This is a genomic window from Ruminococcus sp. AM26-12LB (assembly GCF_003480785.1).
Taxonomy (GTDB): Bacteria; Bacillota; Clostridia; order Lachnospirales; family Lachnospiraceae; genus Blautia_A; species Blautia_A fusiformis.
Window position 1 is genome coordinate 1 of sequence record NZ_QUJX01000017.1, and the last position, 57,671, is coordinate 57,671.

49 protein-coding genes and 3 pseudogenes (1 of these 52 running past the window's edge) are annotated in these 57,671 nt (G+C 43.6%); 3 read left to right on the plus strand and 49 right to left on the minus strand.

Features of this window, described 5'->3' with window-relative positions; genetic code table 11:
* The 23 genes and pseudogenes from DW694_RS17520 to DW694_RS13195 form a co-directional block, all read right to left on the minus strand.
* Positions 1 to 4,502, minus strand: a pseudogene (locus DW694_RS17520) (SNF2-related protein); the annotation flags it as partial.
* A gap of 1,649 nt (positions 4,503 to 6,151) precedes the next feature.
* Positions 6,152 to 6,544, minus strand: a complete 393-nt coding sequence (locus tag DW694_RS17275) for a TnpV protein (protein WP_317258977.1) — start codon at positions 6,542 to 6,544, stop codon at positions 6,152 to 6,154.
* Positions 6,545 to 6,924: 380 nt separating this feature from the next.
* Positions 6,925 to 7,053, minus strand: a complete 129-nt coding sequence (locus DW694_RS17280; protein WP_259893456.1) for a hypothetical protein — start codon at positions 7,051 to 7,053, stop codon at positions 6,925 to 6,927.
* A 524-nt stretch (positions 7,054 to 7,577) separates the two neighbouring features.
* Positions 7,578 to 7,679 carry a putative holin-like toxin gene (locus DW694_RS17285; protein WP_015524590.1) on the minus strand — a complete coding sequence of 34 codons (102 nt, stop codon included), beginning with the start codon at positions 7,677 to 7,679 and terminating at the stop codon, positions 7,578 to 7,580.
* A 130-nt stretch (positions 7,680 to 7,809) separates the two neighbouring features.
* Positions 7,810 to 8,280 (minus strand): helix-turn-helix transcriptional regulator, encoded by a 471-nt coding sequence (locus DW694_RS13100; protein ID WP_044925916.1) that lies wholly within the window; start codon positions 8,278 to 8,280, stop codon positions 7,810 to 7,812.
* A gap of 63 nt (positions 8,281 to 8,343) precedes the next feature.
* On the minus strand, positions 8,344 to 15,078 hold the full coding sequence (locus tag DW694_RS13105; protein WP_118753149.1) for a SpaA isopeptide-forming pilin-related protein: 6,735 nt from the start codon (positions 15,076 to 15,078) through the stop codon (positions 8,344 to 8,346).
* The gene (locus tag DW694_RS13110; protein WP_118511755.1) at positions 15,068 to 17,170 is read right to left on the minus strand and encodes a DNA topoisomerase 3; all 2,103 of its coding nucleotides are present in this window, start codon (positions 17,168 to 17,170) and stop codon (positions 15,068 to 15,070) included. Before DW694_RS13110 ends, DW694_RS13105 begins: the two co-directional genes overlap by 11 nt.
* A 48-nt stretch (positions 17,171 to 17,218) precedes the next feature.
* Positions 17,219 to 18,715: a CD1107 family mobile element protein gene (locus tag DW694_RS13115; RefSeq protein ID WP_118753150.1), complete on the minus strand. Its 1,497-nt coding sequence runs from the start codon at positions 18,713 to 18,715 to the stop codon at positions 17,219 to 17,221.
* Positions 18,699 to 18,947: a DUF4315 family protein gene (locus DW694_RS13120; RefSeq protein ID WP_021652602.1), complete on the minus strand. Its 249-nt coding sequence runs from the start codon at positions 18,945 to 18,947 to the stop codon at positions 18,699 to 18,701. Before DW694_RS13120 ends, DW694_RS13115 begins: the two co-directional genes overlap by 17 nt.
* A gap of 12 nt (positions 18,948 to 18,959) precedes the next feature.
* Entirely contained in the window at positions 18,960 to 21,800 is a 2,841-nt protein-coding gene (locus tag DW694_RS13125) for a CD1108 family mobile element protein (RefSeq protein WP_227218366.1), read from the minus strand.
* Positions 21,801 to 21,827: 27 nt separating this feature from the next.
* On the minus strand, positions 21,828 to 24,341 hold the full coding sequence (locus tag DW694_RS13130) for a VirB4-like conjugal transfer ATPase, CD1110 family (RefSeq protein ID WP_353615823.1): 2,514 nt from the start codon (positions 24,339 to 24,341) through the stop codon (positions 21,828 to 21,830).
* Positions 24,265 to 24,693, minus strand: coding sequence for a PrgI family protein (locus tag DW694_RS13135; RefSeq protein WP_059085511.1), 429 nt, complete (start codon positions 24,691 to 24,693; stop codon positions 24,265 to 24,267). Before DW694_RS13135 ends, DW694_RS13130 begins: the two co-directional genes overlap by 77 nt.
* Before the next feature lie 14 nt (positions 24,694 to 24,707).
* Entirely contained in the window at positions 24,708 to 25,580 is an 873-nt protein-coding gene (locus tag DW694_RS13140; RefSeq protein ID WP_118753151.1) for a VirB6/TrbL-like conjugal transfer protein, CD1112 family, read from the minus strand.
* A gap of 4 nt (positions 25,581 to 25,584) precedes the next feature.
* Positions 25,585 to 25,668: pseudogene (locus tag DW694_RS13145) on the minus strand (Maff2 family mobile element protein); the annotation flags it as partial.
* A gap of 90 nt (positions 25,669 to 25,758) precedes the next feature.
* The gene (locus tag DW694_RS13150) at positions 25,759 to 27,429 is read right to left on the minus strand and encodes a recombinase family protein (RefSeq protein ID WP_118753152.1); all 1,671 of its coding nucleotides are present in this window, start codon (positions 27,427 to 27,429) and stop codon (positions 25,759 to 25,761) included.
* Positions 27,430 to 27,627 carry a hypothetical protein gene (locus DW694_RS13155; protein ID WP_002595176.1) on the minus strand — a complete coding sequence of 66 codons (198 nt, stop codon included), beginning with the start codon at positions 27,625 to 27,627 and terminating at the stop codon, positions 27,430 to 27,432.
* 242 nt (positions 27,628 to 27,869) lie between these two features.
* Positions 27,870 to 29,207 carry a virulence-associated E family protein gene (locus DW694_RS13165; RefSeq protein ID WP_008394605.1) on the minus strand — a complete coding sequence of 446 codons (1,338 nt, stop codon included), beginning with the start codon at positions 29,205 to 29,207 and terminating at the stop codon, positions 27,870 to 27,872.
* Entirely contained in the window at positions 29,176 to 29,820 is a 645-nt protein-coding gene (locus tag DW694_RS13170) for a CHC2 zinc finger domain-containing protein (protein ID WP_118753153.1), read from the minus strand. The genes DW694_RS13165 and DW694_RS13170 overlap by 32 nt, the downstream gene beginning before the upstream one ends.
* A 66-nt stretch (positions 29,821 to 29,886) precedes the next feature.
* Positions 29,887 to 31,461: a MobQ family relaxase gene (mobQ, locus tag DW694_RS13175; RefSeq protein ID WP_008394607.1), complete on the minus strand. Its 1,575-nt coding sequence runs from the start codon at positions 31,459 to 31,461 to the stop codon at positions 29,887 to 29,889.
* 186 nt (positions 31,462 to 31,647) lie between these two features.
* Positions 31,648 to 31,986, minus strand: coding sequence for a helix-turn-helix transcriptional regulator (locus DW694_RS13180; protein WP_003509323.1), 339 nt, complete (start codon positions 31,984 to 31,986; stop codon positions 31,648 to 31,650).
* A 525-nt stretch (positions 31,987 to 32,511) separates the two neighbouring features.
* The gene (locus tag DW694_RS13185; RefSeq protein WP_005927679.1) at positions 32,512 to 32,808 is read right to left on the minus strand and encodes a DUF3847 domain-containing protein; all 297 of its coding nucleotides are present in this window, start codon (positions 32,806 to 32,808) and stop codon (positions 32,512 to 32,514) included.
* The gene (locus DW694_RS13190) at positions 32,801 to 33,142 is read right to left on the minus strand and encodes a DeoR family transcriptional regulator (RefSeq protein WP_005927681.1); all 342 of its coding nucleotides are present in this window, start codon (positions 33,140 to 33,142) and stop codon (positions 32,801 to 32,803) included. The genes DW694_RS13185 and DW694_RS13190 overlap by 8 nt, the downstream gene beginning before the upstream one ends.
* Positions 33,139 to 33,327 (minus strand): hypothetical protein, encoded by a 189-nt coding sequence (locus tag DW694_RS13195; protein ID WP_005927683.1) that lies wholly within the window; start codon positions 33,325 to 33,327, stop codon positions 33,139 to 33,141. Before DW694_RS13195 ends, DW694_RS13190 begins: the two co-directional genes overlap by 4 nt.
* 483 nt (positions 33,328 to 33,810) lie before the next feature.
* On the opposite strand from DW694_RS13195, the gene DW694_RS13205 reads away from it, so the two are divergent.
* Positions 33,811 to 34,617, plus strand: coding sequence for a helix-turn-helix transcriptional regulator (locus DW694_RS13205; RefSeq protein ID WP_005924756.1), 807 nt, complete (start codon positions 33,811 to 33,813; stop codon positions 34,615 to 34,617).
* Between the two features lie 61 nt (positions 34,618 to 34,678).
* On the opposite strand, the gene DW694_RS13210 is transcribed toward DW694_RS13205, so the two are convergent.
* From DW694_RS13210 to DW694_RS13280, 14 genes are all read right to left on the minus strand, one after another.
* The gene (locus tag DW694_RS13210; protein ID WP_005927687.1) at positions 34,679 to 35,641 is read right to left on the minus strand and encodes a DUF3658 domain-containing protein; all 963 of its coding nucleotides are present in this window, start codon (positions 35,639 to 35,641) and stop codon (positions 34,679 to 34,681) included.
* A gap of 29 nt (positions 35,642 to 35,670) precedes the next feature.
* Positions 35,671 to 36,048, minus strand: a complete 378-nt coding sequence (locus tag DW694_RS13215; protein WP_005927690.1) for a TnpV protein — start codon at positions 36,046 to 36,048, stop codon at positions 35,671 to 35,673.
* Complete coding sequence (locus DW694_RS13220) at positions 36,008 to 36,280, minus strand: helix-turn-helix domain-containing protein (protein WP_002593556.1); 273 nt, start codon at positions 36,278 to 36,280, stop codon at positions 36,008 to 36,010. The genes DW694_RS13215 and DW694_RS13220 overlap by 41 nt, the downstream gene beginning before the upstream one ends.
* A gap of 283 nt (positions 36,281 to 36,563) precedes the next feature.
* Entirely contained in the window at positions 36,564 to 38,174 is a 1,611-nt protein-coding gene (locus DW694_RS13225) for a recombinase family protein (protein ID WP_002569232.1), read from the minus strand.
* 111 nt (positions 38,175 to 38,285) lie between these two features.
* Positions 38,286 to 38,474 carry a transposon-encoded TnpW family protein gene (locus tag DW694_RS13230; protein WP_002569233.1) on the minus strand — a complete coding sequence of 63 codons (189 nt, stop codon included), beginning with the start codon at positions 38,472 to 38,474 and terminating at the stop codon, positions 38,286 to 38,288.
* A complete protein-coding gene (locus DW694_RS13235; RefSeq protein WP_002569234.1) occupies positions 38,471 to 39,325 on the minus strand; it encodes an ATP-binding protein in 855 nt (284 codons plus the stop codon). Before DW694_RS13235 ends, DW694_RS13230 begins: the two co-directional genes overlap by 4 nt.
* Complete coding sequence (locus DW694_RS13240; RefSeq protein WP_002569235.1) at positions 39,322 to 40,071, minus strand: phage replisome organizer N-terminal domain-containing protein; 750 nt, start codon at positions 40,069 to 40,071, stop codon at positions 39,322 to 39,324. Before DW694_RS13240 ends, DW694_RS13235 begins: the two co-directional genes overlap by 4 nt.
* Positions 40,061 to 40,273 (minus strand): hypothetical protein, encoded by a 213-nt coding sequence (locus tag DW694_RS13245; RefSeq protein WP_002569236.1) that lies wholly within the window; start codon positions 40,271 to 40,273, stop codon positions 40,061 to 40,063. The genes DW694_RS13240 and DW694_RS13245 overlap by 11 nt, the downstream gene beginning before the upstream one ends.
* A gap of 185 nt (positions 40,274 to 40,458) precedes the next feature.
* Complete coding sequence (locus DW694_RS13255; RefSeq protein WP_002569237.1) at positions 40,459 to 42,081, minus strand: relaxase/mobilization nuclease domain-containing protein; 1,623 nt, start codon at positions 42,079 to 42,081, stop codon at positions 40,459 to 40,461.
* Complete coding sequence (locus DW694_RS13260; protein ID WP_002569238.1) at positions 42,053 to 42,451, minus strand: plasmid mobilization relaxosome protein MobC; 399 nt, start codon at positions 42,449 to 42,451, stop codon at positions 42,053 to 42,055. The genes DW694_RS13255 and DW694_RS13260 overlap by 29 nt, the downstream gene beginning before the upstream one ends.
* Before the next feature lie 624 nt (positions 42,452 to 43,075).
* Positions 43,076 to 43,279, minus strand: coding sequence for a helix-turn-helix domain-containing protein (locus DW694_RS13265; protein ID WP_003505336.1), 204 nt, complete (start codon positions 43,277 to 43,279; stop codon positions 43,076 to 43,078).
* A complete protein-coding gene (locus tag DW694_RS13270) occupies positions 43,269 to 43,715 on the minus strand; it encodes a sigma-70 family RNA polymerase sigma factor (RefSeq protein ID WP_003505338.1) in 447 nt (148 codons plus the stop codon). The genes DW694_RS13265 and DW694_RS13270 overlap by 11 nt, the downstream gene beginning before the upstream one ends.
* 204 nt (positions 43,716 to 43,919) lie before the next feature.
* A complete protein-coding gene (locus DW694_RS13275) occupies positions 43,920 to 44,687 on the minus strand; it encodes a class I SAM-dependent methyltransferase (RefSeq protein WP_003505400.1) in 768 nt (255 codons plus the stop codon).
* A 213-nt stretch (positions 44,688 to 44,900) separates the two neighbouring features.
* Positions 44,901 to 45,356: an XRE family transcriptional regulator gene (locus DW694_RS13280; protein WP_003505401.1), complete on the minus strand. Its 456-nt coding sequence runs from the start codon at positions 45,354 to 45,356 to the stop codon at positions 44,901 to 44,903.
* Positions 45,357 to 45,864: 508 nt separating this feature from the next.
* Here DW694_RS13280 and tet point away from each other — a divergent pair.
* Both tet and tet(40) read left to right on the plus strand, forming a co-directional pair.
* Positions 45,865 to 47,784: a TetM/TetW/TetO/TetS family tetracycline resistance ribosomal protection protein gene (gene tet, locus DW694_RS13290; protein ID WP_102743419.1), complete on the plus strand. Its 1,920-nt coding sequence runs from the start codon at positions 45,865 to 45,867 to the stop codon at positions 47,782 to 47,784.
* Between the two features lie 50 nt (positions 47,785 to 47,834).
* The gene (tet(40), locus tag DW694_RS13295) at positions 47,835 to 49,055 is read left to right on the plus strand and encodes a tetracycline efflux MFS transporter Tet(40) (protein WP_109215034.1); all 1,221 of its coding nucleotides are present in this window, start codon (positions 47,835 to 47,837) and stop codon (positions 49,053 to 49,055) included.
* A 154-nt stretch (positions 49,056 to 49,209) separates the two neighbouring features.
* Here the strand turns inward: tet(40) and DW694_RS13300 are convergent.
* From DW694_RS13300 to DW694_RS13350, 12 genes and pseudogenes are all read right to left on the minus strand, one after another.
* Positions 49,210 to 49,338: pseudogene (locus DW694_RS13300) on the minus strand (Maff2 family mobile element protein); the annotation flags it as partial.
* A 241-nt stretch (positions 49,339 to 49,579) separates the two neighbouring features.
* On the minus strand, positions 49,580 to 51,439 hold the full coding sequence (locus DW694_RS13305; RefSeq protein WP_286187122.1) for a VirD4-like conjugal transfer protein, CD1115 family: 1,860 nt from the start codon (positions 51,437 to 51,439) through the stop codon (positions 49,580 to 49,582).
* 119 nt (positions 51,440 to 51,558) lie between these two features.
* Positions 51,559 to 52,041 carry a PcfB family protein gene (locus DW694_RS13310; RefSeq protein WP_044925928.1) on the minus strand — a complete coding sequence of 161 codons (483 nt, stop codon included), beginning with the start codon at positions 52,039 to 52,041 and terminating at the stop codon, positions 51,559 to 51,561.
* Between the two features lie 185 nt (positions 52,042 to 52,226).
* Positions 52,227 to 52,943: a hypothetical protein gene (locus DW694_RS13315; RefSeq protein ID WP_015541258.1), complete on the minus strand. Its 717-nt coding sequence runs from the start codon at positions 52,941 to 52,943 to the stop codon at positions 52,227 to 52,229.
* Positions 52,944 to 53,004: 61 nt separating this feature from the next.
* Complete coding sequence (locus DW694_RS13320) at positions 53,005 to 53,811, minus strand: hypothetical protein (protein ID WP_118753154.1); 807 nt, start codon at positions 53,809 to 53,811, stop codon at positions 53,005 to 53,007.
* Positions 53,808 to 54,113 (minus strand): helix-turn-helix transcriptional regulator, encoded by a 306-nt coding sequence (locus tag DW694_RS13325; protein WP_227222461.1) that lies wholly within the window; start codon positions 54,111 to 54,113, stop codon positions 53,808 to 53,810. Before DW694_RS13325 ends, DW694_RS13320 begins: the two co-directional genes overlap by 4 nt.
* On the minus strand, positions 54,091 to 54,285 hold the full coding sequence (locus DW694_RS16980) for a hypothetical protein (RefSeq protein WP_005426607.1): 195 nt from the start codon (positions 54,283 to 54,285) through the stop codon (positions 54,091 to 54,093). The genes DW694_RS13325 and DW694_RS16980 overlap by 23 nt, the downstream gene beginning before the upstream one ends.
* A 59-nt stretch (positions 54,286 to 54,344) precedes the next feature.
* Entirely contained in the window at positions 54,345 to 54,632 is a 288-nt protein-coding gene (locus DW694_RS13330; protein WP_015541255.1) for a DUF6809 family protein, read from the minus strand.
* Positions 54,598 to 54,984: a DUF6050 family protein gene (locus DW694_RS13335; protein WP_118753155.1), complete on the minus strand. Its 387-nt coding sequence runs from the start codon at positions 54,982 to 54,984 to the stop codon at positions 54,598 to 54,600. Before DW694_RS13335 ends, DW694_RS13330 begins: the two co-directional genes overlap by 35 nt.
* A complete protein-coding gene (locus DW694_RS13340; protein WP_286187109.1) occupies positions 54,981 to 56,045 on the minus strand; it encodes a DUF6017 domain-containing protein in 1,065 nt (354 codons plus the stop codon). Before DW694_RS13340 ends, DW694_RS13335 begins: the two co-directional genes overlap by 4 nt.
* 22 nt (positions 56,046 to 56,067) lie before the next feature.
* Complete coding sequence (locus tag DW694_RS13345) at positions 56,068 to 56,955, minus strand: ParB/RepB/Spo0J family partition protein (protein WP_059085507.1); 888 nt, start codon at positions 56,953 to 56,955, stop codon at positions 56,068 to 56,070.
* Positions 56,948 to 57,671, minus strand: partial view of an AAA family ATPase gene (locus DW694_RS13350; protein WP_005426615.1) — the 3' portion only. It continues 53 nt past the right edge of the window; 724 of the gene's 777 nt are visible here — the last part of the coding sequence; its start codon lies beyond the right edge, outside the window — the gene reads right to left on this strand; its stop codon occupies positions 56,948 to 56,950. The genes DW694_RS13345 and DW694_RS13350 overlap by 8 nt, the downstream gene beginning before the upstream one ends.

A 57,671-nucleotide genomic window follows, 5' to 3' on the forward strand; every position in this document is an offset into this window, starting at 1 on the left:
CGCTGCATATTTCCTACCGGGTCTTTTCCGATCTCCAGCTTATAAGAGCATTTTCCTTTGACCGTCAGTTCAAACGCATTGGAGAACATATTGTAGGAAGCGGATAACGTAAACCCATGATATTCTCCGACCTTTCCGCCGGTGCTGACGGTTTTTAATCCTGCACAAGCAGCGATCAACGCTTCGCCTGCTTCTTTCTTATCTTCATAAAGGACATTCCCTACCGTCATGACAAACGTGTCATTGTCCTGTAAATCCACGCTTTTTACTACCTGGGAATCTATCTGCATCCCGGCAATCCGCTCTTTCAATGCACTGATCTGTACCGGGAAATTCTTTGCAATATCGGATTCCAGACGATAAATCTGACTGGTGTGGTTTGCCTTTAGAAGTTTCAGCTTACTCACCTGCACATCCAGATCCATTTTTTCCTTAATGTACGGATTACCTGTAGCAAGAGCCTTAATCTCGGCATAGGACAGTGCCGTATCATCCACATCTTCACAAGCTCTGACCGGGGATTTACTGGTCATGATCTGGCTGATGAACTTCTGCTTATTCTCCAAAATCTGCCACATATACGCATCAAAAGTGTTCTCCGTCACATACCGGAATATCTTTACTTTGTCATTCTGGTTTCCCTGTCTTAAGATACGTCCTTCCTGCTGCTCCAGATCAGACGGTTTCCATGGACAGTCAAGGTGATGGAGAGCAATCAGTCTGTCCTGTACGTTGGTACCTGCACCGAGTTTTGGAGTGGAACCCATCAGGATTCTCACCTGTCCAGCCCGTACCTTTGCAAACAGTTCCGCTTTCTTTGCCTCCGTGTTGTATTCATGGATAAAAGCAATCTCTTCTTTCGGGATTCCCCTGGCAACCAGTTTGTTTCGGACATCATCATATACATTGAAAGTCCCATCCCCTTTTGGAGTAGACAAGTCACAGAAGATCAGCTGTGTTGTCCGGTCTGCTTTTCCCTCGTCCCATACCTGAAAAGCATTTTCCACACAGGTATTGACCTTGCTTTTTTCTGCATCCGGAAGGAGTTCATTTAATAGCCTCTGATCCAATGCACATTTTCTTCCGTCATTGGTAATCTTGAGCATGTTGTCCACCGTTGGATTCACAAGACCGGCTCTTACTTCTTCCGCACGTTCCGAAAAGGCACTGACCATTTCCTGCTGTTCTTCACTTGGTTTTAAGACTTCATTGATAAACTCTGCTTCCGGTACAGGAAGATTCAGCATATCCGATGTCTGAATATCCGCAGCTTCCTTAAAAATGGAGATCAGCTCTGGAAGATTAAAAAAACGGGCAAACCGTGTTTTCGCACGATAGCCCGTTCCTTCCGGTGATAATTCGATTGCGGTTACTGTCTCCCCAAACGTTGCCGCCCAGGAATCAAAGTGTCCCATACCCATACGCATGAGTGTGTCATACTGAAGATAACGCATGATAGTGTAAAGCTCGGTCATACTATTTGATACAGGAGTACCTGTAGCAAAGGTGATTCCTCTGCCGCCTGTCAGTTCATCCATATACCGGCATTTCATAAACATATCCGAACTTTTCTGTGCATCCGTCTGTGAGATACCCGCCACATTCCGCATTTTTGTATACAAAAAAAGGTTCTTAAAACTATGGCTCTCATCCACAAACAGCCGGTCTACACCCAACTGCTCAAAAGTTACTACATCATCCTTTCTAGTCTGGTCATTGAGTTTCTTCATCCTCGCCTGCAGACTCTTCTTTGTTTTTTCCAACTGCTTGATGGTATAATTCTGCCCTGCCTGATGTGCCGCTTCTTCAATGGAAAACGTAATATCTGCGATCTGATCTTCCAGCATGGCAATCTGCCGTTCTCTTGAAAGAGGGATTTTCTCAAACTGCGTATGGCCGATGATCACGGCATCATAATCCCCTGTCGCAATACGGGAACAGAACCGTTTTCGGTTTGCCGGCTCAAAGTCTTTCTTCGTTGCCACCAGGATATTTGCTCCCGGATAGAGACGTAGGAAATCACTGCCCCACTGCTCGGTCAGATGGTTTGGCACAACATAAAGATTCTTTTGTGAGAGTCCCAGCCGTTTTGATTCCATACCGGCTGCGATCATCTGGAACGTCTTTCCTGCTCCTACGCAATGAGCCAGTAACGTATTATTTCCATACAGCACATGAGCCACTGCGTTTTTCTGATGCGGCATCAAGGTGATCTCCGGGTTCATGCCGACAAACTGAATATGGCTTCCATCATATTCCCGTGGACGGATGCTGTTAAATCGTTCATTATAAATCTTACAGAGATCTTCCCGTCGGTGCAGGTCTTTAAATATCCACTCTTTAAATTCCTCTTTGATCAGCTCCTGCTTCTGCTGTGCCAGCATTGTTTCCTTCCGGTTTAATTCCCGGTGTTCCCCCTCGGCATCCTGTACCGTGTCATAAATCTTGGTATCTCTAAGGTTTAAGGCATCTTCCAAAAGACGGTAGGCATTGGCTCTCTGTGTTCCATAAGTGGAAGTGACAAGGGCATTTCCGTAGCTGTCCACATTCTTTCCCATAACATTCCATTGTCCGGTCACTTCGGCATACTGGACTTTGACCTTGCTCCCTACATAATATCTTGGTGTATGGAATGTCTCTGCCATGAACTGTGTGATATAGTTCTCTGAAATCCAGGTTGCTCCAAGTCTTGCCTCAATCTCTGACGCATCCAGATCTTTTGGCTGTACCTGCTCTAAATACTGCACATTCACCTGATATTCTGGGTGATCTTCTGCAAACTGTTTGGCGATCTGCAGTTTCTCTCTTACATTTCCAGAAAGATATTCGTCCGATGGCTCCCATTTTTCACTAATCGGATTCTTAAAGATTACCCCCGCCAGTTCTTCGGTAAGCTTCTCTTCTGTTTTCCCGGAAAGCTGTGCCATATAGGAAAGGTCAACGCCTGCCCTCTCACCGATAGAAACCGCAAGTGCTTCACTGGCAGTATCTACAGAAGTTACCGTTTCTGCCCTGCGGATTGTCCTTTTGGTAAAAATATCCGCTTTTCGTTTCAGTTCTCCCTTATCATCCAGAAATTCCAGAGAAGTCAAAAGACAATAGCTGCTGTCCTGGCTGAATGCCCGCTTATTGGCATTGCTGCTGATAAGACCATATTTTGCTGTAAAGGCATCATATTCTTCATTGAGTTTTTCCTGCAGCTTTGTGATCTGTTCAGCGCTTCCCTCTTCCATTTGACACTGGATCAGTTCATTCGTAACATCACGGATCTTCACCATCCCTTTGACACGTTCCGCTGTCATTGCCGGAAGCTCTATGCGGTTCATCACAGAATTTTCCCGGTAATAGACTTCATCATTCACTACGGTAAAACTGAAATTCTTTACCTCCGGGTCTGCCGGGATAGAGACAACATCCTCCTCCAGCTCTGTATCCGAAAGTTCCAGTTCCGTGATCGTGCCATGGATATTCTGGACGGCTTCTTTTAACTGTTCTTCTAAGGTAATTCCTTCTTTTGGTTTTACGGTCACTTCCTGCTTTCCATACTGGGTACTTTCTGTAGTAAACTCACCAAGCACCATTTCCGGATGCTCTGCAAAATAAGCATTGACTGAATAGCCTTCCGGTGTTTCCTTTAAATTTAACCATTCCGGTTCCTCAATGGATGCCCTGTCCCTTTTCTGGAAAAACAGAATATCAGAAACAACGCTGGTATTGGCATTTCTCTGGAACGCATTATTCGGTAATCGGATGGCTCCAAGCAGTTCTGCCCGGTTTGCGATATACTGTCTCACTGCCGGATTCTGCTTATCCATCGTTCCACTGGAAGTTACCACTGCAACTACGCCGCCCGGACGCACCAGATCAAGGGATTTTGCAATAAAATAATCATGGATCATAAAATGATGCCGGTCATATCTGCGGTCACTGACCTGATACGCCCCAAATGGAACATTGCCTATCACACAGTCGAAAAAGCTGTCCGGATAACTGGTTTCCTCAAATCCCTGTACTGCAATCTTATTTTTCTGGTAAAGCTGTTTTGCGATCCTGCCCGAAACCGGGTCAAGTTCCACACCATACATATTGGCTTTGCCCATACTCTCCGGGATCAGTCCCATAAAGTTACCGACACCACAGGACGGTTCCAAAATATTTCCCTGTTTCAGTCCCATATTTTCCAGTACTTCATACATACTTCGGATCACGGTCGGGGACGTATAAAAAGCGTTTAAGGTCGATGCCCTTGCTGCACTGTATTCTTCTGATGATAAGGTATTCTTTAATTCCAGATACTCATTCGCCCAGCTGCTGTTACTCTCCTCAAATGCCTGTGGGATGCCACCCCATCCAACATAACGGGATAAGATTTCCTGTTCTTCGGGTGTTGCCAGACGTTCTTCTTTCTCCAAAGTCTGTAACAAATGGATGGCTTCCATATTTGTTTTATACTTTGCCTTCGGACCGCCTGCACCAAGGTCATTATCCTGGATACGGAAGTTGTGTGGTTCTAACACAGCTTTTTCCTGTTCCTGACTTTCCGGAATATCTTCTTTGGCAGTAACCTCTTCCTCTTCTATTTCCTCTACATCTGACATATCTACTACGGTCGGTTCTGTTACCGACTTAGTATCTAAGAAATCAAACATGGTCATCTGATGACCAGACGGCCCCGCAAAGGATGGTTCTGCTTCCGGTGTTGGGAATATTGTGTAAGTCCCCTCTACATACTGATGAAGTTCCGAAAGAAGTTCTGTTTTCTGCTGATAGTTTGTCCCATATGCTTCAAAATCCAATGGCAGAGCTGCCAATGCCGCATCCATCTTCTGTAACAGTTCCTCTGTCTGCTCTGTTCCTTCCAACACTGCCATCAATTCTGCTCTCGACACATCCCCAAAAAAGTCATTGGTAAATGGTCTGTCTATTCCTTCCGGAAGACGAGCATAAAAACTAAGTATCTTATTCGCCATCTGTTCCCGTTCATACTCCGACATATGGACATAATCTTCTGCCTGCAGGAACTGGTCATTCTTTATCAGATAGGATATTCTATTGGCAACTTTCTTCCAAGATAATGAAATTGAAGTATATGGACTATTATCATCACCTCTTGCAAGAAGCAGTCCTTTCCTATCATAATTTACATAAAACTCATCTACATCAGGCAGTGCATGAATCCTTTTATTGGTTCCATACTTTTCTTTAATAAAATCCGTTCTGGATTTTTCATTTTCATTTAACAAATAAAAAGAATAAGTTTTGAGCCTATCTTTTGAATAAGGGCCACCCCTTGCGAGAAAAGCATCTATCTCATCCTGGGTAATGAACATCTGATGTTCTTTCCATGCAAACCCATCTCTTGCCTGATAAGGGATGACCTCCGCAGCAAACTTCTGAAACTGCTTTGAGATATTTATCGGATTATAGTGATGGAAACGCATAAGAGAGCTGTCCATTTCATAGGCTTCTGCCAGTGCATCCAGTCTCTCATTCAGTTCCGAAAGCCACTGGGGATCTTCTATTTTTTCTTCTAAATAATCCGTGATCTCTGGATAAATACTGCGAAGATGTGGTAAGTCCTCTTCGTCAAAGACAATCTCCGCTACTCCTTCTGCCATATCCCCTTTCATATAGGCAAGAGCCTGGGCGTGTTCTTTTACTGCATTACTTCTTGCCGCATCCAATACAGACTGTGGTGCATATTCACCCTGGTCTAAAAGCTGATGGATACGTCCGCTGACATCCTCCCATGATAAAAATGCCTTATCTAAGATATGGTCTGTAACCGTATGCCCCACTGCGATCTGCATCCCAGTTTCATCAAACCAGACTGAATATTCATTTCCATCAATCTGAAAGCCTTTTCCACCTTTACGGTATTCACGCTTTACAAACTCCGTATATTCCTCCGGTGTCTGTTCGCTCATGAAATTATAGATGATCCGGAGCTGGCTGGCTTTCCGGTTTCCTCCTGTCCGTAAGATCTCATCAACAACTTCCTCTGGAATCGGGATTTCTCCGGCATAAAGGGCAGCTGCCCTTTCCTCGATCTGCCGTCTTTGTTCATTTGCGGTTGGATATTCGGGCAAAGATAAAGCAGAGGCGATCTCTTCCTCTGCTTTACTCAATCCATCTTCTCTTGTATCTTCGACTAACTGTATACCAATTCCGTCAAGATGCTCTCTTCCGCTGTTGCCATCAGTGCGTTCATGTGTGCTGTCCATGCCATCGGATCTGCTTCCTTGTCCGGTGCCGGATTCTTCTCCAGTAATTTCTCCATCTGGCTGTCCATTCTCTCCTGTGCTGCTTTCTCGATCTGTTCCAGATGGCTGTTCAGCTTCCCGGTCAGGAACAGGCTCTGATAAAGGCTGTTCTTGTGTTCCTTCAGAAATGTCCTCCGCAGCATCCCGTATTTCCCGATCGTCACTTCTTCCTCTTCGACGGTCAGATTCGGAAACAGGTAATCTCCCTTGCGATGATATGTCAGTTCCATAATCGGTTCCTCCTTCATTTTCAATATTTTCTTCTTTTTTCGTTTCTGCATCCCGGTTTTTAGTTTCACGCATTAACGTGGTAAAGTTATTATAATTCCTTTCCTTTGAAATTTCAACCTCTTTTCTCGCTTCTTCCAGAGAAATTTTATGTACAATTCTTCCAATATCGATCAGAATACTCTCACTGAGCTGACTCACTGCATTTCCAAGGAATGTAAGGGCAGACAGATGGTTGTAATCTGTGATGTGCATGAAATCCTCTTCTTCCAGAAGTTCCATTGGCTCAATCCCACATCGTCTGGAAAGCATATAGTAAACACTGTCTGTTACCAGCTGGCGGAAATCACTGCGGATCGTCACCTCATCCAAATCTTCCAGATAAGTATTTTCTACTGCATATTCCAATCCATCCAGATATTCTTCCAGATTGTCACTGACCATCTCCCTTGCGACCGCCATCAATGCGTCCTGCAAGGTTGCCGTATCCTTTTCTTCCAGACCATAGACCTCTTCCAGATGCGTAAGGATCTCTTCTCTCTGGTGTTCCTGCATCTGCCACAGATACGGGCTTCTGCCTCCGGCTACCATGTGGGTGTCCGAAATATCAAACACATAACGAAGTTTGGTGTTCTGCCAGGTTTCATCAAACAGGGCAATTCCTCTTGCACCACGATTTACCCAGCGTAACATCTTTTCATTCCATAGTTCCAGTGATGCACAGGCTGTTGCGTCTGGACGCTGTGCATGGATCAGAAGCTGGTCTGAAAAAGAATACCGATATAACCTTGATGCTGTGTCCATATAATCCATCCAATCCCCTGGCGAACTGCTCACTGATACGGCATGTTCCTGTATCAAGTTTCGGATGTCCTGTAGTTTAGACATTTAACTTCCCTCCTGTCAATAAAAAACAGCCTACTCTTTTTAGAATTGGCTGCATAAAATGTACTTTACTTTTCGGAGAGAAAATGCTATATTCTAATTGAAAAGAGTAACCGCCCACAAGGTGGATGCTCCTGGATTAGGTTTTAATTTATTTTGCTCTCAAAGAGAGCTGCCTATCCTGTTGGCAGACAGGGTAGGCTATTTTTTTCGCTTGTTGTCCCTATTATCCAAATAGGCAAGCAAAGCAATCAGAAACGTACCGCCTAAGAACAATAAGCTCAAGACTTCGTATGTATCCATTCGCTCCACCTCCCTTCTTCTGTATCCCTTAACGGGATCTGAAAATCCAGGAGGTTTTTACCAACCCTGTACACGGTTACTCCAGTAATATTCTAACAGGTAACTCTCCGCAAAGCAATTCCTTTTTACTTCATACGGTTTTATATTCTGTTTTTCTCTTATCCTCTGGCCAATGCAGTTTCCATTCCAGATATTCCTCTTCTGTGATTCTTCCATCGCCCAGTTTCTGCTTTTTCCCCATCCATTCCTGCAGATAAGACATTGTTTTTTTATCCCTCATTGTGATTCCAACTGTTTCACTTTCTGAATCATTTAGCAGGAACAGATGAAAAAGCCCTCTATTTTCTTCATCCATCCAGAATAAAGTTTCCATTAATTCGTCCATTGTCGCAATTCCAGGACTTAAAAAATTTCGGACATCAACTTCCAATATTTCTGCTATCCGGATAAGCGTTTCCTGCTTCGGTGTACGCTGTCCACTTTCATATTGGGCGATTCTCACATCCGCACTACTTTCCCCATATCCTAATCTGCGTCCCAATTCCTTTTGAGTTATGTTGCGAAACATACGGATTTTTCTTATTCTTGCTCCTAATTTCAATTTCTTCTCCTTTTCAAAATGGGGCTGTGCAGTAACCACAGCCCCAGAACACTATTTATATTATCATTTGCGTTTTCTCTTAACTGTCACTACAGTTCCCAGACATCCTGCTGATACTGCAAGTGCCAGCACAAAAATAGCAATATTTGTATTATCTCCTGTTTTTGGTGAATTGGATACAGAAGTCGCATCAGAACCATGGGAACCAGGAGTGCTGACTCCCTGGTTTTCTGATGTTTCCGGAGTGTCTTTTTCCGGAGCTTTCTTATTTGTCAGATCCAGAGTATATTCAATCACAGGAGTACGGTCATTGACATATTCAAACTGAATCTTATGCTCGGTTTCATCAAGCTGATAGCCATCCAGTGTTTTTGTTTCTTTCAGGATATATGTGATTGCTTTTTTATACTGCCCATTCTTAAAAGTCGCAATCGGATAATTCTTTGATTCTGCATGACCAGCACTGTCTGTTACCAGAGTTTCCAGAACTTTACCTTTGCTGTCACAAAGGGCAAATTCTACACCTTTCATTGGCTTCTTGGTATCTTTATCCGTTTTATTTAAGATTACCTTGCCCATTGCCTGTTCATCTTCCATTTTGGCTCCCTGAACATCTCCGGTGTCCTTAACCTCAAATGTCACTTTATTTGCCACAATATAGCCTTTCGGTGCTGTTTCCTCCAACAACGTATAAGTGCCGACTGAAAGTTTCTCTACATAATGGGGCTGATCACCAGATGTCCAGCTTTCCATAACTTCCTGGTTTTCATTAAGAATATACAGTTTAGCACCTTTGACCTCGCTGCTTCCATCTGTCATATCAACTTTACTGATCAGAATTTTTGTTGTATCATCCTGCATTTCTACTTTCTGTATATCTGCAGTATTTTCTACTACAAACGTAATGGATTCTGCAGTTGCATAACCATCAGCAGGAATTGTCTCTGTTAATGTATATTTCTTTCCAACTTCCAGTTCCTTAATGATGTGTGGTGTGCTTCCGGAAGTCCACTCATCCACAACGTTTCCCTCTGAATCGGATACTTTCAGTTTTGCACCTGGTAATTCTTCCCCGGTTGTAATATCTGATTTTGTGATTTCAAAAGTAGTTGGCTCATCTTCATAAGTGAACTCAAAGGATACTTCTGCAACCTCTTCTCCCGCATAAGCAAAATCAAATTCCTTGATTTCTTCTGTTGTCACAAATCCAGCAGGAGCCTGCACTTCTTTTACATAGTAGCTACCATTGATTGGAAGATCTGCCGTAAATACAATCCTTCCATCCTGATCCGTAGCTTTCTGCTCGATCATGGTATCTGCTTTCAGGATTACTTCGCCTTCTGCATTTAAAATATCATTCTTTGTATAAAGTGCAAATACTCCGCCTTCCAGAACACGGTCTGTATTTTTTTCTTTCTTAACTACAGTTACTTTTGCTTTCTGGCGGTTATTCTGCCAGTCCTCATCATAAGTCACAACCGGAGTATTCTGATCACGATAAGTCAGATCAACCTCTCTGATTTCTCCATCCAGAACATATCCATCCGCCGTCTCTTTTTCCTTTACATAATATTTGCCTAAAGGAAGATCTTCTGATCTTGCATATCCAAGAGCATCTGTCGTAATTGTTGCTACCAGTTCGTCCTTTTTATAATAATCACTGCTTTCCCCATCTGCAGCCTTGATATCCTCCGCTGCATAAATTTCAAAAGTAACATCTTTCAAAGAACCTGTAACATAGCCAAATGCTGCGTCCATGCCGCCTGCCAGCATATCTTTCCAGGTAACTTCTTTGACAAATTCACCTTTTTTATTGATGATGATTCGTCCAACCGGAACAGCATCCTTCATCTCTACTTTTTGAACTTCTGCGGTATCAGAAACTGTAAATTTCACTTCCTCTGCCTGCAGATAACCATATGGTGCAAACTCTTCCCGAAGTGTGTAGGTTTTTCCCACATGGAGTCTCTTTATTACATGAGCTTTTCCTTTTACAGAAGTCCATTTTTCTACTTCTTTTCCGTCTGAATCCAAAACCGTCAGTGTTGCTCCGTCAAGTTCCACACCTGTTGTAATATCTGATTTCGTAAATTCAGTTGTTGTCGGCGCATTCCTAAAAACAGTTTCCAGTTTTACTGTTTTTACTTCCTGTCCCTGATATTTCGCAGTCACCTCAATCTGCTCATCCGAAGATACAAAACCATCTGGGGCTGCCAGTTCTTTTATATAATAAGTTCCAAATGGCAGATCCTGCTCAAAAACAGCTTTTCCATCTTCACCTGTTACCGCTTTTGTAAGCAGTTCGTCTGCTTTTACCAGTACCTTATCCCCTGCTTTTATATCCTCTTTTGCGTAAAGACCAAACTCTGCTCCAGAAAGCCCTTTCTCATTTTCAGCATCTTTTTTCACAACTGACACTTCTACTTTCTGGCGGTCATTTATAAACTCTGCACTCTGTGAGATCACTGGTGTATCCTGGTCTGCATAGACGAAAGAAATTTTCTGTTCTTCTTTATTTAATACAAATCCCTCTGGTGCAGTCTTTTCTACCACTTTATATTCTCCTAAAGGCAGATTATCAAGATCTGCTTTTCCGGATTCATCCGTTGTCAGTTCTGCAACTTTTGCACCCTTTGCATATTCCAGGATTCTTTTTCCTGTGTCATCTTTCTGGAAATCAGCTGTATAAATATCCTCTGCAGCATACACTTCATATACTGCACCGGAAAGATTCTGAACTTCATACTTAAAATCATTCTTATAGGTCGAAAGAACCTCTCCTTTTTTCTGTACAGTGAGTTTTCCTTTCACCGGATGATTCTCATATACAACTTCAATGATTGCATCACCTGATACCGGATCAGTCTGATACAGGGTATTGGTGTCCACCTGTATTTCGACATAATTTTTGTTAATGGTATAACCGTCCGGTGCTGTTACCTCTTCGATTCTATAATGACCGATTTTTAAATTCTGCGGCAGGATCAGATATCCATCTGTATCTGTGAAATAAGAGATATGTGTAACGGTTGTCGGGTATGTAGTTACCTGCTCTACATATTTTTCATGATCCATATCATAAATTTTAAACTCTGTTCCCGGAATTAGAACAGATTTTTTAGTCTCATCATCCTGTTTGATAATTTTCAATTTTGCAGAAAATTCTTTATCCAAAAGAACTCTCCATGTCTGCGGCTCTGTTGGTTTATTCTCTGTAATCCGGACAATAAAATCATCTACAGGTTTGTAATTATGGGGTGTTGTAGTTTCTCTCACCAGATATGTTCCATATGGAATTGCAATGGATTTTACATCGCCTTTCTCATTTGTAAAAATTTCCGTTGCTCCATTTTCACCGATCACAACCGGCTCTGCAGAGGAAAAATCATAATTTCCATCCTCTTTTACCACCAAAGAAGATACCAGATATGCACTAAATCCAGCTCCGGATAGTAATGCAGCATCTGTGTCTCCATTATTGGCAGCTTTAATAAGTTCAAACGGCTGTTTCTTCACCGTTTCCAGTGAGGTACACTCTTTTTCTACAACCGCTGTCAGATCACCTTCATCACTGCATACAAGATCATATTCATGCTCGTCTGCCAGATATCCTACGGATGGGGTAATTTCCTTGATGTAATACTCTCCAAGATAAAGATTCTCTATCCTTGCTTTTCCTTCTTTATCGGTAGTTAGCGTACCAATCTGGCTTCCGGCTTTATAAATAACGCCTGTCTTTCCATCTGGATGGGTAATGTCGTTTCTTGCATAAAGTCCATACACCGCATTTTCCAGGGAAGCATCTCCCTGTGCCTTATTTTCTTTTGTCTCGGCATCTTTTTTATTCAAAGAGATTGCAGCACTGACCCTGTCATTCACAAAAGTATGACTGAAAGAAATTTTTGCCTGTTCATCATTGGTATAACTGAACTGGAAAGAATAAGTATCTTTCTCATTTCTGACATAACCAGCCGGAGCCTGGACTTCTTTTACATAATAAGAAAATCCCACTGGAAGATCTGCTTTAAATGCTGCTTTTCCATCAGTACCAGTAATTGCAGTCTCAATCAGAGCATCTTTTTTTACTGCTACTTTTCCATCCACAGTTTTCATATCCTGCGCTGCAAACAGAGCAAAATGCCCTCCGGATAGTGTATTTTCAGTATCTTTGTCTTTCTTTATCACCTGCACCACTGCTTTCTGACGGTCATTTGTAAAGGTAGTCTCTGAGAAAGCCGCTTCTGCAGTCTGCCCTGCATAAGAAATGGTTACTTTTTTTGTTTCTTTTGCATTATAAAAATTTTCCGGAGCCTGTGCTTCTGTTACATTATAGCTTCCAAGCGGAAGATTCTTTACCGTTACAGAACCGTTCTCACCTGTGATCAGATTTTTCGCTACTTCTGCGCCTTTTTTGTAAACTGTTTTTCCACCTGCTGTTACAATATCCTCGGCAGCATATACGTTATAAACGGCTCCTTTCTGACGGCGTTTCTCATACTGGAATGAAGTTCCATTTTCATCAGATACAGCTCCTACAAAAACTTCTCCCTCTTTATAAACGGTCAGATTTCCTTTCTGCTCTTTGTCCGTTACAGTCTGTTTGGTTGTACTGCCAACTACTAATTTCACTCCATACGAAGAAGCCTGGACAACATAACCTTCCGGTGCTGTAATCTCTTTTAAGTAAACAGTATCCTGTGTCTTGGTAAGAGTTACACGTGAAGAACCATTGCTGTCTGTTGGCGGCATTTTAGCAATCAGCTTTGTGCAGGCGTTATCACTATATACCCCATACACGGCTCCAGCTAGATTTTTTCCAGTATCTCCATCTTTCTTTGTAATTTCAATAACTGCTTCTTCCGGCCAGTCAACTGTAATCTGCAGGTCAGAGGAATCCGTATAGTAGCCAAAACCAATGTCCTGTGAACTCTCCAATTTTAAGAGCATTGCATGGAAATCCAAAGGGAAATTAGATGTAATCGCATACTTTCCTTTCAGGCTACCCATATTGGCTGTTGTAGCTACAAGATGGAATTTCTCTCCACCCTTTACAGTGACATTTCCAGATGCCGTTTTTCCTGTGGTTTCATTAACAAGGCTTACTCCGTTCTCCAGATGAATCGTAATGGTAAATGCTTCATTTGCCTTCCAGGTAAAACTTTCGGTTTCCTTTCCCGTTGCATTAACGGAAAGTCCTGGAAGAAGTTTCATTGCTGTCGGATCAGGCATTTTAGCAAGAGCTGCTTTAATCTCTTTCAGCATATTTTTAGCGGTTGTAGAAAGCGCACCTCCAAATCCAGATTCGCCATCATATAAATAGTCAACCAGGTAATGCTGCATGGCTCTTGTCTCAGAACTGCATCCATATTTTTCCATAATGGATTTTACATTATATCCATTGAATGTATGTCCCCATCCTGGACCGCCATATCCATAGAATAAGGCTTTTCTCAAATATTTATCATCACCGCCCTCATCCAGTTCAACCATATTTTTATATGTTGTCCCACTTGGAGGTGACTGCATGGAGTGCTGCATACAATACGCATTTACTGTATAAGTCTTTCCGCCTGCTTTGTAACGAACATATTTGTAGCTGTCATTTCCACCCTGTCCCATAACTGTATCAAACGGATGAAGCTGGCCATCTGAATAATAGTAATATTTATTTGCTTCAATATTTGTTGCATCATCCCATGGAGTATCGGCTGCAAGTAACATGATACCGTTCTCTGCCTGATCCGTGGAAACACTTAGATCAATGTCATCTGCTGGCATTTCAAAACTGAATTTATCCGATTCTTCGTGATAAGTCACCTCTGAATATAATAAATCTTCTGTATTCTCTGTCTGGTTTGCTTGTACTTTTGTTGTTCCTACTGCAATTAAGCTGCCTTGCGGCATATCTCCGGAAAATACAACGGTTTCTCCTGGCTGATACTGTCCATCTTCATGGTTCAGCTCAATATGAAATTCCTCTCCACGAACAATATTTACCTGATAATTTCCATCTGCATCTTCTATTTTCTCTGTTCCGTCTGTAAAAGAGTCGTCTGTCGCTTCTGGCATTTCTTCCGGATCTGTATCTGTAATTTCTTCAAATGTGCTGTCTGTATCCGGATTATCTATGGCTGGTTCTTCTGTTGAAACTTCCTCAGACGGGTTTTCCGGGATTAATGTGTCTATTGGCTCTTCCTCAACAGGAATTTCTGTCGGAGTTACTTCTTCATAAATTTCATCCTCTGACGGAATTTCTGCATTTACCTTATCCTGCACAGGTTCTTCACTCTCTGCAGAGCCTATGGCTGGCTCCTCGTCTTCTGCTTCATTCTCATTTTCCTGATTGCTTACAGATTCCTGATTCTCAGATTCAGCAACCTGTACCGCAGCTTCCTTTACAATCAGCTTACGATAAATCTGATAAATTGGATGCCCGCTTACTGGCTCTACATAATAAACAGCTTTGTATGTATCTTCGTAATCTGTTGTAAAGTCCTGTTTTTCCTCATTTTTTGCCTCATGGAAAGTGATCTTTACCTTTTTTTCATCTGGTATTTCCAGTCCGGTAAAGTCTTTCTCCACTTCAAAAATGCTGCCTGTTTCCAGTTCCAGATCTTTTGCTTTTACCACCTCATCCGCATCCAGTTCATTTTTTATTTCTTCATATAACGGTGGCTCTTCTGGTGCTGGTACCACATCTGCCGCATAAGACAGCATTGGTGATAAAATTGTGGATAATACTGTAAGCATTGCCAGGAATCCCGACAAAAATCTTCTCATATTCTTTTTATTCTTCATTCTTTTTTCCTTTCTTCCGTTCCGGGAAAATCAACTGAAACTTTGGATTTCCAGTTTCTGAAACCTCCATCTTTATAGTTGCTTCATACTTTCTTTTTGTTTTCTCTGATACCAGATCTTTGAAATGCACCTGCTTCTCACTCAGCAGCTTCCTGACAGTTGCTTCATCAAGAGTTTTTCCCTGGCTTTCAAAAAATCGGTTATTTTTCCATAACGTGAAATTGCAATCACTTCCTGAGCAATAATAATTTCTATTTCCCACATAAACCTTATTGCCACATCTTGGGCATTTTCCAATCTCTTTTCGATCATCCGAAAATAGTTTCTGGTATTCTTCCACTGGCTCTCCATTATCACTTACCAGTTTGGTAACCATTTTTTCAATTCCGTAAAGAAACTCTTCTGCATTTTTCTGACCTTTGGCGATCAGTGTCAGATCATTTTCCCATTCTGCTGTAAGTTTTGGCGATTTGATCATTTCCGGAAGAATCCTGATCAGATTTCTTCCATCTGTTGTCGGTAATATCTGCTTCTTTTTACGCTCAATAAAACCTTTCTCGACCAGCTTCTCAATAATCGCCGCCCTGGTAGCCGGAGTCCCAAGACCTTTTCTCTCTGCGTCTTCTGTCATTTCCGAGCTACCAGCGTGTTCCATGGCACTAAGAAGTGTATCCTCCGTATAATGCTTCGGCGGTGCTGTAAAATGTTCACTAAATTTTACAACAACACTTTCAAATACCTGTCCCATTTTTATATCTGGAAAATCACTTTCCTCCTCTTCTGGATTTTCTGCATTTTTCCCATATGATTTAAAGAACCGTTCTTCCACTTCTTTCCATCCATATTGGAGAACATTCTTTCCAGATGCAGTAAATAGTTCTCCATGACAGGAAATTTCAGTCTTAATACTCTCATATATGTATTCCTGTTCCGATGCACATAATAACTTTGATGCAATCAGCATGAGAATTTCCTTTTCTCCACCCGGAAGTGCTTTTAAATCCATGTTTGTAATTTCTACCGTTGGTATAATTGCATGATGATCTGATACCTTTTTACTGTTCAAAAGTCTCTTTATATCTGGTTCTGAACCCTTTATTGACATTTCAGGAAACATACTATTTACTGCCCCGACAACCAGAAGAGCATTTTCTTCCATATCATCTGTAAGATATTGGCTATCCGTCCTTGGATACGTCACCAGTTTCTTCTCATAAAGGCTTTGGGTATAGTCCAAGGTTTGCTGTGCCGTAAATCCAAGAAGACGATTTGCTTCCCTCTGTAATGTGGTCAAATCATATAATTTCGGCGGCTGTACCTTTTTCTTCTCTTTCTTTACTGAAAGAATCTGTGCAGTTTCATCCTTCATGTCCTCCATCATCTGAACGGCAGCACTTTTCTCTTTTATCCGGTTGCTTACAGCATCCAATCCATCCATCAGAAGATGAACCAGATAATACTTCTCTTTCTGGAAGTTCTCGATGCTCTTTTCCCGTTCCACCAGCATTGCAAGTGTAGGTGTCTGCACCCGACCTACAATCAACCGATGGTGATACAGTACCGTAAACAGTCTGGTGGCATTAATTCCTACCAGCCAGTCTGCTTCACTTCGCGCCACTGCAGAATAATAAAGATCATCATATTCATGTCCATCTTTCAGCTGCTGAAATCCTTCCAGAATTGCTTTTTCCTCCATGGAAGAAATCCACAGTCTTTTAAAGGGAAGTTTACATTCTGCCTGGTTATATACCAGACGGAAAATCAACTCCCCTTCTCTTCCTGCATCTGTTGCACATATAACTTCTGTGATGTCTGCTCTGTGAAGCAGTTCCTTTAAAACCCGAAACTGCCCTTTGGTACTTTCTTTAATCTGATATTTCCAATTCTCCGGAATCATGGGAAGTGTTTCATATTTCCATGCTTTCCAGTCATACCGGTACTGATCTGCACTGGCCAGTTCAATCAAATGCCCAATACACCAGGAAACCAGATACTCTTTTCCTTCCAGATAGCCATCTTTTACGTTTGTGGCATGAAGCACCTTCGCAATGTTTCTGGCTACGCTGGGTTTTTCCGCAATTACAAGCTGCAATTTTCTATCTCCTTTCTGCACCTGTCGCTGTAATTAAGTGAAACAAAGTTATTCCTCTGATTCTTCGTCTTCTACTTCACCTTCCATTTCATATTCTTCTAATTCTTCATCATCCTCACGAATTGTATCTTCCTCCTCATCGTCGTCCTCGTCCTCTTCATAATCAAAAGAAGTATTTCTTCCTTTCATAAATTTCCAATAATAGTAAGCACCACAAACTCCTGCCAGAACCAGCAGCATTAATAAAATCGTGCCGGAATTATTGCTTTTCTTCTCAGGTTCTTCCTTTTCTTCCGGTATGATCGTAACTTCTGGTTCCGGTGTCTCTGTGAGCTTCTCTGTTTCAAGTGGCAGTGCGGATTCTGCAATAGCCTGGTTCTGTGGAAGTGTGGTCATGTTGGTATCCGTAAAGTTCAACAGATCATTTTCGCCTACCTCTGTAAGAAGATAAACATTTTCATCCGTTTTATCCTTATCTACGATCAGATAAAAAACCTTATCACTTTTTGTCTTGATCGTATAAAATTCCTTTCCCCCTTTGTCCTGAACTGTTCCTGTTGTCATGCCGGAAGCAGAACTTTCTCCCTGCACCCGTCCGGTATCTGCTTCTGTATCCATTTCATTTCCTGTGTTTTCTGGTTCTGTTGGTGCAGTAGCAGTCTCGTTCGTTGTCTGATGTTCCGTTACGGTTGCCGTAGCACTGGTGGGCTTACTTGCAGTTCCATCGACTGGCAAAGAAGCTGCATTCTGCTCCGTTCCAGAAACCTCTGTATTCTCTTTTACTGCATCTGGATTTTCATAATAAGGGTTTCCTACTTTATAGATTTCTGACATATTTCCTGCTTTGTCTTTTGCCTGCAGGGTAAAGTATTCATAGGAAGTATCCGCTTTTTGCAAACGGACATTTAATGTATTATTCGTCAGTTCTGTGAATTCATTTCCATTGACATACAAAGTAGCAATTCCCGATTCCGCATCAACTCCCTGCACGATCAGTATCCCGTTCTTCGCAGCCGCAATAATAGTTGGTTTGGTTTTATCAAAACACTCTATGTAACGATTCTGCTCATAAGTATTTCCATTCTGATCGGTAACTCTCACATAAACACTACAATTAGAAGAGATGGATACTTCCATATTTCCGGTTATGTCTGACCATCCTCCATTTTCTAAAAGTCTTGCTTCTACTTTTGCAATAGAAAAAGCACCTGTATTCTTTGTATCTTCCACTTGAATTTTTACGGTTGCCGTATCTGTCTGCCAGCCTTCGGGTTCTGTAAAGGTAATCCCTACTTCCGGTGTTTCCGTCACATCATTTCCTGCATCTTCCTGTGCCTGTTCCACTGGATCTGCATGAATTTCAACTTCTGATCCATCTGAAAAATCAACATCTTCCGGGCTGCTTTCTTCTGATGATTCCACTTCTACATTATCTGCCCATACAGTCAGACTTCCGGGCGAACTATAAAAGAAAGCTCCTGCCGGAAGTCCTGCTAACGTAGCTGCGGTTAAAAATACAGCTGCTCTTTTATGAAATTTCTTCATTTTCTGTCTGCTCCTTTTCTCTGGTTTCCAATATCTTTTTTTGTTCCTCCTTGCTGATATCAATCATCAACTGAAGTTCCTCTGCGGAAACTCCATTGCTTCGGATAATTTTTAGATACTCCATATCCTCTGCCTGTTTCTTCTGTTCTTCCAGATCCCTTGCTTTTTTCTGTAGCTTTTCAATCTTAACGTAGGTTCTTGCAAGTTCTTCTTTTATTCGTTCAATGTTCAAATACGCCCCTCCTTATGGCCTGCCAAAAGCATAAAAATGAGACTGCCAGTATGCAGAATTAATGGACGTATACTGAATTGGATTTCCACAATGGATCATCTGTCCATCTCCGGCATAAATTCCTACGTGGGTAACCGGCTCTCCCGCATCATACGTCCCAGTGAAAAAGATAATATCTCCTGGCCTTGCTTCTTCTGGTGATACAGGCATACAAATGTCATAAATTCCCTGTGCAGTAAGTCTTCCCATATTGCAGACACCCGAATTGGTAAACACATAGCTTACAAAACCAGAACAGTCAAAAGAAGTCTCCGGGCTGGAACCGCCCCATACATACGGCATACCAAGATATTTGTCTGCTTCCGCAAATAATCTCCGCACAGTCTCATCATCATAACTGCCGCCTCCACCATACAGCCCGCTATCTCCGGTACTGATATAAAAAACAGGATTATAATATTCCCCATCTTTGACCAGTTCCAAATATAACTGGCTTCCGGTTGCACTTCCTGTACTTCCCGTTGTACCAATTACAGTATCTGTTGTTACTTCATGACCATTTGCTACCGAAATGCTCTGCAGATAAGCGTATTTAATCTGCACACCTTTTTTATCCTGCGTAACTACATAATTTCCAAAAGTTCCGCTATATCCTACATCTACAACAAAACCATTCATCGCTGACTTCACTTCTGTTCCCTGTCGTACATTAACCGTCACACCTCTGTGAAGTTGTGTCTGCCCGGTTCCATTGTTTACAGAATACCCATAATAGGTACTGATATAGGCATACCAGTTTAACTCAACCGGAGTTTTATATGTCTGTAAATTTCCTCTGTTGGAATAGACCTCTTCATAAATTTCCTGCTCATCCTCTTCCATTCTGGACAGAATAACACTTCTAAGCGGTTTTGCCTGAACAGAAACATTCAGTACATCTGCAGTTACTGTACGGGTAACTTCCACAGAGTTCTGATTGCCCTCTGCCAGAAAACATTCCCAGGTCTGATGACCATGTGCCTCAGCTACTGCGTGATTATCATAATAAACATCAAACTGGACACCATACTGGGCAAAGTTTCCAGTATCTTCTACGGTGTACTCAATCCCATTCATCACTACTTTCGTCCCCATTGGAAGAAATGGGTTTGCAGCATCAACCGCAAGCGTATGATTAGCCTGTGGCATTGCCCCTGAAGCAGTTGGTCCTCCACTCCACACGCCACAGCAGATAGGACAGTTACAGTATCCACTGGTCACAACATTTCCCAATGACTGCCCTACCTGTATTGTAGATGTTTCCTGCCGGGTTTCACTTTTTTCCTCTACGGTGATTCCGTACTGTAAAGAAAAAATTGTTTCCAGTTCTCCTTTTATCTCATCAAACTTAAAATCCCCATACCTGGCAGTCAGATAACTGATCAATGTATGGGGATCATGGCCGATTTCACCAATGTTATATCTGTATTCATCTTTTCCTGGATACCGGGCTTCCATCTGGTTTATTTTCTGTTGAAGACTGGCTTCCAACTGCGTATAATACAACTCTGCTTTTTCAATTTCGTCCGGATCCGCAATGTAACTGGAAGCGATTACCGTAGAAATTCCATTAGAAAACATAGCCGAACAGGAAGCAAATCCTGTCATTACGGAAAGAAGCAAAATCAATAACAACCCCATTGAGATCAGAGTAGTTACATTTCTTACAAATACTTCCTGTGCCTTTCTTGCAATTTTAGTAGCAAGATTTACTGACCGGATTGAGGTGTCTTTTGTTTCTTTTGCAATCTTCCCAGCCCGGTATGCCATCTGATACTCTCGCTTAATCCTCTGCTTCTGTATTAATTTTCTGATCAGCTTTTTCTGCATCTCTGGATGTTCTTCCAGATATTTCTGATATTGATACCTGGATGCACTCTTCCAGGCTCTTTGCTCTAAACGGTTTTCTTTATGTATCTGACTGCGGTTCTTCCTGATATTTCTACTGCTATGTTCCTGTAATATCCACTCACCTGAACGCACCAGCTTATGTGCTGCATCTACAGCACTGTTTTCCTCTTCGTCTTCGCCTGCTTTCTGATATACTGCATTTTTTAATGCTTTCTTTGGAACAGAAGACAAGGTTTTCTTTTTACCATCCGTTTTCCCTGTTTTTTTGTCGAAATATAAATGGTACTTTACCTTTGCTTTCTGTTCCTCATTTGTTTTCTTGGTATAAACAGAATCTTTCGGAATTTTGTTCTGCCTCTCAGCTTCCTGTTTTCTTGCAGCCTTATCCACTTCCTGATAAGTTTTTATTGTTTTTCGGCTATATTTCTGCTTTCCTTTTTTTCGGTTTGTAGAAACATCATTCTTCTCTGCCTGAAAATGTCCTCCATCTGTTTCAGCCGAAGTTTTCTTTTCTTTCTTCAGACTTCCATCTGTCTCCAGTTTTCCAAACTGCAGTCTCTGCTGTTTCTTTTTCTGTCGCTGATACTGGCTCCTGTGTTTTTCTTTGCGCTCACGTATTTCTACCGCTGAATCCACAGATACACCTGCAGGCTTGTCCCGGTATCTGTACCGTCCCTGTGTTTTTCGTTTTCCCGGAGGACTGTTTGCAGCCTCTTCTTTTTTGGCAGGATTTCCCTCCTGAACTTTTTCGGAAAATTGTTTCTTTTCAGCTTTTTTATGAGAGTTTTTCTTCTTTTCAGAAGTAATAAATGCCTGTTCTACATCCTTCTGTTTATAAGGCAACTCCTGATCGCTGTTTGTAACTTTTCTGGTCTCCTTTGTTGCAAGATTTTCCTCAACCAGACCATTTCTGGTCATACGGCTGACTTTCTTCTCTTTCGCCGTATATTTTTGTTTTCCCAATGTACCTCACCTCTGCTTTTTTGTCCGTTAAGTCTGAATCTCATCCGGTTTAGTACTCATCAAAGCATAGGTTCTGGTATCCTGCGGATATCTGTCTGCAAAAGGTATGATTACATTTCCGTAAAAAAGCAGCCCTTCTCCTGCATTACTGTTATTTACAAAAGAAATCTGATGCTTGGAAATATTCAATTTCTCCGCAAGGATCTTCTGATCCCCGCTGTGCTGATTTAACATCAGGATAAAATCACTGTTTCCCACAATACTTTCTACTGCCAGAGAGCCAAGAAAATCTGTTACATTCTGACTGATTCCTGTAATGATTCCACCCCACTTACGAAATCTCTTCCACATTTCAATAGAATAATTAGCAGTCTGTGGCTGGTTCAGCAAAAGGTGAAATTCATCCACATAATAACGGGTTGATTTCCTGCGACTGCGGTTCTGTGATACTCTTGTCCAAACCATATGCTGGACAATCAACATCCCTGCTTTTCGTAGTGTGGTTCCAAGTTCCCGAATATCAAAGCATACCACTCTGTTCTGCGTATCGACATTACTTCGATGGTTAAATACATTCTGCGATCCTGTTACATACAACTGCAGACTGTTGGCAATGTTCTGTGCTGCTGGTTTATCTGGTGCATAAAAGTTCAGACGTTCATAGAAATCCTGCAAAGTCGGCATATTTTCCGGTTTTGGATCATTGTAAAGATATTTTTTATAAATGTCTTTTACACACAGGTCAATCATGGAAACCTCATCACCATTTAATTCTGCATTTTGAGGTTTCTTCATAATGACCTCGCAGAAAGATGTGATAAACTCTGCTTTATCAGCAATAATGGTATCAATATCCTCCATATCGCCATTAATCCTGTATTTCTCCGGATGATAAATAACATCCAGGTTCACTTCCATAGGATTGATGTAATCATTACTTTTTGCACTGATTTTAATAACTTCACCATTTAAGGCATTTACCAGCGGAAAATATTCTCCCTCCGGGTCACAGATAATAATGTCATCGTCTGTAATCAGGAAAACATTGAGAATTTCTCTTTTCGTTGCAAAACTCTTACCGGAACCAGGAGTACCCAAAATCAGGCCGTTAGGTGTTTTCAATCGTTTCCGATCCACCATAATGAGATTGTTTGACAGTGCATTTAAGCCATAGTAAAGAGCTTCACCGCCTTGGAAAAGTTCCTGTGTGGTAAACGGAACAAAGATTGCTGTAGAAGTCGTAGTCATAATTCTCTGTATTCCAGTCTGGTTCATTCCCAGTGGTAGTGATGCCACAAGTCCCTGTTCCTGCTGATATTGAAGTCTCCGTATATTGCAATTATATTTCTGGGCGATTCCTGCAGTCTGATACACAATATTGTCCAGTTTTCTCTTATTGTCCGCTGTATTCATCAGCAAAAAAGTAAGTTCAAAAAGTTTCTCATTCCTGGACTGGATTTCATTGAGCAATCCCTCCACATCCTCTCCGTATGTAGAAATGTCCGTTGGAATAATATCCATATCATATCCGCTTCTGACCGCTTTCTTCTGTTCTTCAATTTTCATTTTCTGAATATTTGACAGCGTACTTTTCAGACTTTTAATAGCTGCCTTGGGATCAATGGGACGCAAGTGCATATTGATGATAAGATTCTCTTCCAGATCCAGCAGATCTGCCAGCAGTTTATCCGTAAGTTCTGGTGATGTAATCTGTAAATATGACACGCATCCAAAAGTCTGTCCCATCCGAAAATAGCTGTCATTGCGAAAATCAAATCCGGTAGGTGCAATAAAGTCTTTTGTCTGCAGACCTGTTTTTGCAACCATCCCATAATGGAAATGGAAAGATTCTTTTGTGTCCATATTCATCACATCATGCAGAATTTTCAGACGTTCTACCCCATTTAAAGGCTCTGCCATGGCTCCCATCACCTTAAAATTATTCAATACACTGGCTTCAATTCTCTCCAGCCTGGATTTTGCATTTCGCAGATTATCCGCCTTAATGGAAAATGTAATATATTTTGTTTTTACAAGCCCATTATTTCCTTTGGAAAGCTGCATTTTCAACATATCCGAATATTCTTTCCGAATATCATTGAAACAGTCATCCTGCTCTGGAATATCAATATTTTTTGCATACTCATCAAAATTCACCTGTTGATTAAGAAATGTAATTTGTACCTCAACAGAGCTGTCAAATGAATTCAGGAACTCACAATAGTTCTCAAAAATAGCCGCTTTATCATCATTCTGCGCTAACTGGTAATTTATATCGTAGAACTGCACCATCTTTGAATAATAGTTATCATCTGTCCTGCAGATACCATCCTTATATATTTCCTTATATGGAATCGTATCCTGCGCTGTAAAAGGCTTCCTCTTCTTCTGATTCTCCGCTTTTATCATCCGAAGTTCTTTCAGACGCTTTTTTTCTTCTTTCGTAAGTCCGGTTTTCTGTTTCTTATTTTTTTCGGTCTGCTTTTTTAAGGAAATGGAACGGATTTCTCGCTTCCCTGGCTTCTTTTGCCTTTTTCTCAAGCCATGCACCCTCTTTCTCTAATTTATCGTACTCTATAATCCGGTCATATAAGTTTTGGGAACGATAGAACCTGATTCCAGGTCTTAAAAATTTCTGCCGGATAATGTGAAGCAATATTTTCTCTGCTGGAAATCCATCCTTTTCATACATTGCAAAAAAGAAAAATGGCAGCATCACTATGATCATAAGCGTTGCTGCCACATCTGTTCCCAGTCCTGCTTTTGTCAGCAAATAGACCGGAACACCACAAATTCCTGCCAGAGAAAAACATATAATTTGTCTTTTAGTTAAATTCAGTGCTAATTTTGTCTTTATTTTTGAAAAATCTTTCGGCACTGGAACATATGCCATATTCTTGTTTCCTCCTAATGTGCATTGAAGATTGATTTTGCTAGGGAACTGGTCTTAAACAGGCTGAAACATAAAATAACTGTATATGCTGCAACTGACCAGATAGCTGTATGAAGATTATCCGCAACTGTAATAGCATTTACCAGAACTGCATAAATCGCAACACATACCATCATAAAAAATCCCTGGAATCCCAACGCTAATAATGCCTTCACATAATTATTTCCAATACTTCCCCATTCCCTGTTCGTAAATGTTGAAAACGGAATAGGTGCCACAGAGACATAAAGATATATTTCTATCATTCGTCCATATAAAATGACGGTAATCAGGACTGATATGATTTTTAGACATAAACTGACCAGCATCGTTTCCAGACCAAGCCCCAGTAATTCTCCGATTCCCATATCTTCAATCTGCGTTTCAAGAAGCGTTTTCAATGCTTCTATAACATCAATAGATGCGGAACCGGTTATCATACCGCCAGCATTGGATACCACATGATTCGCTACATCAAAAATTGCCATCGCAATATCAAAAGTATGAGTAACCAGATATACCGCTACCCACATCTTAAAAATGTATTTGAAAAACATAAACGTATCCGTATCGTGCATATTGTTTTTTTCCATAATCATGGAAATCAGCTCATAACACAGTACAAATGTAATAATCATCCCCGCAATGGGGACAATGACATTATCCGACAGATTTTTTATCATGGAAAAAATGCCACTGTTCCAATTTTGGGGTGTTTTCCCAACCTCTGTAGCAATCGTTTCTACTTTGGTATTTACATCGGTGAACATGGTATCCAGGTTTGATGTGATCCAGCCTGTTAGCAGATCCTTTATGAACTCTGTTATTTTTTCGGTTATTCCACCCATTTATTTATCCAAACAAAGTTGCAAGCTGTGGAATCAGGTTTATTCCAATCAGTACGATGCCACCGCCCGCCATCAACTGTTTTATCCCCAATTAGGTGTAAAACTCTGCTCGATGGCGGGCGGCGGCGTACAAAAAATCTATATGGTGTTTTTAAGAGAACCGTCCCGGCGGGACAGGTCAGGCAGTGACCTGTTCCACCTCTGGGATGGGTTTGAGATTAAAATGAATTTCGATAGAAATGTGTCTTGTTTTATCTTCGTCAATGCGCTCATGCACGACGATTTCTTTGATTAAGCGGTTGAGGGTGGCTGCGTCCAACTCTGTGATGTTGGCGTATTCCTGAATGGCTTCCACCCATTGTTTTGCGTCATTGGCAAGCTGGACTTCATCGGACAGCCGCTTCCTGCCCTCGGACACTTTTGTTTTAAGCTCCGTCTGCTCGGTCTGTGTCTTTTCCAGCATGGTGTTGAAATTCTGCTCACTGATACGCCCTGCAATCATATCCTCATAAAGCCGCATTACCATTTTGTCCAGAACCTCAATCCGTTCTTCGTCCCTTGTAAGGGAGCGTTCCATTGCTTCCCGCTGTTCCCGCTGCTCGGCTTCACAGGTATTGGTCAGGCGGTCGGCAACCGCTTCCCCGTCCATCAGGGCAGCTCTGGCACATTCCCGGATTTTCCGCAGCACATGGCTGTAAAGGGTGTCATAGTCAATCCGGTGCTGGGTGCAGTGGTTCTTTCCAAAGGCATTGTAGGTCTTGCAGGAATAAATCTGCTGGGGATGTTTTGCGTTTGTGCAGCGTATCGTCAGCGACTTCCCACACTCGCCGCATTTTACCAGTCCGGCAAACAGGCTGATTTCATTGGTCTGCCCCGGACGCTGGCGGGATTTCAGCTTGTTCTGCACAATGTCAAAGCTCATGCTGTCAATCAGCGGTTCATGCTGTCCCTCCACCACAATCCAGTCCTCCGGCTTCTTTTCCCCAATCGTGCCGATTTTGAAACGGTAGTCTTTTTTCTGAGAAGCAATCGCCCCGGTGTAGACGGGATTCATCAAAAGGTCTTTGATAACGGAGAAGTCCCACATATACCGCCCGTTTTCCGGGTCTTTCTTTTCCCATTTGGTGCGGGTATTGCGAAGCCCCCGTTCCCGGTTCCACCATGTGGGACAGGGGATTTTTTCTTCTTCCAGCCGTCTGCGGATATAGTTCGGACCATGACCGTTCAGGGCATATCCGAAAATCAGCCGCACAATCGGGGCGGTTTCCTCGTCAATGAGCAGATGGTTTTTGTCCTCCGGGTCTTTCCGATACCCAAACGGGGCAAGACACCCGGTAAACTGTCCTTTCTGCGCTTTCAGAAGATAAGAGGAATGGACTTTCTTGGAAATATCCTTGCTGTACATCTCATTCAGGATATTCTTGAACGGGGCAATATCGTTGTTATCACGCAGGGTGTCGATACCGTCATTCATGGCGATATAGCGGACACCGTTTCTTGGGAAAAAGTCCTCAATCAAATGCCCGGTTTGCAGATAGTTACGCCCCAGTCGGCTGAGGTCTTTCGTGATGACAAGGTTGATTTGCCTGCGCTCAATGGCTCTCAACATTCTCTGTAAATCAGGACGCTCCATATTAAGACCTGTGAAGCCATCGTCCTGATAGACTGCCACAACCTCCCATCCCTGCTTTTCGCAGTATTTTTCCAGCATATCACGCTGGTTTGCGATACTGGCACTTTCGCCTTGCAGGTCATCGTCCTTTGACAGCCTACAATAGACCGCCGCACGATACCCTCCGGCAAGTGCCGAACCGATTGTTCTGTATTCCATTTCGTTCATCATAGCCATTTACCCACACAATCCAGACGGTATCTGGCTCTGTTGAACCTCATCTTCATTATACTTCAAATCTTTCTTTTTAGCAAGATATTCTTTTGTATTTGTTTTGCCGTATTTCTGGGAAATCAGGCTGACGAACACATCGGTGGCGTCCAGTTCCCCGTCAAATACGGTTGTCACTTCAATCTTGGTCTTATTTTTCGCCATAGGCAGTTATCCTCCATACATGAAAATAGCCAGACAGAGAACGGTCGGCAACGAAGTCCGGCAACGGGCTTCAAAAGACCTTGCAAACAATCTCAATCTGGCGTTGATTACTATTTATACTTTTCTTTTATTTTTCTGTTGTTTTGGTTGTCAGAGAGGGAAAAAGCCCGGAAATAAGGGATTTTCCCCGGCAACCGGCTCGGCAACGGGATAGCAACGAAGTCGGCAACGGGCTGTCATTTTCAGAATGGAAGCTCCATCTGCTCTGTGACCTCCACAAAACCGTCCATAGATTTTTCGGGCGGGTTGTCGGTGTCCGTTGCCGGGATTTCACGCTCCCAGCCCTTTTGTCTGCCGTATTCCGCAAACATCCTCGGATTGGAAAAGTAGTTCCACCCGGTAATGCACTGGTTCATTATCTCGTTGATTTCCCGGATTTCCCATTGCTTCGGCTCATCAAAGGTGTGGTTTAAGGCTTCCTTGTAGAGCTGCTTGGAGCAGACCGTTTCCCCGGTGTACTTATCAAGGTAAGCCTGTATCATCCCGGCTTTGGTGTCCTCCGGCATAAAATCCCGCTGGTGTTCTTTGAGATACCGCTGCATGGCTGGGCTGAATGACAGCTTGAACATGCCGCTTCGGTAAATCTCCATTGCTTCCGCCCACATCTGGCTGATATAGGCTCTGGAAGCGGCTTCGTCCTCCAAAATGTGAACCTCGGCTTGCTCCGGGTACACCATGACCGGGATAAATCGGCGGTTGCCGGAACGGTCAAGGGGGAGAAAGTCAAGGGCGTTGGAAGTGCCGCCGAACACGCATTGACGGGGGCGGTCTGCCGGGTGAGTTTCATAGGGAATTTTGTAAACCTCTTTCTGGCGGCTTAGAAAGGACTTGATTTCCTCAATGCTCTTGGCATTGGCGGTTGCCATCATTTCCGACATTTCAATTATCCAGTGACCTTGCAGCTTGCGGTACACGTTATCATCGTCCAGCTTCCGCAAATCATCGGAAAACCACTCGTCCCGGACTGCCAGCAGCCGGAAGAAGGTGGATTTGCCAGCCCCCTGACCGCCTACCAGACACAGCATGATTTCAAACTTGCTTCCGGGCTTAAATGCCCTTGTAATCGCCCCCAGCATGAACAGCTTCAAGGCTTCATAGGTGTAATCGTCCACATCAGCTCCCAGAAAGTGCCGCAGACAGAAGCGGATGCGCTCAGTCCCGTCCCATGCAAGGCTGTTCAGAAAATCCCGGATGGGGTGGTACTTATTCTCATTCGCCACAATCCCGATGGCGGTTTCAATCTTTTTCTCACTGGTAAGCCCGTAGGTTTCCTCCAGATAGAGAAGCAGATACTTCATGTCCGTATCGGTCAGGGCTGTGCTTTCTCTGTGAAAACCGATGGGCTTTATGATGTCCTTGCGGTCGGTCAGGATGTTGTAGGCGATTGCCCCGGCAAGCACAGGGTCACGCTGGAATACGGTCAGGCAGTTCCGTATGCTCTGGCGGACGCCGCCTTTCTCGGTGGTTTCCAGAGTTGCCTTTACTTCCTCAACGCTCTGGGGCGGCTGCATGGCGTTCATGGTGTTTTTTAGTTCTTGCTGCGTCTGCGGCTGCAAGCTCTGCCATTCGCTGTTCAAGCTGTATCACATCCTTTCCGTAGTCCATAATCAAAACCGCTTTTTCCTCTGTCTCCCCGAACAGCAGCACATCCAGCAGATATTCCACATGGGCTTGCTTCTGCAAGGCTTCCACGAACCGGGGATGAGACGCTTCCTCCGGGGAGTGCGGGGCATAGTCGGTTTTCCATACCCGTAAGAGGTGTAGATAATCGGCAAGGACACGGAAGCAATGTGCCTTTGCTTCCCGGAACTGTTCTTCCGGGGATTTCTGCCGGGGCTTGGGCTTCCTTGCCCTGCCCGGTGGCTTCCAGTCCTCATAGGCAAGCCCGAAGTCACTCGCCAACTGTGCGGCGGCTTCCTTTTTCCCCAGCCCGTACAGGGCAGCTACAAAATCAATCACATCCCCATCTGCACCACATCCGAAGCAGTGGAAACGCTTGTCCAGCTTCATGCTGGGGGTCTTATCGTTGTGGAACGGGCAGCAAGCCATCCCGTTTCTGTTTACCCGGATTCCGTAATGCTCCGCAGCCTGTCTTGTCGTAACGGACTGCTTCACAGCTTCAAATACATTCAAATCAATTCCTCCTTGTAAAAAAGAAAAGGCACTTATCATTCTCAATCTGAAAATGGCAAGTGCCTGTTAAAGTTCCATATCCTGTTGTTTGTGTTTCGTCTGCGCCGGGGCGTTTTTCTGTGCTTTCTTCTCGTCAGCCTTATCCTGCAAGACTTCTTTGAGGGGCTGCTTCTTGGGCGGCTCTTTGCTTTCCTCTGTGCCGGGTGTGGCTTTCCGTACCCAGTAGCGGATGTCCCGCAGCTTCTTCAAATCTTCCTGCACCTCGGTCAACGGTACTTTCAAGTCTGCGATTTCGCCCACAAGCTTCGCCTGTTCCTGCAAAAGCTCCTTTTTCGTGCTGTCCTTATCATCCGGGTGCTTGGCAAGGTAGGCACTGGCTTTCTCAAACCGGGCAACCTCCGGGTGTTCCAGCTTGAATTTTTCCTTAGTTTTCTTGAAAAATATCTTCTGGTATTTCTCATAAACGGGCTTACATTCCTTACAGTCCGTCCGGGCGGCAAGGATAGCGTCAATCACGTTGCTGCGGGTTTCCTTTGGCTTCATCTGCTTTCGGTAGTCGGCGGCAGATTTCCCGGACGTTTCTATAAAGTTTTCCAAATCCTCCACGGTGGAAAGTCCCTTTCTCTGAAGATAGGACAGGGCTTCGCTGACTGCCTTTAAGTCTTTGGAAGTTCCACGGTTTTGTCCCGCCCGTGTCCAGTCGCTCCGTTCTGCCTTTCGTACCTCCATGTACTTCATCAACAGATTGGGAAGAAATACCGCTTCCTCCGCAGCTTTTTCCGCAAGCAGTTCTTTTCGTTTTTCACTAAGCTCGATAATCCAGCCTTTGAGATTTTTAATAAGCTGCCGGATAGACTTCATCAGGCTGTTGGCGGCTTTGATTTCCCGGTTCAGATTTCCGATGTTGGTCTGAATCCCTCGCTTTTCCATCTGCCGGACAGCAGCACCCTCATGGACGGTAGGGATAATATCAAGCCCCTGTCTTTCATAAGAACGGAGATCCACCCGCTCCGGGCGGTTGTTGGCTTCCAGATAGCGGTTCTGGATGATCTCCCATTCATGCCGCCAGATTTCACAATACTTGCGGTCGTTCCAGTCAACCGTATCTTCCTTGTGACTTTTCCATCTGCCGGACGGAAGTTTTATCCGTTCCCCGTTCTCGTCAAGGTCATAAACCTTGCGGCTCTTGGGAAGCCATTTCCCATGTTCATCCATTGCCCGCATAGTCAGCATGACATGAGCGTGAGGGTTTCCGTCCCCTTTGTCATGGATGGCAAAATCCACGCACATTCCTTTGGAAACAAACTGCTGATTGCAGAAATCCCGGACAAGGGCGGCGTACTGGTCGGGCGGTATCTCTCTGGGGATGGTAAGCACCCACCGCCTTGCAAGCTGGGAATTCCATTGCTTCTCCACCGCTTCGGCGGCGTTCCATAAAGTATTGCGGTCTGCATACGACCGTGGGGCATTTGCCGGAAGCAAGATTTCATTGTGGACGATACCACGCTTTTCCGGGTAGTGCTTCACTTCCTGATCGTATCCACAGAACAGCTTTTCGCCGCTCTGGTAGGCAGCGGCGGCAACCGCAGACTGCTGTTGGCTTCGCTGCACAATCGAGATTTCGTTGTGTGGACAGGGCATTTCGTGTCCCTCCTTTCGGTAATTGGTGGATGGGGTGGCGTTTTACCACCTCATTTGGGGCAGAAAAAAAGCAGGAGACCTTTTCAGATTTCCTGCTCGGTGGTGCCGCCGGTGGGCGGCTGGTATTCAGTTTTGAAAGTTCGGGTCAGGGTGGCCCGATGATGAAATAAAATATCTGCATGAAGATTATTCAACTTCTTTTAGTAATTCTTCAACAGAAATACCGTAAAGTTTTGCAAGTGCAAAAAGATTTGATGTGGAAGGGTCGGATGTTCCATTTTCCCATTTTGAAACAGCCTGCCTGCTAACACCAATCGTTTCAGCAACAAATTCCTGCGTCATTTTGCACTGTGTTCTGTGTACTTTGAGTGCTTCACCCAACGATTTCCTCACTACGGATTTTTCCTGCCGTACATCTTTTGAATGGATATATTTGAGTAATGCACGAACAATAAGGGTAAGCAAACCAACAAAGATACATAAGAAAATTATTCCAACGATTATCATAAATACGGTTACTTTCATTTGACCACCTCCTAATGTTGCTGTTAGCTTCATTTCTCTGTACGGATATATTTAAGCAATGCACGAATAACAAGGATAAGCAAGCCGACAAAGATACATGAGAAAACTATTCCGACTACAATCATAATGATGTTTACTAACATTTGGATGACCTCCTTTCTTTGTTGGCTTTATTCTATCTGAATTACCGTGTTGCTACCACCAACTATCAAGCAATTATCAGTTGCATATCGGTTGCACAATGATAGCGTTCTGTTTTTTGACCTTATTATACTAAATTACCGTAGATAAGGATAGCTCGACTGATAAAACTTGCTGGACGGGAACAGCTTGCAGCGCAAGGTGTTTCCGGGCGGCAAGTCCACAAAAGGGTAGCTGGCGACAGCCAGCGCAGGGGAAGCGTAGCGTCCCCTGTATGATTTGGAGCAGACCATGACTGCGGAAAATCACAGCCCTCCGGCGAGGAGCCTTCGGAGAACGCAATGCACCAACCTTTGGGTGGTGTATAATTGCGCCCTTAGTAAACTAAGGGGGTTCCGGCATCTCCCGTTCCAGCAGTTTTTTCAATAGTTCCTGCGTGTCCTGTCTGTGAAAAATGAGTTTCAACAACAGCATGACATCATCATCTGTCAGGCGTTCCGGCTCTTGCAGAAAACTTTCCAGCATACCGCCACGGGTACAGAGCCGGTGCGTCCGTTCCTTTCGGGTAAGCTGTTTCAACTGGTGCTGCAATGCCTTTTCATCATTGATGGCTTTCCGCAGTTTCTTTTCGCTTTTTTCCAACTCCCGATTGAGTTTTTCCAGCTTTGAGGTATCAGGCAAGGGCAGCGTCCTCCTTTCCCGGTATCAGCACATAAATCCGGTTTGGTTCTCCAATGCCCTGACGCACCCGCATGATAAGTCCGGCAGTTTCCAGTTCATTCAGAGAACGCTTGACCGTCATGGAGCTGCGGGACAGGACTGCGGCAATGGCTGTGACAGGGAAGCAGACAAAGAGGATTCCGTTCTCGTCCTCCTGCCCTTTGGAGAGCATAGCGTCCAGCATCCGGCAGTACATGACCTTTGCGGTGCTGCTGACTGGAAATCCTGTCAACGCTCTGGGAAAAGGCATACAGGGCGGCAATGGTGTGTCTATCGTCATAAATTCAAAATTCATTCTGTGTGTTCCTCCTTTTTCTTTGCTCGTTTGGATAAATAACAGGGGCAGTCAATCACAACCGCCCGGAAGCTCTGCTTGCACCCATGCTGGCATTTCCGGCATAATTCGTTGTAAGTGACACGCCCCCGGTCATTGAGGTAAAAGGAAAGCTCATACTTCCTCTTTTTGCTCATTCTCGGCATATTGCGCTTCCTCCCGTTTTAGTGTATGGTTTCGGGGCGATTTTCGGTAAAATTACAGCCATAGAGCCGCTTAAAATCTCCCGAAGTATCAGCGATAGGGTAGACTGTCCCCCTATCAGATTGTTGTGTTTCGGTATCATTTCGGTGTCAGTTCGCCAGTTCTCCCCGGTGTCGTTCCTCCCCTGAATCTCACAGCGGCGTATCGCTCCCTTTGGTACGCTCGTTTTGGTCAGGGTTCCTCCATATCCCTGCCAAAATTCATGGCGCTACATCGCCGGGGAAGCATATCCCACACAGGCTGGTCATTCGATTGGAATAATCCATCGATGAACTACCTGTATCATAGAACATTTTTGTGCCCTGTGCCGTATGTCCACAAAGTAGGAATTAAGGGTAAAAATCAGAAATTTCCACGATTACGGAAAGTGTGATATAATCCAGATAAGCGGCAGCAATGAAACCGTTGGAAAGGAGCGTGTGCCCATGAAAGGAGCAACAAGCATACAGGAACGCCTTTGGGAACTCCGCAAGGACAAAGGCTTAAATCTGGAAGAACTATCAAAACTAACGGGTATTTCTAAATCAGCCCTTGGCAGTTATGAAAAAGAAGATTTTAAGGAAATCAATCATGGCAACCTTATCACGCTGGCAGACTTCTATGGGGTTTCCGTCGATTATCTGCTGTGCCGGACAGAGAACAGGGAGCAGATCAACACGCCACTGACGGAGCTGCATTTGAACGATGAAATGGTTGCACTTCTGAAAAGCGGTCGGATCAACAACCGTCTGCTCTGCGAACTTGCCACCCATAAGGACTTTATCAAGTTTCTTGCGGACATTGAGATTTATGTGGATGGGATTGCCACCATGCAGATTCAAAACCTCAACACCCTTGTCGATACTGTCCGACATGAAATCATAGAACGGTATCGCCCTGGCGAAGATGACCCACATTTGAAAGTGCTGCAAGCCGCCCATATCAGTGATGATGAATATTTCAGCCACATGGTTCTGGATGACCTAAACCTGATTATCCGGGATATTCGGGAAACCCATAAAAAGGATAGTGAGAGTGCGCCCCAGACCACTGTTGCCAATGAACTGAAAGAAAATCTGGAAGCGGTCGAAAATTTCAAGGGCAGCCGTTTGGAAAAACTGGCAGTGCTTTACTGCAAGCAGCTCGGTATCAACTATAAAAATCTGTCAGATGAAGAATTTCGCTGGCTTATTCGGATTCTCCAAAAATCAAAGAAAACGGGAACGCCTATCAACCAGAGGAAAAAACGGTAAAGGAAAACCGCTGTTGCATGGTTTGTTGGATTCCATGTAGCAGCGGTTTGTGCTGTGGTTATTACTTCATTCGTTTTCTTAATATTCGGCGATAATTTGTTTCTCCCTTTGGTGCGTCCTGTATAATTTCCAACACACCATCTTCAAGCATTTTATCAATGCGATTGGAAATCCATACATCACTAATTCCAAGTTGATATTTTCCTAAAACATTACCTATGACAATAGCCATTTTGAATTGCTCTGGCTGTTCCGCAATTTCACGAAGAATGAAACTATCATATATATCTTCTGAAACGCTTTGCAATTTACCATTTAACATTGCACGCAAAGGTGCATTTTCATTTTGAAGTTGATTCCATTTCATAGCACAAGCTGAAAGAAATACAGGATTAGCTTTCTCTTGTAGAGTTATATAGTTTCCCCATTCGCCAGGAGAGACCTCGCCCCATGCTATTTTGGATGTCATAGTATTTTCTTTTCCATATTCCCATGTAGGTAACTTAACCAAATAAATTGTTGTCTGGCAGTTTAAGGGTTGAAGTTGTTTCATAAGCCAATACATACCACAAAGCTCATCTGGATTATAGCTATACCAAATGCGAATTTCTTCCCCAGCTACATATCGTTCAATCACTGAGGTCAATGTAGTTTTAATTTTCTGTATTTTTTCTTCAACCTGATAATCTAAATCCTCTACAAAGCAGACAGACAGCATTTTCTTGAAAACATTTTTCCGCTGTTCGCCAATTCCATTATCAGAAATATCTCCCACACTAAGAGCCATATCAAAACAATAAACATCACAGCTCTTGCCTCCCAATGGAATAGCATTCTCCCAAGCAATGCGTTCTTGTTCCTGTGCTTGAAGCTGTGCTTTTTTCATTTCATCTGAAGATGGAACACTCCCGTCTTCATGCCTCATAAATATTGAAACAGCACTTCCTCTATACTTTCCCTTGCCGTAAGTTTGGGCAATTTTCAAACTTCCACAGGCACTTTCACCAAATACAATTTCAATCATCTTATATACCTCCGATTTAATTGCTCCCGTTATGAATAAATCATCTCATGCAAAACAATTTCTTCTGCCCGGTTATGAATGTTATTGCAACGCTGCACCCATTCCATTTGGTGGGTACGCTTCAATTCCTCGGTTACGCCCTCGGCAGTTTTCATCTGCTCCATGATGGTGTCTAACCGTTCCTGTGCCTGTTCGTTCAGGTCTGCAAGATATGTCCACAATTCCCCGGTCAGTATCAATGTATTCAATCTGGCTGGGTGGACTTCCCTTAAATATTCCCGGTGCATCCGTCCGTACTTTCCGATAGGGCGGTGTTCCTCCGGCAGTTTCAAGTCCGGGATGTAATAATCTCCGACAAGGATATAATCAATTCCGTTTTCCGTTATTCTTGGTTTCAATTCGCTCATGTTCCTTACCTCCTGTGGAAGCAGGCTCGTCTGGTACTAACTCAATCACATCGGTAATCTCACAATTCAGCGTTTCGCAGATACGGGCTAATGTATCCATGCTGATGTGCTTTCCCTCTTTGCTCATGTTGGCAATCATATTTGTTGTCATACCAGCGGCAAGCCTTAAATCCTCTTTTCTCATATCACGCTCTAACAGTGTGTGCCAGAGTGGCTTATAGCTGATGTGCATATTGTTTTCCTGCCTTTCTATCTATACCACCGGGGCGGCTGCCCCGGCAGGAACTTTTCTCTTATTATAGCACCAATCTTGTGAAATCACAATTTATTCTTGTAGCCTGCCGCTGATACCGTCTGGATTGTGCTTTTCCTTTCGTTTTTTGTTCCAACTAATTAGCCATGAACTGTTTTATTCCTTGTGACTTTACTGATGTGCGATAAAGAAGTAATAGAAGTGTAAAAAATTTTGCCGTTCCTATCCGGCACTTGCGCATTGTGTCGGATAGGTCGGGCGGTTATTCGGGCAAGTCCACCTTGCCAACAAAAGAATAATAAATCTCAATGTCCTGTCTGCGGGTCTTGTTCTCGTCATAGCTGCACTCATGCACAACGATTTTCTCTACAAACTCCCGCAGCAGAGTAGGGGTAAGTTCTTCAAAGCTGGTATGCCGCCGGACAACATTCATAAACTTTTCTGCGTTCACGGTGGCTTCCTGTGCTTTGGAAAGCTCCGCTTGAATAGCAGCGGCTCTTTCTTTCAGCTCCCGTTGCTCTGCTTCATAGTCTGCCGACAGCTCTGTGAAACGCTCGTCTGATATGCGCCCGGTCACGCTGTCCTCATACAGCCGCTTGAAGATAGCGGATAACTCGGCTATGCGTTTCTCGGAGGCTTCCAGTTCCTTTTTCTTGGCGGCGTTCCTGCGTTTGCCCCCGTCCTCGTTCTGCTCAATCAAGAGTTTCATAAACCGGGCTTCATGCTTTGCCGCATAGCTGGTCACTTTCCGCAGATTGGAGAGTACACCAGCGGTCAAGAGGTCGGTGCGGATAAAGTGCGCCGTACAGTCATGGGTGCGTTTCTTGTAGTTGCCGCAGATATAACAGTCCTGCTTGCGCTTGTCCGTCTGGTATCGCTGCTGATACATCACGCTGCCGCAGTCCGCACAGAACAGTATGCCGGAGAACAAACCCACTTCATCATAGCGGTTTGGGCGTTTGCGCTGTTTGCGAAGCTCCTGCACCCGTTCCCATGTTTGGGTGTCTATGATAGGCTCGTGGTGGTTCTCGAAAATCACTTGCTTTTCCGGGGGATTTTCTACACTGTGCTTGACTTTGTAAGAAAGTTTTTCTGTCTTGAAATTTACCAGACAGCCTGTGTATTCCCGGTTTTCAAGGATATGCACTACGGTATTGGTCGCCCACTTGCACTCATAGCCGGGGTGGTAGCGGCGGGTGCTGCCCGTCCTGCGGTATTCAAGCGTTCCCGGCGTGGGGATTTGCTGCTCTGTGAGCATACGGGCTATCTTGGTCGGACCATTCCCGGCAAGACAGAGGTTGTATATCTGCTTGACTACGGGTGCAGCTTCCTCGTCAATAATGAAATTTTCATCCTCGTCCATGAGGTAGCCATACACAGGCTTGCTTGTGATGGGCTTGCCATTCATGCCTTTTGAGCGTTTTACTGCTTTGATTTTCTTGCTCGTATCTCTCACCAGCCATTCGTTAAAGATATTCCGCAGCGGGGCAAAGTCATTGTCGCCCTGTGCGCTGTCCACTCCGTCATTGATAGCGATGAAGCGGACACCTTTCTGTGGGAAAATCATTTCCGTGTACATTCCCACTTGCAGGTAGTTTCGCCCTAACCTCGACATATCCTTTACGATAACTGTCCCGACTTTTCCGGCTTCAATGTCCGCAAGCATGGCTTGAAAACCGGGTCTTTGAAAGTTCGCACCAGAATAACCGTCGTCCGTGTACCAGCGCAGATTGGAAAAGCCGTTCTGCTTTGCATAGGTTTCAAGGATACGCTTCTGATTGGAAATGGAATTGCTTTCGCCTTGCAGCTCGTCCTCATGGGATAGTCTTGGGTAAAGGGCGGTAATTGGTTGTTGGTTGGTCTGTCTTAACATAAAATCCTCCGTTTCCGACAGCCAGCCCCACTATTCCGTACCTTGATTGTACCACATGGGGCGGCTGTCTGTATAGCGGCAAAAGCGTCAAATCTGCTTCTTTATGGTCAGTCAAATCGCCGTTTTTTGTGTAGCAGCTTCCGCTTCCAGCACTTTCATCATCTTGTCGGCTGCGGTGTCGGTTGCGCCCTGCTTGAAGAAGCCGGAAACGGTAAGGACGGAGTTGCCCATGCGGATTTCCGTCACACAGTCCGGGCGGCGGTCTGTTTTGGTGGTGCTTGTCTGTTTCGTTTCTGTCATAGGCTCTCCTTTCGCTGCTTCATCAGTTGCTTTAAGCGTTCCAGCTTTTCCTGTGCGGTTTCCTTTCGGAAGTTGCTGCCCGTGAAGCGGACGGGGGCGCACATGGAAGTCAGCCTGTCATAGATACGGGCGTGGGGCGTGTCCTGCGGGTGCTGCAATTCCTCCAGCGTGAGGTTGGTCGTGGCGATCAGCGGCTTGCCGCTTCGGTAACGGCTGTCAATCACGCTGTAAACCTGTTCCAGCCCGTATTCTGTTCCTCGCTCCATACCGAAATCATCAAGTATCAGCAGAGGGTAGCTGCAAAGGCGGGAAATATATTCGTTCCTGCCCTCAAAGCTGGCGGCAAGGTCACCCAGTATCGTTGCAAAGTTTGTCATGCAGACGGCAACCTCTTTTTCCATAAGGGCGTTGGCGATACAGGCGGCAAGGTAGCTTTTTCCCGTCCCCACGCCGCCCCAAAACAGGTAGCCGATATTTTCAGCCTGCATGGTTTCCCAGCTCTCCACATAAAAGCGGGCGGTTTCGGTCTGCGGGTTTCTGCCGTTGTCATGCTCAAATGTCCAGTTCCGCATAGCAGGGTCGGTAAAGCCCCGGCGTTTCAAGTCCTCCACTTTTTCAAGGTGCTTCTGTCGGCTTTCGGCGGCTTGCTGCTTTTCACGGGCTGCCCGCTGGCAGTCGCACTCTGCCGGGTGGCGGTCACGCCCGAAACAAGTCTTTCCCTCTGCAAAATAGGCTTCTTTGGGCGTATGGCACTTACCGCAGTATAAAAGCCCGTCCTCGCCTGTGTAGTCCTCCGCTTCGGCGGTAGTGGCTGTAATGTCCGTAATCATAGCTTCAATTCCGTTTTTCATAAGCTCTCGCCCTCCTTGCATGAATAATCGGGTATGCCCTGTTTCGGGGCAGCCTTGCCTTTGGCAGCGTCCTCCTGCGCCCACTTGTAAATGGTGGCTGCATGGCTGTGGTACTGTTTCCCGGTGGAAGCGATATGGCAGGAAAGCCGGTCAATATAATACTCCCACTTGTCGGGCAACTCTGTTTTTAGCCCGGAAAGCTCTGTATCGGTCAGTATCACATTGTTGTATCTGCCATAAGCGGCGGGGGCGGGGTGTCCCGTTTCTCCCTCTCTCTCTTTTTCTATCTCTATCTCTTTCTCTAACTCTATCTCTATCTCTGGTGGACGAATGTCGGACAAATGTCCGCCTTTTGTCCGGGGCGGTAAAAGTGCCTTGTTTTCCAGTCTTGCAGCCCGTTTCCGCTCGGCTTCGGTAGAGGACTGTCCTATCATCAGCTCAATGTCGGTCATATAGAAAGCCCCGCTGTCAAGCTGCTCCACAAGCCCCAACTGCCGGAAAATCTCTAAAGCCCTCTCAACCGTCCCTATCTGGTGGCGGGTCAGTGTCGCTATCATCTGCGCTGTGTAGGGGATATGCTCGTCAAGCTGCAATTTCCCGCCGTTTTTCAGCGATTTTAAGTACAGCTTCAAGAGGATATTGGAGTATAAAATCCCGTCTTTCATATCTTCCAGCAGCACAATGGAGTCGCTGTCAAAAAAGTTCTCTTTCAGCTTGAGGTAGTAATACTTGCGGTTATCTGCCATTGTCCCTGTCCTCCTTTTTCCGGCGTTTGGAGTAGTAGTGGGGGCAGAGTATGATAACCGCCCGGAAGCTCTGCTTGCAGCTATGGGTACAGCCCCGGCAGAGGTCATTGTATGTGATACGATCGCAGGTGGAATTCCCGACTTTCACTTGCCGCAGGAAAAAAGACCATTCCAGCCGCCGTTTCTTGCTCATTCTTGGCATGGGTGCGCTCCTTTCTGCCGTTTCCGCTGGTGTGGCGGTATCGGCGGTAATTCTGTATCATCTCGGTATCATTTTCGGGTTTTTTCTGCCCTATAAGCCCGTTAAAAAATCCTTTGGTATTTGCGGATAGGGTACGGGGCAGCCCCCTTGTTCTGTATAGGTTCGGGTACATTTTGGGGCGGTTTTTATCGTTCCTGTTCCTGCCTTTTCACAGGCTTGCGCTCCCGGTGTAAAATCTGGTCGATATTGCCCTTGACAGTCTGTAAGCGGCGGTATTCCTCCCGTTTTGCCCGGTAATCGTTGTAGCCGCTGTTTTTCTCTTGGATAAGGGTTTCAATCTCTGCTTGCAGGGCTTTATAGCTCGGCAGCTTGGAAATGCCGTTTTCCCTGAAATAGCGGGCGGCTGCGTCTGCTATGATAAAGTCGCTTTCGTACTTCTGACGGTAGGCTGCTTTTGCTTTGGCGTTTTTCTGCTGTTTCAGCCCGTCCCGGACAGGGCGGGTCTTGGAATAGGCAAGCACCTGCCGTTGCAGCTCCTTTTTCCCGTTCAGCGTCTTTTCCATCTGCTTCAGCTCTGTAAGGCTTTCCCGCATGGCGGTATAGGCGGCAGAACAGGCTTCGTCCAGTTCCTCCGGGGAAGAAAAGCCGTACTGCTGATAGGCGGTAACGGTAGCTGCCATTTGCTTTAGGTTGTGCTTTGCCGCCCAGCGGTCATAGCCCACGCCCTTGCCCTCGGCTCGCTTGGCTTCCCGGTCAACCATGCGCTGCAAGGTGTTGTCTGCCGGGGTGGTTTTTGTGGTTTTTTCCCCTTGTGACAGCTTTTTAACCGCGGCAGGGTATTCGAGTATGGCTTTGCTCTGTTCGGCGGCTCTGTGGGCGTTCTGCGTAAGCAGGACAAGGACAGCAGCCTTGTCAAAATCGTCCCCCAGCTTCCGGGCTGTGATAGGCTTTGTCCTGTCCGGCGTGAGGTAGGAAAGCCGCCCCCGGCTCTCCTTGACGGTCACACCCTCCCGCAGCAAAAGGGAAGAAAATTCGTCAAAGCTGCCAGCTTGGGAAAGTGCCTGCCGTATCGTCCGGCGCAGCTTCGCCTTGTCCGTTTCAAACTTGGTGGGCTTGGTCGGCTGTCCTGCGGCTTCTCTGACAGCGTTCTCTTTATCAAGGGCAAGCTGTCCTTTCTTTGCCGCCCAGTATTCCCGTTCGGTTATCCGTTCCTTGCTGCCGCTTAGGAGGTCGATTTGGTAAAGCCCCTCCCGGTGGCACATCTCCATGACTTCACTCTTGAAATATTCCATAGCGGCGTTGGTGCAGCGGTGCTTGCAGCCCTCCCGTGTGTCGGCTGGTCTGTCCATGTAGGGCAGAAGCGGGACTTCATAAATCCGCAGGGAGTTGATGACGATATGCACATGGATATTGCCGCTGTGGTTATGCCCGTCCGGGTGGGTGCAGACTAAGGCTTGGTGTCCGGGGAAATGCTCTTTACAGAACTGCTCGCCCAGCTCCTGCGCCCGGTCTACGGTCAAGCCGTTGTCTGTCCCGTCCCGTGGGTCAAAGCTGATGATATAGTGGTGGCTTTTCACATCTTCCCGTTTTTGGTTTTTCTCATAGCGGAGATTAGCCCGCATACAGGCAACAGCGAAATCCTCGCCCCCACAGTTGAGGGAAGAAATGCGGTAATCCTCCCTCGGTATCAGCCGCCCGTTTTCATCAAGGGTGGGCTTCATGGTAAACTCGTCATGCTCAAATGTGAGATAGGCTTCCGCTGCGCCATAGTCCGCATTTTTAGAGCTGATATGTTTGAATGTTGCCAACAGCGTCACCCACTTTCTGCAAGACTTCAAACTTTAGGGCAGCAAGGTCGGAAACCGCCGCCCGTACCTCCCCGGCAAGCTGCGGGTAGGGGCTGTGCCACTCGTTCAGCGTCCGGGCTATCTGGTTTAAGTTGCCGCCGATCCTGCCGTATTCGGCGGTCAGCTTCCCGACAGCGGCAAGCAACTCGTCATTGACGGGGGAAACGGTTATGATGGGGCGTATGGCTGCCCCGGTTATGGCTTGCCGGATAAACTCGGCTTGGCTCATGTTGTAAGCAGAAAGCCTTTCCGCAAACTCGGCGTATTCTTCCTCGGTCATGCGTGTCTTGACTACCCGGCTGCGGTGCGGCGTGTTATATCGTTTTCGCATGGTAAAACCTCCTTCGGCTGTGCGTGGTGTCCTCTCACTAATAGGAGAAAAACAGGGTGTAAAGCGGAACTGTTTTTGAAAAATCCGAAAAATTATTTTGAGGGATTTTCCAGCGGCGTAAGCCGCATAAGCAGGGTTTGGGGAAGGCACTCCCCAACAAGATTCCCGCAGGGGCAAAATGAGCGATAAGCGAATTTTGGTACTGCGGTAGAATCTTGCTCTGAAAAACTCCGGCGTTCCCCGGCTTCCGTACTTTCCGCTAACAAGACGTTTCAAAAGGGCTTTGCTACCCGCTATTCCGGCATATCTTGAAAATTTTCCTTTCACTACCTACAACACCACGCAAAGCAAAATGGACGGAGATTTTTAGAATTTCCCCTTATTCCCTACAACACCACGCAAGCCGAAAAAGGCGGACAATGGCAGTATTTTTTTCTTTGATACCCTCCACGGATAAGTAAGGGATTTTGCCAACTGCGGCGGCAATTTTCCCTTTTGTTTTTTCATACTGGGGATTTTCAAAAATGCCAAACAGGAACGAAAAAAAGCAGCAAATCTGTTGAATAGATTTACTGCTTTCTGGTTGCCGGCGAAGCGGCGGTTATTCAGTTGTAGGCGGTAGGGCTATCTCCCAAAGCGGAACTTGAAAATAGCTGTGAGAAGCGTCTGGGTGATGTAGTCCTCTGTATCTTGGTCTACCCGTCCATTCACACGGGCGGCACATTGTATGCGGCGGCGGTAATACTGCAATACAGTTCCCACCGCTTCCGGCTCCCCGCTGGTGGCTTGGACGATTGTTTCATAGGGGAGAAGCCTATTATTTCTCATATGCCATTCCCTCCATTTCCGCTTGGAGCTGCCGTAGGACTTTTCGGATATGGTAGCCCGCTGTGCTGCGGCTGCGCCCGTACTGTCTGCCAATTTCGTGCTGTGGAATACGCTTGAAAAAGGACAGGTAAATCATTTCCCGCTCCCGTTCGTCCAGCCGTGACAGGGCTTCCGCAAGTAAGCCGCTGCTGAAAATGACCGTATCGCCGCAAAGGGTAAGTATGTATTCCTCGTCCGGCTCCGGGGCTTGGAAATATTCATCTGTCGTGCCTAAAGGGTAGTGCTTTTCGTCTGTGAGGTATTCAAGGGATATTTCTCTTTTGTGCTTCCTGCTCCGTGTCCTCGCTGCGTTGATCGTTGCATTTCGGATAACGACTTTGCAAAAGGCATGGAAAGTGTACTCGATATGTTCCCGATATTCTTCTGTACAGGTCATGGAAAATCCCCCTTTCCTCCCAAAAGGGCTGTGGCTGGTTAGTAGTTGCTTTTTATGATAGTAAGGGGCGGCAGCACTTTAGGCTGTCGCTCCTTGACTGCCTAACTGCAAAACCGGGCGGGGCTGTCAACGGCGGGCGAAGCCCGTTCATCTTGACCGTTGACTGGCTCGGCCAGGTTTGCTATTTATCCGGCAAACTTGAATTTATTTTAAGCTATCACGTTTTACCTTTTTAAGCCTTACTATCATTACCATAGGAATTTCTTTGTTGTTTTTGAAACATTCTTCATAAAATCCATCAATGACAAATCCAGCTCTAAAACAAAGGTTAAAAATATCTTGTATGGAACGATGATAATAAATCTGCTCCTCCGGTTGCCCTTCAATCGCTATACCATAGTAACTGTGCGGTGTCATATATTTTTCAGTCAACGTGATAAAACAAGGGTGTTGCGTTGCAAAGACAAAAATTCCGCTTTCCTCCAACAGTTCATAAACAGCCATAAGAAGTGGTTCAATATCCGTAATATCCATAATTGCCATATTAGAAACTGCTTTCGTAAAGGCTCGATTTCTTTTTAATTCTAATATACTTTCTCTATTGGTCGCATCCGCTACACAAAATTCAATTTGTTTTGCATATTGTGATTGCCGTCTTTTAGCCAATTCTATCATTTTTTTGCTGTAATCAAAAGCGACAATCGAAGCGCCTCTTTGTGCAAGATACGAAGAATAATTTCCATTGCCACACGCAATATCCAAAATGTAATCCGCAGGATTAGGAGATAGAAGTTCCGTTACTTTGGGACGCACTACCTCTCTGTGAAATTCATTAGATTTGTCACCCATTGCATTATCCCAAAATTGTGCGTTTTTCTCCCAGATTTTTTTACTTTCCTCTGTTCCCATGTTCTCTCCCACTCCCAAAATTTGCCTTTTTGCTTCCATTAAATCTTCCTTACTATATTCCATTGTTACCCTCCATAACTTCTGATTGTTGCCGTCTTGACGATTATGTATCTTTTCTTTCCAAAATGGTATAGGCTTTTATTTTTATAATGCTGCAAAACTTTTCTTCTGTAAGGTATTCAAAGGATATTTCCCTTTGCCGCCGCTATTGGAAAGCCAAAAGCAGCGGCTTTTTTACGCGATATGACCGAAAAGTCTAGAAAGCAGGATATGTCATCATTTGTCATTTCTTCTCAATGTAATAACTGCATGGCATATCAAGCCAAATACAAGAGAAAAACAGCCACCGCCAAATAGTGATGCTCCCCACCCTGCACCCGACATTGTCATAAAACCGCCAACAAAGAAAATACCAATGCCAAGAAATATCCCGACACCATAAAAAAGTCCAATTGCCATATCATACTTATTAAATTGTCGTTTCTCTTTTTTTTCACATGTTTCCATTTTTGTTATTACCTCCTTCGCAAAATCGTCCATGTGGACTCCAAAAAGAAAACAAATTTTTTTCAACGTATTTAAATCGGGTTCATTAACATCTCTCTCCCAATTCGATAGCGCCTGCCGGGTAACATTCAATTCCCCAGCCAGTTCTTCCTGTGTCATTCCCGATTGTGTTCGCAGATGACGTATTTGCTTTCCTGTTGTAATATCCGTCTGTTTCTGGTTCAAAATGGTTCCTCCTCTCTGATGCTGATTTTATCAATATACGATACATTTATGCAGACAACACCACGGATCGGCTTTTGGCTGGACAATTCCAATCAAACACCACAGCAGACAGCAGAAACCATTCTGAACACCAGGAAGCCGGTATGATTGTTACATATAAGGGGAAGAAAAATTTCTTTTAAGTACTTGCTTTCCTAAAACTGATGTGATATAATAGCTTCATTCCAGAAAAGGAGTAAAAAATATGCGGCAAGGTATTCTTAAATAAAACTATAATCAAATAGTGGGAACAAAGAATTATGATAGCTCCTTTTGTGGGGGCTTGGTTTTTTGTACCCAATTTAAGAATACTTTTGCCTTATCAATTTTGACATATTCAAAAAACAGCAATCACAAATAGGTGTATGCTGTATATGTGTATGTCCGCAAATTAGAATCCCCAGTGGTAAAAGTATTTTACTGCTGGGGATTTTTATGCCCTTTGGGGCTGTAAAGGGAGGACAATCACATGAAAATAATCAATATCGGCATTCTGGCCCATGTAGACGCAGGAAAAACTACATTGACAGAAAGTCTGCTATACACCAGTGGAGCGATTGCGGAACAGGGAAACGTGGATAAAGGGACCACAAGAACAGACACTATGATTTTGGAACGGCAACGGGGAATTACCATTCAGACAGCGGTTACTTCTTTTTATTGGAATGATTATAAAATCAATATCGTGGACACTCCCGGTCATATGGATTTTTTAACCGAAGCATACCGCTCTTTATCTGTCCTTGACGGAGCTGTTTTAGTCATTTCAGCAAAAGACGGCGTACAGGCACAAACCCGTATATTATTCCATGCGCTTCAGAAAATGGACATTCCGACAATTATCTTTATAAATAAGATAGACCAAAATGGGATCGACCTGCAGTGTGTTTACCAAAGCATTAAAGATAAACTTACCAGTGATATGATTGTCATGCAGGAGGTTTCCCTGTCGCCAAAGATAACCATGACCGATATTTCTGATTTAGACAAATGGGATATGATTATTTCCGGAAGCGATGAACTATTAGAACGATATGTTGCAGAGGATTCTTTGGATATACAGGAATTACAATATGAAAAGTGCAAAAGAACCAGATGCTGCTCTTTGTTTCCTGTTTATCATGGGAGTGCAAAAGACAATTTAGGAACAGAAAAACTGATTGAAGCGATTATAGAAACTTTCATTACAGAAACGGACGATATTCAGTCTGAATTATGTGGATATGTTTTTAAGGTTGAGTATACAGAGCGGAAAAAACGGCTTTCTTATTTACGCCTGTATCATGGGACGCTCCATTTACGGGATACCCTGCTGCTGTCAAAAAAGGAAAAAATAAAGATTACAGAAATGTGTATTCCGTCAAATGGTGAAATCGTCCCGGCTGACCATGCCTGTCCGGGAGAAATTGTTATTTTAGCTGATGATACTTTGAAACTGAACGATATCCTGGGAAATGAAAAACTCCTGCCTCACAAAACACGGATTGATAATCCCATGCCATTACTTCGGACAACGGTAGAGCCGCAAAAGCCGGAGCAAAGGGAAGCCCTGTTAAATGCCCTCGCAGAGATTGCTGATACAGACCCTCTTTTGCATTTTGACATTGATACTGTTACCCATGAGATTATGTTATCTTTTTTGGGGAATGTGCAGATGGAAGTCATTTGTGCCATCCTTGAGGAAAAATATCATGTGGAGGCAGAAATAAAAGAGCCTACTGTTATATATATGGAAAGACCGCTTAGAAAAGCAGAATATACCATCCACATAGAAGTCCCGCCAAATCCTTTCTGGGCTTCTGTCGGGTTGTCCATAGAGCCGCTCCCTATTGGAAGCGGAGTGCAGTATGAAAGCAGAGTTTCACTTGGATATTTAAATCAATCGTTCCAAAATGCGGTTATGGAGGGGGTTCTTTATGGCTGCGAGCAGGGGCTGTATGGATGGAAAGTGACAGACTGTAAAATCTGTTTTGAATATGGATTGTATTATAGTCCTGTAAGTACCCCCGCAGACTTTCGGCTGCTTTCCCCTATCGTATTGGAGCAGGCTTTAAAAAAAGCAGGGACAGAACTATTAGAGCCATATCTCCACTTTGAAATTTATGCACCGCAGGAATATCTCTCACGGGCGTATCATGATGCTCCAAGGTATTGTGCAGATATTGTAAGTACTCAGATAAAGAATGACGAGGTCATTCTGAAAGGAGAAATCCCTGCTAGATGTATTCAAGAATACAGGAACGATTTAACTTATTTCACAAATGGGCAGGGAGTCTGCTTGACAGAGTTAAAAGGATACCAGCCAGCTATTGGTAAATTTATTTGCCAACCCCGCCGCCCGAATAGCCGTATAGATAAGGTTCGGCATATGTTCCACAAGTTAGCTTAACAGCTTGCAAAAGTCATATAAAATGAGATTTGAAAGGAGAATGTAACTTCATGTTTGCTAAAAATTCAAAGGCATATTCTGTCTACCTGCTGTTCCGATTTGTCTGTTCCCTGGCGGTTTCTATGTCCACAGTGCTTTCCATCGTGTACCACCTGGAGGTGGTGCAGCTGGATGCTTTCCAGCTTGTCCTGGTAGGGACGGTTCAGGAGACCTCCTGCTTTCTGTTCGAGATGCCCACCGGTGTGGTGGCGGATTTGTATAGCCGTCGGCGCTCGGTGCTGATTGGAATGTTCCTCTACGGCCTGGGCTTTCTGATGGAGGGTGCGCTACCGTGGTTCGCGCCGGTTCTGCTGGCCCAGGTTGTCTGGGGTTGCGGTGATACCTTCATCACCGGCGCTCTGGAGGCGTGGATTGCCTCGGAGGAAGAGGACAAACCCATAGACAAGGTGTTCCTGCGGGGCAGTCAAATGGGGCAAATCGGCGGCGTTCTGGGCGTGGTGCTGGGCACACTGCTGGGAAACATAAACCTGCAAATGCCTCTCATCTTGGGGGGCAGTTTGTGCTTGTTGTTGGGGCTGGTGATGGTTCGCATCATGCCAGAAACCAACTTCTCCCCTGCTATTGAGGAACGGCAGGGCTTGCTTAAAGACTTTGTCTGCCTGTTCAAGCTCAACCTGGGCTTTGTGAAAGGCGCACCTGTGTTGCTGGCGCTCTTAGCAATCACACTATGCGGGGGACTTGCCAGTGAAGGCTTTGACCGGCTCTCCACCGCTCATTTTCTGGATGACACGGTAATACCCGTTATCGGGCCGCTGAACAGCGTCACTTGGTTCGGTGTTATCAGTCTTATCGGCAACGGCTTAGGTATTCTGGCTTCTCAGTTGCTCATCGCCCGCATGGAGAAAAAAGGGACTGTCAGCCGAACCAGTGTGGTCATGTCCACCAGCGCCGGGTATATCCTGTTCCTGGTTCTCTTCGCGGTGGGGCGGAGCTTTTGGTTCATGTTGTTGGTGTTCCTGCTGGCGGGGCTTATGCGCACCATCAAGGAGCCTGTGCTGGCCGCCTGGATGAACGACCAAGTGGATGAGAAAATGCGCGCCACAGTCTTTTCCACCAGCGGACAGCTGGACTCTTTCGGGCAGATCATCGGCGGGCCTATTGTGGGGCTGGTAGCCCAGCAGGTGTCCATACCCTGGGGGCTGGTCTGTACCGCTTTCCTGCTGTTGCCCGCGCTGTTCTTAGTGCCGGTGGCGGGAAAGAAGCGGGATTGATATGGCATAGTTAAGTTTACTGACGAGCGGGAGATTACTTCCGCTCGTCTTCATTTAGTAGCGCAAAATTTGAGGACTCTTTATTTCCTTATTCGGTATAGCGGAGGCGGCTGTCAATTCGACATAATTTTCTTGTGATACTTTACCGTACATGAGCATTTGCACCCGGATTGTCCGTTCCATATCCTTCCAGCAGATTGATCACTCCCCAGGCTGCAAGTCCGGCTCCGATCGCACAAACCAATGTTTTTAAGGTCGTAATTGCCGTTGTAAAAAATGCCATAAGTGTACCTTTGGAAAACTTACATTTTCCAGTCCTTTCTTAGATTTTTTCCAGAAAGGGAAGAAAACACTATATAAACCCTGCCTTTTGTGCTACACTAAGCATAGGATTTTCTACTTGGAAAATACCTCACACGTACAGTCGGTATATTCATTTTCGTCGATGGATACCGACTGTTCCTTTTTTCCAAATTATTCATGATTTCCTCCCATGATTCACTTCCCGACAATTTGTCGAGAAGTTACATCTGATACAATTCCACTTCATCCTCTGGTTTCAGTATCAGATTAGTACTCAGATATTTTTCAATATCAAAGATATTCTTTTTGTCATAATCGGACAGATATTTGTAGTTTTTATGTTTGCAAATATCGTATTTATTTGAGAAAAATGGTCTGACACCTCTCACCTGCAGAATACATTTTCCTCCGTCCATGACTGCTATTTCATCCTGGCTCATCAACTCCTTTCCTGTTTTCTGGTAGTTCATTCCATAAGACCGCTGACTGCCTCTCGTATCCGATGTGTTATAAAGATCTATGGTTTCTTTTCCCAGGATCTCCGCTATTTCCTTTAATGTCGTTTTTTCCTTTCCCCCCAGGAATAAGGTCGTATCACAGTTCCCTTCGATGGTATCGGCATTATCCTTATAAATTGCCTTAAGCTGAGACTTTGACTGCAAAATAATAGAAGCTGAGATTTCCCGGCTTCTAATCGTAGCAATCAATTTTTCAAATTTAGGAATTTGTCCGATGTTCGCAAACTCGTCCAGGAGACACCTCACATGAATTGGAAGTCTGCCTCCATATACATCATCAGCTCTGTCACAGAGCAGATTAAAAAGCTGTGTGTACATAATAGAAACAATAAAATTAAAGGTATCATCGGTATCTGAAATAATAACAAACAATGCAGTTTTCCTGTCACCAACCAGATCCAATTCCAGCTCGTCATAACTCATAAGCTCCCGCAGTTCCGCAATATCAAAGGGTGCGAGTCTTGCACCACAACTGATCAGAATAGATTTTGCTGTCTTACCGGCGGCCAGCTTGTATTTTTTGTACTGCCTTACCGCAAAATGGTTCGGGTCTTTCTGCTCCAGTTCATCAAACATCAGATCTACTGGATTCTTGAAATTCTCATCATCTTCCCTGGCTTCTGACGCATTGATCATTTCCAACAGAGTATTAAAATTTTTTTCTTCTTCCCTGCCTTCATACCAGATATAGCCAATCAGGGCACAATAATAGAGTTTTTCCGCCTTTACCCAAAAATCCTCACCTGATTGCTGCCCTTCACCTTTGGTATTAGCAATAATGGTTGTTACCAGTTTTAGAATATCTTTTTCACTGCGGATATATACAAATGGATTATAGTGCATGGATTTTTTGAAGTTAATTGTATTCAAAACTTTGATTTTATACGGTTCATATATAACTTTTCCCTCTTTGTCCCGCATGATTTTTCCATTCTCATCCGTCATTGGACTGCCTTTTGCCAGCATACTGCCAACCTCCAGAAGCACAGTTCCCTTTGGATCAGTAATCACATAAGAGCTGTGCATCTGCATAATGTTAGGCTTTACAAAAAATCTGGTTTTTCCAGAACCGGAACCGCCAATTACCAGAATGTTTTTATTCCTGGCGTATTTCGGATTCTTTGGTCTGCTTGACATAGTAAGACTCTCTGTTTCTGTGAGAATAATATTATTTTCAAATTCAGGATCAGCATATGGTCGTATATCTTTTTCTGTTCCCCATCTGGCAGAACCATACTCCACACCCAGCCGATATTTCCTGGCATTTTTCGTGCGGTAAATAATAATAAGCTTTACAGCCACGCCGCCTGCGATTCCACACAACAAATCTATATGATTCAAACTTGGACAGAGATTCTGAAATGCCAGTTCAAAATAGGTAATGGTATTCATAAATTTATCCCAGGAAGTTGCTCCGTTGTTTACCCGATACAACCAGGCAATCTTATTGAAAAAATAGGCAAACATCAGATAGGGGAAATTAGCTAAAAACAGCTTTTTCTGATCTGCCCTCTTCAATTCACTTACCTTGTCCGTAATCAGATTTTTCACATCTGCAAGCATTTTTCCTGGGATACTCTCTGAGGAAAAAACAGCTTTTCCAGATATTTTTCTCTTTTTCGGAGAGCCTCTGATATGCTGAACTTTTCCTCTTTTCTTCTTATGCTGCTGTTTTTTCTCAGTCATAAACTCTGCCCTCTGTCTTTCTGCTGTTCTCTTGCTCGTTCTCTGTTCTTTCCTTTAGACACAGCATCCTTAAAGTGCATAAGTTTTTCCATAATAGATGGCTTATCCTTTTTGTTCATCTGGACACCCAAATATTTCTTAAATGCCAGATTCATCATTTCTGTATCCTGCCCTTTAAAGAACACATAGTAGGTCGGTGGCTTGGTCGAACTGTCTTTTTTCAAGGCAAAATCTAAACGGTATTTTTTCGCCACACGCTCAAAGGACTTGATATTTCCATCTGTGATTTCAATATTGGATAAACCAGAACCCTGGCTTTTCAATTCTTTGTATGACTGTTTTCCAACCTTATAAGGATTCTTTCCCTTTTGCTTCTGTCCTGACAGATACTTCCGCAGCATATTTTTTAACACGTCGGCAGTCACTCTTGCAGTTTTAACCGACAATGCGATTGTTTTCTGTGTAACTTCTTCCTGCAATTTGCACGCCTCCTTTCGATTCTGATCAGCAAATTATGGTGGAACTAACAGATGGGGGAGATATATTTTCATCGGAATTTGGCTCCTTTCCACTTCCCGACAAATTGTCGAGAAGTATTCTTTAAAATATAAAAAGCCGGCTGATTCCAATTTCTAATAAAATAGACCAACCGGCTACAAATTCTCTATTTTGTTTTTTCATTAATAAGCTGTTTTTTTATGAATACCAGCATTGAAATGAACTCAACTAACAACTCATATGCACTATGTATATCATCCGTTCCATATTCAACAATCCCATTATGCAGAATATTATTTCTAAACGGAATTCTTTTATCAATTTCCTTTGTATAAGCGTCAGTATTTGCAAACACTACATATGTAATTCCCATAACGTAAAGTTTTCCCACACTCTCAGAAGACATTCCCTCATTTTCATCTATAGACATTCGTTTTACTATTTGTTTCACTTTTGAATAAGGCTGTTTCGTGTAATTTAAAGTATTATATATTAACGGTTCTATATGTGATAACAATATTACTAATTTTTCACGTTCACTTATGGACGGATTGCTTATAATACTTTTTATATAACAATGTAATTTATTTTCTTGCTCATAATACTCCATAAGTTCTTCTTCCGCATCTTCTTTATCAATAAGCCCATAACTGTCTACCAACCACCAGACATCTTCATAATTCAAATCATAATTACTTAGTTTTTGAACGTTTGCAAAAAGTTGCGTATTCTTAACATCATCTGGTATATTTTTTAAAAATTCTGTCAAACTTCCAAATAAAGTATCTGGTATATTTTGTGAGAAACGACTTATTTTTTTTGAAAACTCAAGTAACACATCACCCAATTTATCTGTATCTATAAAATGATCTTCTTTATTCATCAGACCCTCCCTCTACTTATTTGTTCAATTTTTTTTATTATAACCAATCATACTTATTCTGTCATTTATTTCTTAAACTCAGTAATAAATATACAGTACTGAATTGCACATACAACTTTCCTTCTTCCCAATCCATCTGATCCATCAGTAAACACTGAAATAATACATCTACATCCTGCAATTTATAAATCCGATTGCACGTTTCTGACAAACCTTTTAATTCCAGAACCTCTTGCATTGCGTTTCGCCTGTGCATAAGGCATTGCAGATATAATGCTTCCAGATGTTTCTGACTGAAAATAAGTGCTGTGATATCCTGTTCATTAACAGTACATTTACGTTTTTCTAACTCTTCCTGGGAAATATCCAGAAAACACCGGATATTTTCGACATATACATCACCATCAAATGTTGGATGCTTTTTCTTAATCCATTGTTTCGCCGCTACCTCCATATTCTTTCTGTCTCGATCAGATCTGGCACTACGGAAATTCAGCCTTTTGCCCATTTCTGCATAGATATTACTTTTCACCTGCCGATCTGCCAAAGCTGCGTATTCTTCATTGCGAAAAAAATAATCTAAAAGTTGGTTCATCTTAGCCTGACTATCTACCAAATGATAACATTCTTCGGAAAACCCCAAACCCGCAAATGCAACTGGCGCACTTCCTTTTTTGATTTCTTTTTCAATCACTCTCAAAATGTCTCTCTTTGATTCCATTTCTTGCTTTCCTTTCTCTTCTTCAATTTTCTGATTCTGTTCACAGATCATCAATAAGTTTTCATCTGCTCTTTTCGCTGTCAGTGTTAATGAATAACAAACTAAAACCAGAAACAGTGATATCAATACACTTCCTACACCAATCATAAAAACTTTTCCCCCTCCAATACATGAAGCAATCCGTCCCACTTAAAAAACGGACTGATTTTTTTCAGCATAGCAATCAAGTCCGCTTCATTTTCTATTTCAATATCCAAAAATTCTATTACACTAATTTCAAGTCCATCCGCAATTTTCTTTAATTGTTCTACTTTCGGCTTTCGTATGCCTATTTCATACTTCCGAATTGTATTCACATTAATTCCTGTTCGTTCTGCAAGCAGCTCCTGCGATAGCCCTCTCTGTTTCCGAAAATAACGAATCTTTTCATTTATCTCCATGTCTTTCATCTGTTGAACTTCTCGACAATTTGTCGGGAAGTTGTTCCCTTTCCCAGTTTTCTTTTCCTTCATATCCATACATAGATATTTCCTCATCCAACAGCCTTGCAACCATAAAGCAACAAGACAGCAAAAACAAAAGCACTATTCCTGCCATAATAATAATTATCAAATCAATCACATCTCATTCTCCTATGTAAGCGGTACAGAAAAAGCAGCCTTGACAGACTGCTTTTTCAATCACCATATTCTATTTTTGTTCTCATGTAAAAAGGCTTCCGAAATTGTGCGAATCCCAAACGCTAATCCATCTATGTAAGCGTCTCTCTGTTCTGTTTGTTTAAGATTTAAAGTATATTCCTTGTAATCCTCAAACATTGCCTGCAGATCCGGACTCATTAGACTTATCATTTCCTTTTCTAATGTTTCACACAGTTCCTTTGTCTCTTCATAACTTTTACTTTGTGTTTCACATTGATTCATTGGATAAATGCTATAATACAATTTTTCCAGTTGCTTTTCGCTCATTTTTGATCACCATTTCTTTCAGTCTTTTTATGATCCATACAATTCCAGAAATGCCGTTTTTTAGTAAAATTCCTGCTACAGCTAATAATCTCCAGGCAAGAACCCCTATTCCAATCAAACTTCCTACCATCAGTTTAAGTACCAACAAACCAAGCATTTCCCCTGTCCCCACATTTCTTGGAACAACCAGCAAAAACATTTTCTGGATTCCGAAAGGTATTCCCACAAAAAGCAATAATTTTCTCCAGTCTAATATTTCACCATTCATGCACATAGGGTGAACAATTAAGCAGATAATCATAGCTATTGCACCAGGAATTATCAATTTTGTTATAATTTCTTTTCCTCTCATATGTCACCTCCGTACATATCATGATTTACTTTTGCCTGGTAATAATTGCCTATTGTCGTTATTGAATTCATAAGACAGGTAAGCAAGTACGCTTTTATGTTCTTTACTTCCCTGGTATTCTCATGCAGACAGTCAAGTACATACTCTATGTGGCTTTCTTCCAGCAACAATAATCTGCTTTTTACGAACTGATATGGGTATTTCACTCCACTGATCGTAATATTCTCCCGTTCTATGCTGATTGTTTCCACAATTAGTGCCACAATTTCATCCAACTGTTGCTGTTCCCCCAGTCTGCATCGTTGTACAAGACAGTCATATTCAATATTTCTTTTTACAAGTGCAGTGTTCATCTGGAATAACTCCATCTCTTCCATCAAATCCATTGACTGCTGTTCGGAAGAATCTGAAAGATTGATAAGATCAGTATTACTAATATCAGTATAATTATAATTAGTATTATTAGGGTCGGTTTTTCCGACTTCTGTAGTTCTGATTTTTCGACCACGATAAGTCGTATTTTCCGACCTCTTGAAGTCGGTTTTTCCGACCCCTTGAAGTCGATTTTTCCGACCACGATAAGTCGATTTTTCCGACTCCGATAAGTCGACTTCTTCGACCTCTCGATTTTGTTGAATACTCTCTTCGGATTCATCATTGTTTTTAACATCTTTTGATGTCCTTAAAATAAAGTTCTTTACATAAATAATATCCGGTTTACCAAATCCTTGTTTGACTCTTTCAATTAATCCGATTCCCTTTTTGGTATCCAGTTCTGCAAGCGTTTTCATTGCTTTATCTCTTCCACAATTCATATACTGAATAACCTGTTCAACAGTAAAAATAATATAAACCTTACCCTCTTCATCAAACCACTGATGTCTGATAGATAAAGCCATTCTGTCCAGCATCAGCCCATAAAGAACCTTTGCATCGCTGGACAGATTACGGAAATATTCATCTGTGAATAATACTTTGGGAATACGGTAAAAAGCAAACTGTTCCGATTCATAATCGTGAAAATAACCAAACTCTATTTTTGTGCTTTCGGATTTTGCCATTTTGCTTTCCCTCCTTCCCTCGTTATTGGCTTTTCTTCCAGTTATCAAGCAGTTCATAGATAACCTGTTCAATCTGTTCTCTGTTATATTCCTTCGGAAAATACTTTCGTATTTTCTTTTCAGTTAAAGTAACTTTTCCTGTCTCTGTTTTCTTTTCATTCAGAATAAGCTGTACCGCTAATTCTGTCAGATTACCTTCATCGCTGTATTGCTTCAGTTTTGTTGCCATTGAACCTGTAACAGAGCTTGCTCCAGACACTATGCAGTCTTTCACCCAAATCTGCTCCGTTTCTGATAAATAGGTTAATGAAACACCTACTGTAAAATTAATCTTTCCTTCATCCAACAATTTCAGCAATTCCGGAATAAGACAGGTCAAGCGTATGTAACGCTGAACGGTTCTTCCACTGTCACCGGCAGCCTGTCCAACCAGATCTGCACTGTCAACAGAAGCTGCGTTTTCGTCTTTTATGCCCTGATGTTTTACTGCATCCATCTTCATCTTATAAGCATATGCCTTTTCGCTTGGAAGCAAATTTTCTCTCTGTATATTAGAATCCACCATAACGATTACGGCTTCATCATCGGTATAGTTCCGTATGAGTACTGGCATTTTACTTTTTCCAGCCAGTTCGCAACCACGTTTTCTCCTGTGACCAGCAATCAGTTCATATCCTCCCTCTGCGCGAGGACGTACCAATGCAGGATTTAAGATGCCATAATTCTTGATACTTTCTACTGTTTCAGCCATTTTTTCATCATCATTTACATGAAATGGATGATTTCTAAAAGGATGTAACTCATTTAATGGCACTTCAACAATCTGATTAAGAGTATTCTGTTCGGCTTCATTGATTCCAAGCAATTCATCATAAGAAGTAAGCTGAATTTCTTTCTTAGGTTTACGCATGATTCAGCACCTCCTGGACAAGTGCTTGATAACTGTACGCACCTTTTCCTTTTGCATCGTAAGAAAAAATACTGACACCTTCTGATGCAGTTTCGGCAAGAGCTTCTGTTCTTGGAATTGTCTGATCAAAAATTATAATCTCTGCTCCATAAGCATCTCGTACTGCCTGCTTATTTCTCTTTGAATTATTATAATGACTGCTGTCCATTGTAAACAGAATCCCTTCAATCTGTAAATCAGGATTAAATCTCTGATGAATGCCTTTCACAACTTTCAATAATTCCATGAGGCCATCTGCCGCATAGTATTGAGGCTGCACCGGAATCAAAACGCTATCAGCTGCACTTAACGCATTAATTGTCATCATTCCCAACGAGGGCATACAATCAATCAGGATATAGTCATAATCATTTTCCAAAAGTTCCAGATATTCTTTTAAGACTTTTTCTCTGTCCTCTACCGTAAATAATGACATGTCCATTCCCGAAAGAAGTTTATTAGATGGAATTACATCTATTCCTTCCTCATGGTGTAAAATTGCTTCCCTGGGATCAAATTCTAATCCCATAATGATATTTTCCATCATTGTTTTCAATGTTACCCTTAAGTTCTTTGGAAAACCAAGTCCCATTGTCAAATGTCCCTGTGGATCAGCATCTATCAGCATTACACGTTTTCCAACCTTAGACAGTCCTACTCCAAGATTAATAGTGGTT

Coding starts and splice junctions, on each gene's coding strand:
- DW694_RS13265 (WP_003505336.1), bottom strand. CDS start 43,279: ATGAGAAATAATAGGCTTCTCCCCTATGAAACAATCGTCCAAGCCACC.
- DW694_RS13275 (WP_003505400.1), bottom strand. CDS start 44,687: ATGGAATATAGTAAGGAAGATTTAATGGAAGCAAAAAGGCAAATTTTG.
- DW694_RS13230 (WP_002569233.1), bottom strand. CDS start 38,474: ATGACAGAAACGAAACAGACAAGCACCACCAAAACAGACCGCCGCCCG.
- DW694_RS13325 (WP_227222461.1), bottom strand. CDS start 54,113: ATGAAAGACATGGAGATAAATGAAAAGATTCGTTATTTTCGGAAACAG.
- DW694_RS13135 (WP_059085511.1), bottom strand. CDS start 24,693: ATGGCATATGTTCCAGTGCCGAAAGATTTTTCAAAAATAAAGACAAAA.
- DW694_RS13335 (WP_118753155.1), bottom strand. CDS start 54,984: ATGAGAGGAAAAGAAATTATAACAAAATTGATAATTCCTGGTGCAATA.
- DW694_RS13140 (WP_118753151.1), bottom strand. CDS start 25,580: ATGGGTGGAATAACCGAAAAAATAACAGAGTTCATAAAGGATCTGCTA.
- DW694_RS13315 (WP_015541258.1), bottom strand. CDS start 52,943: ATGAATAAAGAAGATCATTTTATAGATACAGATAAATTGGGTGATGTG.
- DW694_RS13345 (WP_059085507.1), bottom strand. CDS start 56,955: ATGCGTAAACCTAAGAAAGAAATTCAGCTTACTTCTTATGATGAATTG.
- DW694_RS13330 (WP_015541255.1), bottom strand. CDS start 54,632: ATGAGCGAAAAGCAACTGGAAAAATTGTATTATAGCATTTATCCAATG.
- DW694_RS13150 (WP_118753152.1), bottom strand. CDS start 27,429: ATGGCTATGATGAACGAAATGGAATACAGAACAATCGGTTCGGCACTT.
- DW694_RS13240 (WP_002569235.1), bottom strand. CDS start 40,071: ATGGCAGATAACCGCAAGTATTACTACCTCAAGCTGAAAGAGAACTTT.
- DW694_RS13195 (WP_005927683.1), bottom strand. CDS start 33,327: ATGCCGAGAATGAGCAAAAAGAGGAAGTATGAGCTTTCCTTTTACCTC.
- DW694_RS13210 (WP_005927687.1), bottom strand. CDS start 35,641: ATGATTGAAATTGTATTTGGTGAAAGTGCCTGTGGAAGTTTGAAAATT.
- DW694_RS13245 (WP_002569236.1), bottom strand. CDS start 40,273: ATGCCAAGAATGAGCAAGAAACGGCGGCTGGAATGGTCTTTTTTCCTG.
- DW694_RS13235 (WP_002569234.1), bottom strand. CDS start 39,325: ATGAAAAACGGAATTGAAGCTATGATTACGGACATTACAGCCACTACC.
- DW694_RS13215 (WP_005927690.1), bottom strand. CDS start 36,048: ATGAGCGAATTGAAACCAAGAATAACGGAAAACGGAATTGATTATATC.
- tet (WP_102743419.1), top strand. CDS start 45,865: ATGAAAATAATCAATATCGGCATTCTGGCCCATGTAGACGCAGGAAAA.
- DW694_RS13190 (WP_005927681.1), bottom strand. CDS start 33,142: ATGAATTTTGAATTTATGACGATAGACACACCATTGCCGCCCTGTATG.
- DW694_RS13260 (WP_002569238.1), bottom strand. CDS start 42,451: ATGCGAAAACGATATAACACGCCGCACCGCAGCCGGGTAGTCAAGACA.
- DW694_RS17285 (WP_015524590.1), bottom strand. CDS start 7,679: ATGGATACATACGAAGTCTTGAGCTTATTGTTCTTAGGCGGTACGTTT.
- DW694_RS13225 (WP_002569232.1), bottom strand. CDS start 38,174: ATGTTAAGACAGACCAACCAACAACCAATTACCGCCCTTTACCCAAGA.
- DW694_RS13155 (WP_002595176.1), bottom strand. CDS start 27,627: ATGGCGAAAAATAAGACCAAGATTGAAGTGACAACCGTATTTGACGGG.
- DW694_RS13340 (WP_286187109.1), bottom strand. CDS start 56,045: ATGGCAAAATCCGAAAGCACAAAAATAGAGTTTGGTTATTTTCACGAT.
- DW694_RS13165 (WP_008394605.1), bottom strand. CDS start 29,207: ATGAACGCCATGCAGCCGCCCCAGAGCGTTGAGGAAGTAAAGGCAACT.
- DW694_RS17275 (WP_317258977.1), bottom strand. CDS start 6,544: ATGCAGAAACGAAAAAAGAAGAAAATATTGAAAATGAAGGAGGAACCG.
- DW694_RS13105 (WP_118753149.1), bottom strand. CDS start 15,078: ATGAAGAATAAAAAGAATATGAGAAGATTTTTGTCGGGATTCCTGGCA.
- DW694_RS13320 (WP_118753154.1), bottom strand. CDS start 53,811: ATGATTGGTGTAGGAAGTGTATTGATATCACTGTTTCTGGTTTTAGTT.
- DW694_RS13305 (WP_286187122.1), bottom strand. CDS start 51,439: ATGCTTGCAGATGTGAAAAATCTGATTACGGACAAGGTAAGTGAATTG.
- DW694_RS13180 (WP_003509323.1), bottom strand. CDS start 31,986: ATGAAAGTAACCGTATTTATGATAATCGTTGGAATAATTTTCTTATGT.
- DW694_RS13270 (WP_003505338.1), bottom strand. CDS start 43,715: ATGACCTGTACAGAAGAATATCGGGAACATATCGAGTACACTTTCCAT.
- DW694_RS13205 (WP_005924756.1), top strand. CDS start 33,811: ATGAAAGGAGCAACAAGCATACAGGAACGCCTTTGGGAACTCCGCAAG.
- mobQ (WP_008394607.1), bottom strand. CDS start 31,461: ATGCCCTGTCCACACAACGAAATCTCGATTGTGCAGCGAAGCCAACAG.
- DW694_RS13115 (WP_118753150.1), bottom strand. CDS start 18,715: ATGAAGAAATTTCATAAAAGAGCAGCTGTATTTTTAACCGCAGCTACG.
- DW694_RS13220 (WP_002593556.1), bottom strand. CDS start 36,280: ATGCACATCAGCTATAAGCCACTCTGGCACACACTGTTAGAGCGTGAT.